Annotated in this window: 51 protein-coding genes and 2 pseudogenes (1 of these 53 only partly in view); 35 read left to right on the top strand and 18 right to left on the bottom strand. The window is 67.7% G+C overall.

Going from position 1 to position 56958, the window contains the following annotated elements; genetic code table 11:
• The 6 genes from AC1DYN_RS03285 to AC1DYN_RS03260 all read left to right on the top strand — a co-directional run.
• A protein-coding gene (locus tag AC1DYN_RS03285) for an ABC transporter permease (RefSeq protein WP_477957710.1) crosses the window boundary here: on the top strand, nt 1-101 show its end. Its footprint begins 883 nt before the window's first position; 101 of the gene's 984 nt are visible here — the last part of the coding sequence; its start codon lies beyond the left edge, outside the window; the stop codon is at nt 99-101.
• Nucleotides 102-165: 64 nt separating this feature from the next.
• Complete coding sequence (locus AC1DYN_RS03280; RefSeq protein WP_477957670.1) at nt 166-1110, top strand: ABC transporter substrate-binding protein; 945 nt, start codon at nt 166-168, stop codon at nt 1108-1110.
• 19 nt (nt 1111-1129) lie between these two features.
• On the top strand, nt 1130-2140 hold the full coding sequence (locus AC1DYN_RS03275) for a zinc-binding alcohol dehydrogenase family protein (RefSeq protein WP_477957669.1): 1011 nt from the start codon (nt 1130-1132) through the stop codon (nt 2138-2140).
• An 11-nt stretch (nt 2141-2151) separates the two neighbouring features.
• Entirely contained in the window at nt 2152-3294 is a 1143-nt protein-coding gene (locus AC1DYN_RS03270) for a mannitol dehydrogenase family protein (protein WP_477957668.1), read from the top strand.
• Nucleotides 3291-4295: an NAD-dependent epimerase/dehydratase family protein gene (locus tag AC1DYN_RS03265; RefSeq protein WP_477957667.1), complete on the top strand. Its 1005-nt coding sequence runs from the start codon at nt 3291-3293 to the stop codon at nt 4293-4295. Before AC1DYN_RS03270 ends, AC1DYN_RS03265 begins: the two co-directional genes overlap by 4 nt.
• Before the next feature lie 74 nt (nt 4296-4369).
• Nucleotides 4370-5338 (top strand): ABC transporter substrate-binding protein, encoded by a 969-nt coding sequence (locus AC1DYN_RS03260; RefSeq protein WP_477957666.1) that lies wholly within the window; start codon nt 4370-4372, stop codon nt 5336-5338.
• A gap of 102 nt (nt 5339-5440) precedes the next feature.
• Here AC1DYN_RS03260 and AC1DYN_RS03255 read toward each other — a convergent pair whose 3' ends face one another.
• The 3 genes from AC1DYN_RS03255 to AC1DYN_RS03245 form a co-directional block, all read right to left on the bottom strand.
• Nucleotides 5441-5953, bottom strand: a complete 513-nt coding sequence (locus AC1DYN_RS03255; RefSeq protein ID WP_477957665.1) for a DUF3617 domain-containing protein — start codon at nt 5951-5953, stop codon at nt 5441-5443.
• 69 nt (nt 5954-6022) lie between these two features.
• Nucleotides 6023-9094, bottom strand: a complete 3072-nt coding sequence (locus AC1DYN_RS03250) for an efflux RND transporter permease subunit (RefSeq protein WP_477957709.1) — start codon at nt 9092-9094, stop codon at nt 6023-6025.
• A complete protein-coding gene (locus AC1DYN_RS03245) occupies nt 9091-10203 on the bottom strand; it encodes an efflux RND transporter periplasmic adaptor subunit (RefSeq protein ID WP_477957664.1) in 1113 nt (370 codons plus the stop codon). The genes AC1DYN_RS03250 and AC1DYN_RS03245 overlap by 4 nt, the downstream gene beginning before the upstream one ends.
• A gap of 427 nt (nt 10204-10630) precedes the next feature.
• On the opposite strand from AC1DYN_RS03245, the gene AC1DYN_RS03240 reads away from it, so the two are divergent.
• From AC1DYN_RS03240 to AC1DYN_RS03230, 3 genes are read left to right on the top strand one after another with little or no spacing between them, the layout of a single operon-like run.
• Complete coding sequence (locus AC1DYN_RS03240; RefSeq protein WP_477957663.1) at nt 10631-11413, top strand: MipA/OmpV family protein; 783 nt, start codon at nt 10631-10633, stop codon at nt 11411-11413.
• Nucleotides 11413-12099, top strand: a complete 687-nt coding sequence (locus tag AC1DYN_RS03235; RefSeq protein ID WP_477957662.1) for a response regulator transcription factor — start codon at nt 11413-11415, stop codon at nt 12097-12099. Before AC1DYN_RS03240 ends, AC1DYN_RS03235 begins: the two co-directional genes overlap by 1 nt.
• A complete protein-coding gene (locus AC1DYN_RS03230; RefSeq protein ID WP_477957661.1) occupies nt 12068-13501 on the top strand; it encodes a sensor histidine kinase in 1434 nt (477 codons plus the stop codon). The genes AC1DYN_RS03235 and AC1DYN_RS03230 overlap by 32 nt, the downstream gene beginning before the upstream one ends.
• Before the next feature lie 775 nt (nt 13502-14276).
• Here the strand turns inward: AC1DYN_RS03230 and AC1DYN_RS03225 are convergent.
• Nucleotides 14277-14888, bottom strand: a pseudogene (locus AC1DYN_RS03225) (ArnT family glycosyltransferase); the annotation flags it as partial.
• A gap of 165 nt (nt 14889-15053) precedes the next feature.
• Entirely contained in the window at nt 15054-15818 is a 765-nt protein-coding gene (locus tag AC1DYN_RS03220; protein ID WP_477957660.1) for a MipA/OmpV family protein, read from the bottom strand.
• 219 nt (nt 15819-16037) lie between these two features.
• Between AC1DYN_RS03220 and AC1DYN_RS03215 the strand changes: the two genes are divergently transcribed.
• Together AC1DYN_RS03215 and AC1DYN_RS03210 are read left to right on the top strand one after the other, a co-directional pair.
• Nucleotides 16038-16730: a response regulator transcription factor gene (locus AC1DYN_RS03215; RefSeq protein ID WP_477957659.1), complete on the top strand. Its 693-nt coding sequence runs from the start codon at nt 16038-16040 to the stop codon at nt 16728-16730.
• Nucleotides 16730-17962: a sensor histidine kinase gene (locus AC1DYN_RS03210; RefSeq protein WP_477957658.1), complete on the top strand. Its 1233-nt coding sequence runs from the start codon at nt 16730-16732 to the stop codon at nt 17960-17962. Before AC1DYN_RS03215 ends, AC1DYN_RS03210 begins: the two co-directional genes overlap by 1 nt.
• Before the next feature lie 24 nt (nt 17963-17986).
• Here AC1DYN_RS03210 and AC1DYN_RS03205 read toward each other — a convergent pair whose 3' ends face one another.
• Nucleotides 17987-20368 (bottom strand): LamG-like jellyroll fold domain-containing protein, encoded by a 2382-nt coding sequence (locus tag AC1DYN_RS03205; RefSeq protein ID WP_477957657.1) that lies wholly within the window; start codon nt 20366-20368, stop codon nt 17987-17989.
• A 235-nt stretch (nt 20369-20603) separates the two neighbouring features.
• On the opposite strand from AC1DYN_RS03205, the gene AC1DYN_RS03200 reads away from it, so the two are divergent.
• Nucleotides 20604-21563, top strand: a complete 960-nt coding sequence (locus AC1DYN_RS03200; RefSeq protein WP_477957656.1) for a YxiH-YxzG fusion protein — start codon at nt 20604-20606, stop codon at nt 21561-21563.
• An 83-nt stretch (nt 21564-21646) separates the two neighbouring features.
• Here the strand turns inward: AC1DYN_RS03200 and pgm are convergent, their stop codons facing one another.
• Nucleotides 21647-23284, bottom strand: coding sequence for a phosphoglucomutase (alpha-D-glucose-1,6-bisphosphate-dependent) (gene pgm, locus AC1DYN_RS03195; protein WP_477957655.1), 1638 nt, complete (start codon nt 23282-23284; stop codon nt 21647-21649).
• Between the two features lie 157 nt (nt 23285-23441).
• Between pgm and AC1DYN_RS03190 the strand changes: the two genes are divergently transcribed.
• The 7 genes from AC1DYN_RS03190 (at nt 23442) to AC1DYN_RS03160 (ending at nt 30096) form a co-directional block, all read left to right on the top strand.
• Complete coding sequence (locus AC1DYN_RS03190) at nt 23442-23789, top strand: hypothetical protein (protein WP_477957654.1); 348 nt, start codon at nt 23442-23444, stop codon at nt 23787-23789.
• 104 nt (nt 23790-23893) lie between these two features.
• Nucleotides 23894-24889 (top strand): hypothetical protein, encoded by a 996-nt coding sequence (locus AC1DYN_RS03185; RefSeq protein ID WP_477957653.1) that lies wholly within the window; start codon nt 23894-23896, stop codon nt 24887-24889.
• A gap of 60 nt (nt 24890-24949) precedes the next feature.
• Nucleotides 24950-27496, top strand: a complete 2547-nt coding sequence (locus tag AC1DYN_RS03180) for an ATP-binding protein (RefSeq protein ID WP_477957652.1) — start codon at nt 24950-24952, stop codon at nt 27494-27496.
• Between the two features lie 44 nt (nt 27497-27540).
• Nucleotides 27541-28149, top strand: coding sequence for a sulfite oxidase-like oxidoreductase (locus AC1DYN_RS03175; RefSeq protein ID WP_477957651.1), 609 nt, complete (start codon nt 27541-27543; stop codon nt 28147-28149).
• A complete protein-coding gene (locus AC1DYN_RS03170) occupies nt 28146-28877 on the top strand; it encodes an FAD-binding oxidoreductase (RefSeq protein ID WP_477957650.1) in 732 nt (243 codons plus the stop codon). The genes AC1DYN_RS03175 and AC1DYN_RS03170 overlap by 4 nt, the downstream gene beginning before the upstream one ends.
• A 12-nt stretch (nt 28878-28889) precedes the next feature.
• Entirely contained in the window at nt 28890-29681 is a 792-nt protein-coding gene (locus tag AC1DYN_RS03165) for a HipA family kinase (protein ID WP_477957649.1), read from the top strand.
• Entirely contained in the window at nt 29659-30096 is a 438-nt protein-coding gene (locus AC1DYN_RS03160; RefSeq protein WP_477957648.1) for a DUF3037 domain-containing protein, read from the top strand. The genes AC1DYN_RS03165 and AC1DYN_RS03160 overlap by 23 nt, the downstream gene beginning before the upstream one ends.
• Here the strand turns inward: AC1DYN_RS03160 and AC1DYN_RS03155 are convergent.
• The 7 genes from AC1DYN_RS03155 to mltG all read right to left on the bottom strand — a co-directional run bounded on the left by AC1DYN_RS03155 (nt 30084) and on the right by mltG (nt 35902).
• Nucleotides 30084-31583, bottom strand: a complete 1500-nt coding sequence (locus tag AC1DYN_RS03155) for a carboxypeptidase M32 (RefSeq protein WP_477957647.1) — start codon at nt 31581-31583, stop codon at nt 30084-30086. The genes AC1DYN_RS03160 and AC1DYN_RS03155 overlap by 13 nt on opposite strands.
• 47 nt (nt 31584-31630) lie before the next feature.
• Nucleotides 31631-31852, bottom strand: a complete 222-nt coding sequence (locus AC1DYN_RS03150; protein ID WP_477957646.1) for a hypothetical protein — start codon at nt 31850-31852, stop codon at nt 31631-31633.
• 192 nt (nt 31853-32044) lie between these two features.
• Complete coding sequence (locus tag AC1DYN_RS03145) at nt 32045-32842, bottom strand: TatD family hydrolase (RefSeq protein WP_477957645.1); 798 nt, start codon at nt 32840-32842, stop codon at nt 32045-32047.
• A 25-nt stretch (nt 32843-32867) separates the two neighbouring features.
• Nucleotides 32868-33272, bottom strand: coding sequence for a PilZ domain-containing protein (locus tag AC1DYN_RS03140; RefSeq protein ID WP_477957644.1), 405 nt, complete (start codon nt 33270-33272; stop codon nt 32868-32870).
• On the bottom strand, nt 33269-34318 hold the full coding sequence (locus AC1DYN_RS03135) for a DNA polymerase III delta subunit-related protein (protein ID WP_477957643.1): 1050 nt from the start codon (nt 34316-34318) through the stop codon (nt 33269-33271). Before AC1DYN_RS03135 ends, AC1DYN_RS03140 begins: the two co-directional genes overlap by 4 nt.
• Nucleotides 34312-34923 (bottom strand): dTMP kinase, encoded by a 612-nt coding sequence (gene tmk / locus AC1DYN_RS03130; RefSeq protein WP_477957642.1) that lies wholly within the window; start codon nt 34921-34923, stop codon nt 34312-34314. The genes AC1DYN_RS03135 and tmk overlap by 7 nt, the downstream gene beginning before the upstream one ends.
• A gap of 13 nt (nt 34924-34936) precedes the next feature.
• Nucleotides 34937-35902 carry an endolytic transglycosylase MltG gene (mltG, locus tag AC1DYN_RS03125; RefSeq protein WP_477957708.1) on the bottom strand — a complete coding sequence of 322 codons (966 nt, stop codon included), beginning with the start codon at nt 35900-35902 and terminating at the stop codon, nt 34937-34939.
• Nucleotides 35903-36043: 141 nt separating this feature from the next.
• Here mltG and ygfZ point away from each other — a divergent pair, with 141 nt between their 5' ends.
• Genes ygfZ through AC1DYN_RS03110 form a run of 3 tightly spaced genes read left to right on the top strand, consistent with a single transcriptional unit; the run spans nt 36044 to nt 38249 of the window.
• Complete coding sequence (gene ygfZ / locus AC1DYN_RS03120) at nt 36044-36964, top strand: CAF17-like 4Fe-4S cluster assembly/insertion protein YgfZ (RefSeq protein ID WP_477957641.1); 921 nt, start codon at nt 36044-36046, stop codon at nt 36962-36964.
• 47 nt (nt 36965-37011) lie between these two features.
• Nucleotides 37012-37308 (top strand): DUF4936 family protein, encoded by a 297-nt coding sequence (locus AC1DYN_RS03115; protein ID WP_477957640.1) that lies wholly within the window; start codon nt 37012-37014, stop codon nt 37306-37308.
• Nucleotides 37296-38249 (top strand): NRDE family protein, encoded by a 954-nt coding sequence (locus AC1DYN_RS03110; RefSeq protein WP_477957639.1) that lies wholly within the window; start codon nt 37296-37298, stop codon nt 38247-38249. Before AC1DYN_RS03115 ends, AC1DYN_RS03110 begins: the two co-directional genes overlap by 13 nt.
• A 66-nt stretch (nt 38250-38315) precedes the next feature.
• Here AC1DYN_RS03110 and AC1DYN_RS03105 read toward each other — a convergent pair whose 3' ends face one another.
• Nucleotides 38316-39173, bottom strand: coding sequence for a YbgC/FadM family acyl-CoA thioesterase (locus AC1DYN_RS03105; RefSeq protein WP_477957638.1), 858 nt, complete (start codon nt 39171-39173; stop codon nt 38316-38318).
• A 13-nt stretch (nt 39174-39186) separates the two neighbouring features.
• On the bottom strand, nt 39187-40098 hold the full coding sequence (locus AC1DYN_RS03100; protein WP_477957637.1) for an alpha/beta hydrolase: 912 nt from the start codon (nt 40096-40098) through the stop codon (nt 39187-39189).
• A gap of 83 nt (nt 40099-40181) precedes the next feature.
• Here AC1DYN_RS03100 and AC1DYN_RS03095 point away from each other — a divergent pair, with 83 nt between their 5' ends.
• The gene (locus AC1DYN_RS03095; protein WP_477957636.1) at nt 40182-41330 is read left to right on the top strand and encodes an iron-containing alcohol dehydrogenase; all 1149 of its coding nucleotides are present in this window, start codon (nt 40182-40184) and stop codon (nt 41328-41330) included.
• A 3-nt stretch (nt 41331-41333) separates the two neighbouring features.
• On the opposite strand, the gene aceA is transcribed toward AC1DYN_RS03095, so the two are convergent.
• Entirely contained in the window at nt 41334-42641 is a 1308-nt protein-coding gene (gene aceA, locus AC1DYN_RS03090; RefSeq protein ID WP_477957707.1) for an isocitrate lyase, read from the bottom strand.
• Nucleotides 42642-42954: 313 nt separating this feature from the next.
• Between aceA and speB the strand changes: the two genes are divergently transcribed.
• Nucleotides 42955-43893: an agmatinase gene (speB, locus tag AC1DYN_RS03085; RefSeq protein WP_477957635.1), complete on the top strand. Its 939-nt coding sequence runs from the start codon at nt 42955-42957 to the stop codon at nt 43891-43893.
• Here speB and AC1DYN_RS03080 read toward each other — a convergent pair.
• The gene (locus AC1DYN_RS03080; RefSeq protein WP_477957634.1) at nt 43865-44344 is read right to left on the bottom strand and encodes an Lrp/AsnC family transcriptional regulator; all 480 of its coding nucleotides are present in this window, start codon (nt 44342-44344) and stop codon (nt 43865-43867) included. The genes speB and AC1DYN_RS03080 overlap by 29 nt on opposite strands.
• Nucleotides 44345-44477: 133 nt before the next feature.
• On the opposite strand from AC1DYN_RS03080, the gene aptA reads away from it, so the two are divergent.
• From aptA to AC1DYN_RS03025, 11 genes and pseudogenes are all read left to right on the top strand, one after another.
• Entirely contained in the window at nt 44478-45782 is a 1305-nt protein-coding gene (aptA, locus tag AC1DYN_RS03075; RefSeq protein ID WP_477957633.1) for an omega-aminotransferase AptA, read from the top strand.
• A gap of 57 nt (nt 45783-45839) precedes the next feature.
• On the top strand, nt 45840-47159 hold the full coding sequence (locus AC1DYN_RS03070) for an NAD(P)/FAD-dependent oxidoreductase (protein WP_477957632.1): 1320 nt from the start codon (nt 45840-45842) through the stop codon (nt 47157-47159).
• A 112-nt stretch (nt 47160-47271) separates the two neighbouring features.
• Nucleotides 47272-48060, top strand: coding sequence for a gamma-glutamyl-gamma-aminobutyrate hydrolase family protein (locus AC1DYN_RS03065; RefSeq protein ID WP_477957631.1), 789 nt, complete (start codon nt 47272-47274; stop codon nt 48058-48060).
• Between the two features lie 89 nt (nt 48061-48149).
• Complete coding sequence (locus tag AC1DYN_RS03060; RefSeq protein ID WP_477957630.1) at nt 48150-49517, top strand: glutamine synthetase family protein; 1368 nt, start codon at nt 48150-48152, stop codon at nt 49515-49517.
• A 26-nt stretch (nt 49518-49543) separates the two neighbouring features.
• The gene (locus AC1DYN_RS03055; RefSeq protein ID WP_477957629.1) at nt 49544-50956 is read left to right on the top strand and encodes an aspartate aminotransferase family protein; all 1413 of its coding nucleotides are present in this window, start codon (nt 49544-49546) and stop codon (nt 50954-50956) included.
• 106 nt (nt 50957-51062) lie between these two features.
• Nucleotides 51063-52175 carry a polyamine ABC transporter substrate-binding protein gene (locus AC1DYN_RS03050; RefSeq protein ID WP_477957628.1) on the top strand — a complete coding sequence of 371 codons (1113 nt, stop codon included), beginning with the start codon at nt 51063-51065 and terminating at the stop codon, nt 52173-52175.
• A gap of 9 nt (nt 52176-52184) precedes the next feature.
• Nucleotides 52185-53285, top strand: coding sequence for an ABC transporter ATP-binding protein (locus AC1DYN_RS03045; protein ID WP_477957627.1), 1101 nt, complete (start codon nt 52185-52187; stop codon nt 53283-53285).
• Nucleotides 53286-53511: 226 nt separating this feature from the next.
• The gene (locus tag AC1DYN_RS03040; protein ID WP_477957626.1) at nt 53512-54429 is read left to right on the top strand and encodes an ABC transporter permease; all 918 of its coding nucleotides are present in this window, start codon (nt 53512-53514) and stop codon (nt 54427-54429) included.
• A complete protein-coding gene (locus tag AC1DYN_RS03035; protein ID WP_477957625.1) occupies nt 54426-55274 on the top strand; it encodes an ABC transporter permease in 849 nt (282 codons plus the stop codon). Before AC1DYN_RS03040 ends, AC1DYN_RS03035 begins: the two co-directional genes overlap by 4 nt.
• 38 nt (nt 55275-55312) lie before the next feature.
• Complete coding sequence (locus tag AC1DYN_RS03030; protein WP_477957624.1) at nt 55313-56728, top strand: DUF3138 family protein; 1416 nt, start codon at nt 55313-55315, stop codon at nt 56726-56728.
• Nucleotides 56729-56768: 40 nt separating this feature from the next.
• Nucleotides 56769-56958: pseudogene (locus AC1DYN_RS03025) on the top strand (aldehyde dehydrogenase PuuC); the annotation flags it as partial.

Raw genomic sequence — 56958 nt, 5'->3', positions numbered from 1 at the left:
GTCTGAACATGGGCGGCGTGTCTGCCTTCACGCAGCAAATCATCATCGGTCTGGTCATCCTGCTCACCGTGTGGATCGACCAGATGCGTCATCGCAGATGACACCTCACCGGCAGGCCCGCCCGGGAATTGGAGAGAGACAAGCTCGTTCATCAAGAGGACTGACATGAATAAATTCCTGACCACCCTGTTCGCATCCACGTTCCTGTTCGCCGCTTCTGCGGCATCGTCCGCAGACAAGGAGATCGCCGTCATCGTGAAGACCGCGAACTCGGATTTCTGGCAGAACGTGAAGAAGGGGTCGACCGCGGCCGCCGGCGAGCTCAAGGGCTACACCGCCAGTTTCCAGGGGGCGGCGTCGGACACCGATCTCGCCGGCCAGGTTGCGCTGGTCGAGAACGCGGTGAACCGCAAGGTGGCGGCCATCGTGCTCGCGCCGTCCGATCCCGATGCGCTGATTCCCGCGATGAAGAAAGCCTGGGAGGCCAAGATCCCGGTGATCCTGATCGACTCCGCGGCCAGCGACGCGGGCAAGGACTACTACCAGTCCTTCCTCGCCACCGACAACAAGAAGGCGGGCGAACTGTGCGCACAGGCCCTGATCGACAAGGTCGGCACGACAGGCAAGATCGCGATCATGTCGTACACGGCAGGCTCCGGGTCGGAGATCGGCCGTGTCGGCGGCTTCCGCAAGTACATCGAGGCCCACTCGAAGCTGCAGGTCGTGGGCCCGTTCTACTCGAACTCGCAGATGGGAACGGCGTTGAACCAGACCACGGACGTTCTCGCGGCGAACACCGACCTGAAAGGCATCTTCGGCGCCAACGAGCCGACCGCGATCGGCATGGGCCGCGCGCTCGTGCAGTCGGGCAAGGCCGGCAAGGTGGTGGCCATCGGCTTCGACGGCAACGGCGACCTGCAAGGCTTMATCAAGGACGGCACGCTCGAAGCCATCGCCGTGCAAAGCGCCTACCAAATGGGCCACCTGGGCGTGAAGACCGCGGTTGAAGCGAGCCAAGGCAAGAGCGTGCCGAAGTTCCGCGACACCGGCGTGGTGATGGTGACAAAGAAGAACATCGACTCCACCGAAGCGAAGAACGTCCTGTACTGATCGACTCAAAGGGAGCGTCATGCTGACCGTGATCTGCGACACCCCCGGCACCTTGCGTGTCGTGGACAGGGAGATCCCCCTGCGCGGTGAAGGGGAGGTACTGCTGCGGGTGCGGCGGGTGGGGGTGTGCGGCACCGACCTGCACATCTTCACCGGCCACCAACCCTATCTCGAGTACCCCCGCGTGATGGGCCACGAGTTCTCCGGCACCGTCGCCGAAGCGCCAGCCGACAGCGCGCTGGCGGTCGATGACCCGGTGTTCGTGATGCCCTACCTGTCGTGCGGCCGCTGCATCGCATGCCGCCTGGGAAAGACCAACTGCTGCGTGGCCATCCAGGTGCTGGGCGTCCACCGCGACGGGGCCTTCACCGAGTACATCAGCGTTCCCCAAGCCTTTGTCCACAAGGCAGAAGGCGTCACGCTCGACCAGGCGGCGATGCTCGAGTTCCTGGCCATCGGCGCGCACGCTGTGCGGCGCGGCGATGTCCAGGCCGGCCAGCGCGTGCTGGTCGTCGGCACCGGACCCATCGGCATGGCGGCACTGACCTTCGCCGTCCTGCGCGGCGCCACCGTCACCGCGCTCGACACGCGCCGCGATCGCGTCGACTTCTGCTGCGGGCACCTCGGAGCGCAGGCCGGGGTGATGATCGGCAACAGCGACGAAGCGGAGCTGTCGCGGCTGACCGGCGGCGAGTTCTTCGACGTCGTGTTCGACGCCACCGGCAACGCCCGCGCCATGGAACGCGGCTTTCGCTTCATCGCCCACGGCGGCAAGTACGTGCTGGTCTCCGTCGTGCGCGACAACATCGCCTTCGCCGATCCCGAGTTCCACAAGCGCGAGGCGACCCTGCTGGGCAGCCGCAACGCCACGATGGAGGATTTCGAGACCGTGCTCGCCGCCATGCGTGCGGGCAGGATCCCGGACGAGGCCCTGAACACCCATCGGCTCGCACTCGCGAACCTGCCCGCCGACTTCGTGCAGCTGCTCGACCCGTCGCGAGGCGTGGTCAAGGCCATCGTCGAGTGCTGAGGGTTCGCACCATGACGTTGCCCATCCTTCAATTCGGCACCGGCCGCTTCCTGCAGGCGCACGTCGACCTGTTCGTGTCGCAAGCGCTCGCGCGGGGAGAAGCCCTCGGAGGAATCGCCGTCGTGCAGACGACGGGCAGCGCGCAGAGCACGGCCCGAACGGCGGCGCTGGCCGGCGGCGCAGGCTATGCCGTCGAGGTTCGCGGCCTGCTGGACGGGCGCCGCGTGTCCGAGACCGTGCGCGTCGACTCGGTGCGGCAGGCCTGGCATGCGGACACCCATTGGCCGCAGGTCATGGCGTCCGTCGCGACGGACGTCCGCGTCATCGTCTCGAACACGGGCGAGCGCGGCTACACGCTCGATCCCGCCGATGGGCCGTCCCTGTTGTCCGGTGCCGGCACGGCCGCGCCGCGCAGCTTCCCTGCGAAACTGGCCGTGCTGCTGTATCGCCGCTGGCGGCATCAGCCGGGCGGTGGCCCGTCGCTGTTCCCCTGCGAGCTCGTGCCGCGCAATGGCGATACCTTGCGCGCGGTCGTCTGCGAACTCGCGAAGTCGTGGCAGGCACCGGCTTCCTTCATCGACTACCTGCACGATGAATGCGTGTGGGTCAACTCGCTGGTCGATCGCATCGTGTCGGAGCCCCTGGTTCCGGTCGGTGCGGTCGCCGAGCCGTATGCCCTGTGGGCGATCGAGCGGCAGCGCGGAATGGTGCTGCCGTGCACGCACCCGGCCATCGTCCTGACCGACGAACTGGGGCGCTTCGAGCGATTGAAGCTGATGCTGCTGAACCTCGGCCACACGTTCCTCGCCGAACGCTGGCTTGCCGACGGGCGGCCGCGCGATGAAACCGTTCTGCAGGCGATGAGCGATGCGTCGTTGCGCGCCGAGCTGGAAGCGGTCTGGAACGACGAGGCGATGCCGGTGTTCGACGCCCTCGGCGAAGGCCGCGAGGCGCGCGACTACCTGGTCGTTCTTCGCGATCGCCTGCTCAATCCCTTTCTGGCTCACCGGCTTGCCGACATCGCGCAGAACCACGCATCGAAGAAGCAGGCGCGCATCGGCCTGCTGCTGTCCCATGCGGACAAGCTGGGACTGCCGCCGATGCAGAGGAGGCTGAGGACGGCCATGGCCACCGTTGAGGAGCTGCATTCATGAAGCGAACCCGTGAGGGCAGGGGCCGGATGCTCGTCACGGGCGCGGCCGGCAAGGTGGGGCAGGCCTTCCTCGCGCGCGCGCTGCACGATCCGGCGTTCGACCGCTTCGTGTTTCGCGCATTCACGCATCGACGGGCACTCGAGGCGCACGATCGCCTCGAATGCGTGCAAGGCTCGATCCAGAACCGCGTCGACGTCGAGCGCGCCCTGGACGGCGTGACCCACGTGTTGCACCTGGCCACCAGCAAGGAGACGCCCGACGACGTGATGGACGTGGCCGTGAAGGGCATGTTCTGGATGCTCGAGGCCTGCCGCAGCAGCCCGGGCTTCGAACAGTTCCTGCTCGTCGGTGGCGATGCGGGCGTGGGCCACTTCTTCTATCCGCACCCGGTGCCCGTCGTCGAGACGCAGCCGCACAGCGCCTATCCCGGCTGCTATGCCTTGTCGAAGGTGCTCGAAGAAGTGATGCTGCAGCAGTACTTCATCCAGTACGGCCTCAACGGCTGCTGCCTTCGCGCACCCTGGATCATGGAGAAGGACGACTTCAGGTTCCAGCTGTCCTTCGGCCCCGATGTGTTCGGCGGGCTGCGCTGGTGCGAGCTGGTCGGAGCCGAAGCGGCGGCTGCACACGTCGCCAGCGGCGCGGTGCCCGTGATGCTCGACGAGGCAGGGGTGCCGGTGCAGCGCAATTTCGTGCATGTGGACGACCTCGTCGATGCCATCTGCATCGCGGTCGATCACCCTCGGGCGCGGCAGCAACTGATGAACATCGCCATGGACGAGCCGATCGACTACGGCGCGCTGGGCGACTACCTCGCTCGCACGCGAGGCGTGCCGCTCGTGCCCGTCAGGACGCCATACCACTCGACCTGGCTCGACAACACCAAGGCCAGGTTTCTGCTCGGCTGGCGACCGAAGTACGACATGGCCAGGCTGGTCGAGGCAGCGTGGTCGTATCGCCGCGCCCTCGACGACCCGCGCCAGGTCTGGTACCCGGGCTGAGGCCCGCGGCATCACTCGAACCCGGGTGGCATTCCGCCATGCCGGCCTGTGCTGTTCCATCGGAAGGAGACATCATGCAGATGAACAAGAGAACGCTGGTAGCCGCCATGTTCGCCGCGGCGGGCTTGTCGCTGGTTCCCCGCTTGTGTGCTGCCGCAGGCAAGCGACTGGTGATCGGTTTCGCGCAGACCGGCGCGGAGAGCGAATGGCGCACGGCGAACACCGAATCGGTGAAGTCCGCGGCGAAGGCCGCCGACGTCGAGCTGAAATTCTCCGATGGGCAGCAGAAGCAGGAGAACCAGATCAAGGCGATCCGGGCCTTCATCGCGCAGAAGGTCGACGTGATCATCCTCGCGCCGCTGGTGACGACCGGCTGGGACACGGTGCTGAAGGAAGCGAAGGCGGCGAAGATTCCGGTCATCCTCGAGAGCCGCAACGTCGAGGTCAAGGACCCGACGACCTGGGTTTCCTTCGTCGGTTCTGATTTCGTCGAGGAAGGGCGACGCGCCGCCCGCTGGCTGCTCGACCACACCAAGGACACGAAGGGCGACGTCAACATCGTCGAGCTCCAGGGCACCGTCGGCTCGGACCCTGCGAACGACCGCAAGAAGGGCTTCGAGGAGGTGATCAAGACGGATCCACGCTACAAGGTCATTCGATCGCAGACCGGGGACTTCACGCGTTCGAAGGGCAAGGAGGTGATGGAAGCCTTCTTGAAAGCTGAAGGCAGGAAGATCAACGTCCTCTACGCACACAACGACGACATGGCGATCGGCGCCATCCAGGCCATCGAAGAGACGGGGCTGAAGCCGGGCAAGGACATTCTCGTCATCGGGGTCGACGCGGTGAAGGGCGCCTTCGAGGCCATGATGGCCGGCAAGATGAACGTGTCGGTCGAATGCAGCCCGCTGCTCGGGCCGCAGCTGATGGAGGCCGCCAGGAAGGCCGCAGCGGGGGAAACACTGCCTCGCTGGATCAAGACCAACGAGGGCGTGTTCCCGCAAGAGGTCGCGGCCAAGGAGTTTCCGAACCGGAAGTACTGAGATTGGATCCTGGCAGCGTGGAGCCCGGTGAAGTGCCAAAGAACGCAATCCACTCGTTCTTTGACGCGCAACTCTTTGCAAAGGTATGAACGCCGCATCCGACTAACAGCCTTCTCCCAGTCGCCTGGCGATGATGGCCCGCTTGGTGATGAGGGTCTTCATGAACATCTTTCCCTCCAGCGTTTGCGACWGTGTGGCCGCCTCGGCGCCGAGGCGACCCCTGCCTGCCCCTTGCACGATGACTCCCATGGGGCCTTCACAGATGGCCTTCCACGATGACTCTCCACCCTCGCGATGGACATCTTCGAACTTGCACTTGGACGCCCGGCCGCCGGTGTTGCGCATGGCAGATTCGACCAGCGTCTGTTCCGGGGCCGCGCGAAGCGACTCGACCGCGAGGCAAGTGCGGCCCGTCTTCGTGCCGCCACCGCCGGGCCCGCCTTCGGTGGTGACGGTGAACTCCCAAAGCCCGGCGCCTGGGACGGGGGCAGGGGCGGAGGCGGCGGATGCCGCGGCAACGGACGACGCAGGCGGCGTGGCGGTTTGCGCAGTGGCAGACATGGCCATCGGCATGGCGGCGAGAAGGAAGGGAAGTGAACTCGACGGATTGAACATGACAACTCCCTGGATTCAGATTGCAACCTGCGCCAGCGCGTTGCTGAGGACTTGCAGGTGCGGGCATGATCACCCGCAAAGACTTTCCGAGCCCTTTCGGGAGTGGGTGGAGATGTCTTCGACGCAGGTGATGATCACCGGGATCACCAGGAGGCTCAGGAGAGTCGACGAGACCAGCCCCCCGATCACGACGATGGCCATCGGCGACCGGAAGCTCGGGTCGCTGCCCCAGCCGAGCGCCACCGGCAGCATGCCTGCTCCCATCGCGATGGTGGTCATGACGATAGGGCGCGCGCGYTTGCGGCACGCATCAATGACCGCGTCCGAGCGTCTGAGGCCATGTTGCTCACGCGCGATGACGGCGTAGTCGACCAACAGGATCGAGTTCTTCGTTGCGATACCCATCAGCATGATCAGACCGATCATCGCCGGCATCGACATCGCCGAGCCCGTCAGGTACAGCGCCAGGAAGGCGCCCGGCACCGACAGCACCAGGGCAGCGAGGATCGTGACCGGCTGCACGAAGTCCTTGAACAGCAGTACCAGCACGACGTAGATGCACATCACGCCAGTGAGCATGGCGATGCCGAAACCGGCAGCGAGATCGCCCATCTGTTCGGCGTCGCCACTCGGGCTGCGCTTCACGCCTTGCGGCAATTGACGCAAGCTGGGCAGGGCCAGAGCCGCCTGCTCCACCTCGCCCAGGGGTCGACCGTTCAGCTCGACCGACAGGTTGATGTTTCGCGTTCGGTCATGTCGGGTGATCTCGGCAGGACCGCTGCCGATCTCCAGCGTCGCCACGTTCTCCAGTGCGACGGGTCCGCGCGCTCCCGGCACGGGCAGCCTCTTGAGGGTGTCGATGTCGCGGCGAGCCGCACTCGCCAGCTTCACCACCACGGGCACCTGGCGCTCACCGAGGTTGAGCTTGGCAAGTTCCTGGGCGTTGTCGCCGGCCGTCGCCACGCGCAGCGTCTCTGCGATTCCCGATGACGTGACGCCCAGGTCGGCAGCGCGTGCGAAGTCGGGGCGAATCACCAGCTCGGGCTGCACGAGGGCGGCCGTGGAAGTGACCGCGCCGACGCCGGGGATGGAGCGCAGTTCGCGCTCCACCTTTGCAGCGTGCCGGAGCAGCACGCGGCCATCGTCGCCGGCCAGTACCATCGAGTAGGTTTCGCTGGAGCCGCCCCCACCGACGGTGACACGTGCCCCAGGCAAGCGCACCAGCGCCTCGCGAAACTGCTGCTCGATCTGCTGCTGATTGACGTCTCGGTCGTTGCGATGCGACAGTTTCACGGTCAACACGGCATTGCGCATGTTGCCGGCCGCCGGGGCGCCGTCATCCGGACCCGAGTCACCCTGGCCGGCTCCGATCGCGGTGTAGATGGTCTTGGCGTGCTCGTTCTGGCGCACGATCTCGCGCGCCTGCTCGGCCATGGCAAGCGTCTGGCTGAGCGTGCTGCCGGGAGGCAATGTCACGGAAACCTGGGTCTGCGACTTGTCCTCGGCCGGGATGAACTCGCCCGRCAGCGTGGACGCGAGGAACAGCCCGAAGCCGGAGAACGCGACCGCCGCACTCACCGTCAGCGCGCGGTGTCGCAAGCACCAGCGCGTCCAGCCCAGGTAGCGCCCGATCCAGCCAGGTTCGCGCTCGGCCAGGTCCTTTGGGGCCTTGAGCGAGTAGGCCGCCATCATTGGCGTGAGCATCCGGGCGACAACCAATGAGAAGAACACGGCGATGGCCGCCGTCCAGCCGAATTGCACGAAGATCCTGCCAACGACGCCGTTCATGAAGGCCGTGGGCAGAAACACCGCGATCAGCGTGAAGGTCGTGGCGATGACCGCCAAGCCGATTTCGTCGGCCGCTTCCGTCGCGGCCTGACAGGGCTTCTTGCCCATGCGCATGTGGCGCGCGATGTTCTCCACCTCGACGATGGCGTCATCCACCAGCACGCCGATCACCAGCGACAGCGACAGCAGCGTCACGACGTTCAGCGTGAAGCCCATCAGGTGCATGACCACGAACGTGGGAATGGCCGACAGCGGCAAGGCGACGGCAGCAACGAAGGTGGAGCGCCAGTCGCGCAGGAAGATGAAGACCACCAGCACCGCCAGCGCCGCACCTTCGAAGAGAAGGCTCATCGAACCGTCGTAGTTCTCCTTCACCAGGTCGGTCGTGTTGATGACTTCGACAACCTCGACCTGCGGATGAGCGGCCTTCAATTCCTGAAGCGCCGCACGCACGTCACGTGCGACATCCAGTTCGCCCGCTCCACTCGATCGCCTGACTTCGAAGCCCACCACCGGCTTGCCGTCGAGCAGCGCTGCGGAACGTGGATCGGCAACGCCATCGACTACCGTCGCGATCTGGCCGAGTCGAAGGTGCCGACCGTCCGCGAGCACGAGATCGACGGCGGCCAGTTCCTCTGCCGACTGCACGGTGGCAATGGTGCGCACCTCCTGCTCGGAGCCCCCCAGGTCGGCGCGGCCGCCCGCCGCCTCTTGCTGTACTTGGCGAAGCTGGCGCGAGATGTCGGCCGCCGAGGCGTTGAGCGCCAGCAGCCGTGCCGGATCGAGTTCGACACGCACCTCGCGAGTGACGCCACCCACGCGGCTGATCGCGCCGACACCCGGCACGGCGAGCAGGGCCTTGTTGAGCTGGTTGTCCACGAACCACGACAGCGCCTCTTCGTCCATTCGCGAAGACGCCACCGCATAAGTGAGGACGGCCCCGTCGGCGATCACGGTCTTCTTGATGACCGGGTCGCGCAGATCCGCCGGCAGGTCGCCCCGAACCCGCGCCACCGCGTCGCGCACATCGTCCACCGCCTCCTGGGTTGGCTTCTCGAGATCGAAGCCGACGGAGATGTTGGCGGTACTGTCGGCCAACGTGCTGCTGATGTGCTTGACACCCTGCACCGTGGCCAGTGCGTTCTCGATCTTGCGTGCGACCTCGCTCTCCAACTGCGACGGCGAAGCTCCCGGCATCGATGCCGTGATAGTCACCCTGGGCAGGGCGATGTCCGGCATGTCCTGAACCTTCATGGCCCTGAAGCCCATGAGCCCGGCGAGGGTGAGAAGGATGAAGAGCAGGATTGCGGGGGTCGGATTGCGGATCGACCAGGATGAAACGTTGAGGTTCATGGCCATGCATGGACCACGCGCACCAAGTCGCCATCGCCCAGGAAGGCGCCCCCCGTGGCGATGACCGGGCTGGCGGCATCCAGGCCCGCCAGGATCTCGATACGGCCTCCCACGCGCCTGCCGACTGCGACCTTGGTCTGCAGCACCCTGGAGTCGGCCCCGACCCGCTGAACATAGTGGAACCCGTCGCGCTGCAGGACGGCTGTCTGTGGCAGCGTCAACGCCGGGCTGCCCGCGCTTGCCTCGATCTCGCCACGTGCGAACATGCCTGCCCGCGCCGCGCCGCCCGCGGGAAGGTCGACGTACACGAGCCCGTTGCGCGTCTGCGTGTCCACGGCGGGTGCCACCATGCGCAGCTTGCCGTTGATGGACGTTCCGCCCACCGGCGTCAGGGTCACGGTCAAACCTGGTTTGAGCCGCGCGAGTTCAGGGGCGGCAACCTCGGCCCGCCATTCGAGTCGGCCCTGCCGTATGAGGCGGAACAGCTCTTGTCCGGCGGGGAGCACCGCACCGACCGTCGCGCTGCGGGCGGAGATCACACCGTCGTCGGGCGCCAGCACCTGGGTCTGCGCGAGGCGCAGTTCCTGAACCTCGACGACAGCTCTGGCGGCCTTCAGGCGCGCGTACGCCGTGCGCTCCGCGGTCTGGTGTTGGCTGATCTGCTGTGCCGAGAGCGCACCGGTGGCTTGCAGGTAGCGTGATCGCTGCGCATTCTCTACAGCCTCGCCCAGTACCGACTCAGCCTCGGCCAGCGCGGCACGGCCTTGCGCGAGTTCGGCGACGACCGTGGCTGCCGCGAACGAGGCCACCCGCTGACCGCGCCGCACGACGTCGCCGACGTTCACATTCACCTCGGTCAGGCGCAAGCCGTTCGCCTCGCTGCCTACACTCGCCTCCTGCCAGGCCGTGATGTTCCCGTTTGCGGGAATGCGGATCGGCAACGTCTCGGTCTGCGGCAACGTGACGGTCACGGTCAACGCGGACTTGGCTACGACCGGCTCGCGCTGCGGCTGACTGTTGGCATCCTGCACGGCGATCGCCACGGCGATACCGACGAACGTCGCGACAACGGGGGCGGCGACCAGGAAGATGCGGGTCGATCGGGTCATGCTGTGATCCTGTGTGCCGCACATCGCGTCGGTTGCCCGCGGTCGTGCAGCGGTGAATGTGAAAAGATGGCCCGGCCGGCGCGAAAGCGCTGCAGCGACGGCAACCGAGAAACYCCGTACGACATGCGATCGCTGTGCAGTGGCCGCTGTTGGCACTTGCGCCGGTTCGTTGCCATCTCGGCGCGGCTCTTTCGGTTCGAGACTCGTTCTTCTGCTCATGGGAGGTCATCCAGGATGACGCAATCATCACGACGCGAGCCTTTCCACTTCCTTTCCAATTGATGGAACGGAGGAGGGGGGTTGAAAGTTCTCGGTAAGAGTCGGCGATGAATGATCCGGTTGTCCCAATCATCGATTCAGGAAACCAATGTCGCTATACCGCCCGCCCAGCCTGGGCGCTTTCACTTCGACCTCCCGGACAGTGGGCATGTCCGCTCTGTTCCTTGCGCTGTGTGGCGTTGTCGCAAGCGCCGACGCGCAACCCGCCGGTCCTCGCGGGCCAGGCGGCCCTGGCGGACCCGCGGGCAGCAATTGGGGAGTGGGGCTTGCCGTCGTGAATGCCCAGAAGCCCTACAAAGGGATGGATCGCGAGACGAAGGCGCTTCCCATGATCAGTTTCGAGAATGAGTACGTGAAAATCGGCGCCCTGGGTTTGGAAGCAAAACTTCCCAGCCTCGAACTGGGAGAGTCAGACCGCATCAACTTCAGCATTCTGGGCAAGATGGAACTTGGCGGCTACGAAGCCGATGACGCCCCCATCCTTGCAGGAATGGCCGACCGCAAGGGCGGGTTCTGGGCCGGCGCCAAGGCAGAGTGGGAAAACGATGTGGTCGAGGTCAATGCGCAGTGGCTTGCGGACACATCCGGCAAGAGCAACGGTCAGCGATTCAGCCTGGGCCTCGAGAAGAAGCTTCCCCTGGGCAGGGTGATGCTGGTGCCGCACGTCACGGCCCATTGGCTCGACAAGAAAAACGTGAACTACTACTACGGCGTCCGCGCCGACGAAGCCATCGAGGGCCGTGCGTTCTATGCCGGCAAGGCTGGCGTGAACCTGGAAGCCGGCTTGCGCGCCATGTACCACATCGATCAAAGCCAAGGGATATTGTTCGATGCCTCGGTGACTGGCCTTGCGAAGAGCATCAAGGACAGCCCGATCGTGGACCGTTCCAGTTCGAACCGCGTGCTGCTCGCCTACATGTACCGCTTCTGATGAGCCGGATCCTGCTGGTCGAAGACCACGAGCGACTCGCGCAGCTGGTTTGCGCGGGTCTGGCCACCGCCGGCATCGCCGCCGACCTGGTGGAGCGGATCGACGCTGCGTGGTCTGCTCTTCAGCAGGTATCTTATGGCGCACTGATCCTTGATCGGGGACTGCCGGACGGCGATGGACTCGTTCTGCTGCAACGCCTGCGCGGCGCTGGCTCGAGCATTCCATGTCTCGTCCTGACAGCACGCGATGCCCTGAACGACCGGATCGAGGGCCTGGACGCGGGCGCGGACGACTACCTTCCCAAGCCCTTCGCCATGGAAGAACTGGTGGCACGCGTGCGCGCCTTGCTGCGCCGCCCGGCGCAGTCCGAGCCGCTGAATCCAAGGCACGGCGACCTGATGCTCGTGCCTGCAGACGGAATGCTCAACTGTGGCGAAGAGAACGTTTCCCTGGGGGCTTCGGAGATGCAGATCATGCTGCTGCTGGCGCGCAGGCGCGGCGAGACAGTGCGCCGCTCGGCATTGGAGAACGCAGCCTGGGGTTTGAGCGAGGCGGTCACGCCGAATGCTGTGGATGTGGTGCTTCATCGCCTTCGTCGAAAGTTGCTTGCCATTGGCTCAAACATGAAAATCGTCAATGTGAGGACCTTCGGCTATGCGCTTCGTGAAAAATCCGAGGCTCAATAGCCTCAGCGTAAAGGTGCTTCTCGCCTACGTTGTAGGCGTGGTCCTGAGCATCGTCCTCATCGCGTCGGCCGTCGTGGCGATCGTTGCGACGCAAGGCGACATCCTGTCCGGCAAAGATGTGGCTGAGCTTGCGCGAGGCATGGGCGACATGCTCAGTTTCGACAGCCAGGGCATGCCCGTCGGCTTCGACACCCATGACGACAATCGCTTCGACGAGCGGGCCGACGGCTTCGACGGGTGGCTCTTCGACAGCCTGAAGAGCGAGGCGGCCTACCGCGTGCTGGACACCTCCGGCAAGGTGGTGCTGTCCTCTGCGGCCGGAGCGGCGTTCTGGCCCGCGGACGGACCTGTGCAAGGGCCTGGGCGCTTCGAATTCAAGCACGCGAGCGGCTTGATACGGGGCGCGACCGAGGCTGTCGAGCACAAGGGGCGGGTCTGGTTCCTTCAGGTCGCGGTGAGCACCCGGTTCCTGCAATTCATGTACATCGCGTTTGCCTTGCCATTCATGGTGACTGGCATCATCTTGTTCAGCCTGGTCCTGCTGGTTGTCTTTTGCGCCTGCGCCTTCTTCACGTTGAAGTACACGCTCAGCCCCCTGCGAGAAATATCGGAATCGGCAGCCGCCATCTCGCCGCGCTCGCTGCATGCGCGCTTGGACACCGGCACGGTACCCACCGAGATTGCGCCACTGGTCGATAGCTTCAACCGGGTGCTCGAGCGCCTGGAGCAGGGGTACCGCGTCCAGCGAGAATTCCTCACCACCGCCGCGCATGAACTCAAGACACCGCTGGCACTCATTCGGGCACAGGTCGAACTCAGCGCTCCGAGCCAGGAGCGCAACGCACTGCTGCAGGACGTCCAGCACATGACACGCCAGGTGCAGCAGCTCCTCCACCTGGCTGAAGCGAGCGAAGTGAACAACTATCGGCTCACAACGGTTGACCTGCGGGACCTGGTGCAGGAGGTGGCCGCCTACCTCCAGCGCATGGCGGACACGGCCAACGTACGGCTGGATCTCTCGCAAATGATGGTTGCGGTGCACTGGCAGGCAGACCGCGGGTCGCTGTTCACCCTTCTGAAGAACCTGTTGGAAAACGCCATCCAACATACGCCGGCGGGCACGCGGGTGAGCGTGGAGATCGACACAACGGCGTTGTCGGTGCGCGATTGGGGACCGAGCGTTCCACAAGATCAACTCACGACGATTTTTTCCCGCTTCTGGCGGGGCCCTCATCGCCGCGACACGGGTGCGGGTCTGGGCTTGGCGATCTGTCAGGAGATTGCGCAGGCCCACGGATGGGTGCTTCGCGCAAAGCGTGCCGAGCCAGGGCTGCGGGTCGTGCTGTCGATCCTGGCCACTGATCGGCCTGCGCCGCATGGAGATTACGACGATCGGCCTTGATTCCCTGCTCGGCTGTCATCGCGCGCAGAGGCGACGGCAGGTGAAGCAGCACGAAGCCGCCGACCTCGGTCCGCTGCGTGACGCAGTCGAACCTTGCAAGGACGTCGGTGTCGTCATCGCGCACCGCGACAAAACCGCCGTTCGGTACCAGGCGCCTCAGCGCCTCGGCCGGGGAGGTGACGAACTCCGCCCGACCTGCGCTGTAGAACGAAGCCGAGTGAAGCCGTTCGGTCACGAACACCAGCGGCTCGGCATTCTGGTGGCGCCGTGCTTCCCAGGCGCTGACAACGGCCTTGGCGGAGCTGCTGCCGAAAGTGCCTGCACGCTCGGCGTGGATGAGCAGTCCTAGTGCACTGGCGGTCGACAGTGCCAGGCCCCCGGCAATCCAGGCATGCATGCGTTCTGAGCCGACACGACGCCTCAGCCAATGGCTGGCCAGCAACGCCATCGCCGGGAGGGCCGGCAGCGCATACGGCAGGATGATGTTGCGTGCCGCCGTGAAGAACACGAGCGGCGCCAGTGACCAGCACGCGAGGTAGGCTTGCCATGAGCGCGTGTCGACGTCGGGGCTGGCAGCCTCGGACCGTGGCACACGAGGCGTGGATGCGGCGGCCAGCAGCAGCGGCAGCAGCAGCAGCGGCCAGGGCAGGGTCGAAACAAGGGCGAAGAGCCAGATCGTTCCCGCGGGAAAGGCATGGGCAAAGCCATAGCGGTCGCCGGACCATCCGGGCGTGAGGAAGCGGTGCCAATGTTCACCGACGATGTAGTAGTCGATGAAGCCGGGCGTCTTCAGTTCTGCCGCGATGTACCACCAAACGGCAGCCGCGGTCGTCGCTGCCAGCCCCGGAATCCACGGGACGTCCTTCAGCAAGCGGCGCCACTGTCCTGTCCACACGGCCCAGGCTGCCGTCGGCAAGCCTGCCAGCACGAGCACCAGCGGGCCCTTGGCCAGCAGTCCAATCGCCAGGCCGGCAAACAGCAGGATCACGCCGTCGCGATACCGCGGCCCGTGCAAGGCCTGCCACAGGCCACACAGGGCGAGCGTGGTGCCGACCACGAGGGCTGCGTCGGTCATCACGGCGCCGGCCGATACCAGGGACAGGGACGCACCGCACAGCAGGCCGAGGGTGGCCAGCGGTGGGGTGTCGCGGCGCGACGCCGCCAGTCGGCCGCATGCCGCGGCGACGAACAGCATGCAGAGGAAGTGGGGCAGCCGGGCCGCGAGCTCGTTGACGCCGAACACCTTCATGCTGACCGCGGTGAGCCAGAACGACAGCGGCGGCTTGGCCCAGAACGGCACGCCATGGTCATGCCAAGGCGTGATCCAATCGCCCAGTTCGAGCATCTTGCGGCCGATCTCGGCATAGCGCGCCTCGGTGGTGTCCATCAACGGCAGCCAAGCCATGGCGAAGAGGCGCAGCGTCAACAATGCGGCGATGAGCAGCACCGAGGCCAGCATCCCGGCCTCGGGGCGGACGGACAGCCTGTCACGCGTGCCAGCGCTTTCCATCGCCTTCGACAGGCGACCTGACGGGCTTGTGGCCTGCATCGCTCAGAAGAGATACAGGTAGCCGAATCGGACGCCGTCTTGCCTGGAACGCTCCACCAAGGGGCTGTCCTTGATGCTGGAGCCAAGGCGGGTCGTGCCCAGATCGAGCGAAAGGCTGTGGCGCGGTGCGAGCGAATAGCCGATCCGCACCCCGGCTTCAACGTTCGTCGTGGACTTGCCCGGGTAATACCGACGCGTCGAGGTGGATTCATCCGCGCGCACGCCGTAGTAGTAGTCGACGTACTTGCCGTCGAAGCGGTGGAGTGCGAGGCGCGGCGTGAAGTCGAAGTCTCCGGCCTTGAACTCGCGTTCGATGCTCAGGCTGGCGCGTTTCCCTTTGCTTTTGCTGGAGGCGTCTCCCAGGAGTTCGACGGACAGGGTTGCAATGTCGGTCTTCAAGCTGCTCGCGCCGCCGACCCAGAAGCTCGCCTTGCGCTCGGCCATGCCGGCCAGGTAGGGGGAGTCGCCGGCTTCGTATCCGTCCCCGGCATAGTGCAGCCTCGCGCTGAAGGACAGTGAATCAGTCGACAGCAGCTTCAGATCGAGGGTCGGTCCCATCAGGCTGAACCAGCGGCTGTCGTGGAAGACGAAGGGCAGTGCCTTCGCCTTGTTGTCGAAACTTCGATACGGCTTGCGGTCGTACAGGGTCACGAGGCCGAGGCCCCATTGCGAGCCTTGCCGTTCCTCGTCGGCCTGAGCGGAGAACAGCGTGAGCAAGCCCAGGGCGAGGACACCGGCGCTGACGACGGGACGAACGTTGGAAATCATGGAACTCCAGGGGTGGGTTGAACCGGCCAGCGACTTGTCGCGGTACGTGAGTGCATTGGGGCAGCCGATGCGTGAAGCAATCGTGAAGTTCGCCAAGCGTCCCGGGCCCCCTTTTGCAGGCGGCTTGAGTGAATCAACCGGCAACGGTCAGAATGGACGGCGTTGACGTCCCCCGCTGCGCGGCGATTGCGCACGCGACGTCCATCCATGAGGCCCGTGATGCATCGCGAACGTGTTTTGCTCGTCGAAGACAACCGAGACCTGGCTGCCTCGATCCTGGAGACCCTGGAAGAGTCCGGCTTCGAACCGGACTATGCAAGCGATGGTGCACAGGCGCTGCGGCTGGTGGAGAGCACATCACCCCCGTTCGATGCGGTGCTGCTTGATGTAGGTCTCCCGCGAGTCAGCGGATTCGACGTCTGCACGCGGCTGCGCAGCGATGGTTTTCGTTCACCCATCCTGATGCTCACCGCCCAGGGCTCGCCGGACCAGGTTGTCGAGGGGCTCGACAGGGGAGCTGACGACTACATCGTCAAACCCTTCGAATCCAGGGTGCTGGTCGCTCGGATCCGCGCCGCGATTCGAAGGTTCCTGACCGTCCCGAGCACTGCCGGCGTTGTCCAGGGCGCCGGCCTCACCTTGGACACCAAGCAAGGGAAGCTGCTGATCTCGTCGGGCGAAACCTGCACACTGACGCCGCTGCAAGGACGTCTTCTTCACACCCTGATGCGACACGCGCCACGCGTCGTCTCGCGCGACGAGCTCGAGAGCGCCTTGTGGGGCGATGATGACCGGCCTGCAAGCGACGCATTGCGCACGCATCTCTACCAGCTTCGCCGCCTGATCCACAACGCTGGAGGCCGCGACGTCATCCAGACGCGAGGCAAACAAGGCTATTGCCTGGAGCCCTGATGGCCATCTTCGTCTCCCCCCGCGAGCGGTCGAAGACGCTGTTCGCGCGGATGTGGCACCTGCTGTTGTTGATCCTGGTGTTGACGTTTGCGGTGAACGCGTTTCTCGTGAAGGGAGCGCTGCACCTGGGATCGGACTTCCAGACTGAGCGTCGCCTGCAGCACATCGGTGATTACTGGGCCAAGCAGGCCAAGTTGGAGGAGCCGCTCGGGATCGATCCTGTCACCGTCATCTATCCCCGCTATGACCTGCTCCCGCCCGAGCTGCAGCGGATGTTGTCCCCCGACAAGCGCGGCATCGTCGAGCTCGGCAACCAGGACCTGGACTACTACGTCCTGGCGCAGTCCCACGCGACCGGCCGCGCCTTCTACGTTGTCGAGTCCCACGCTGAGGTCAAACCGACCGAGACCATCGAATCGCAGGTCTTCGTCTGGTACCTGATGGGCGTCGTTCCGTTCGGCCTGCTGCTGCTTTGGCTGTGCAAGAGGATCACCGGACGGGTCACTGCACCGATGCTGGAGGTCGGGCGCATGGTCTCGGCGCGCGATCCCCGCAGCCTCGAGAAGGTCGCACTGCCAGCCAATTCTCCCGTCGAGATCGAGGCCCTCGTCGTCCAGATCAACAGCGCACTGCAGAGAACTGCGGACGTCCTGGATCGGGAGCGCAGTTTCACCCGCTTCGCGAGCCATGAGCTGCGTACGCCGGCGGCGATCGTGCAGGCAGCTCTCGAGCGCATTGAAGCGCACAGCAGGCCCGCGCAGGGACCAGCAATCGAGCGGGCTCGCCGGGGGCTGCGTGACATGCACGCACTGGTTGACACCTTCCTGCAATTGTCCGGCGACACGGTCCGGCCGGTGCCGGACGCGCTGTCGATCGATGAAGCTTGGGTGAGATCCTTGATCCGCCATCTCATGGGCGAGAGCCCCAGCCATGCGTTCTCGGTCCTCGAGCGGCATCCGCTGTTGCTCTCGGCTCCTGCGACGACGGTCCACGTGCTCGTGGCCAACATGCTGAAGAACGCCGTCTTCCACGGTGGCCCGGATCGCATTGAAGTCGTCGTCGACGAGCACAGTATCGAGGTGCGGAACGGGCTTCCCGACACGCCGTCGACGGCAGGCTTCGGCATCGGGACCCAGATCGCGCATCGGATCTGCGAGCGGTTTGGCTGGACATTCACGCTGACGGTGGCAAAGCACCTCGCGGTGGCCCGGTTGTGGGTCCCCCCGAGCTGAAAGCAGGGCCCCGCACGGGGCCCTTCATCGCGCCAACGCAGCGATCTCCATCGAGCCCAGTGCACCCGCATGGACCCGGAAGTCCTGGATGCGGCCGTCGAACGACGGGTGTCCCCAGTTGCGCCCGAGGAAGGTCACCTGATCACCGACCTGGCGCGGCGACAGCAGGATCTCGCTGGAACTCGCGACCTCGACGCCGTCGACATAGAGCCGCCCGGTGTTGCCCTGGAGCGTGACCGCCACGTGGACCCAGCGCCGCGTCGCCATGAAGCCGGGGGCTTCCACGACCTGACTGTCATTGAATCCCGCGCCGAAGATCCCGAAACGCAAGCCCTGGCCGGCCTTCGGTGCGATGTACATGCAGGAGAAGCCGTCATGCCCGGCGAAGAACAGGCAGCTGTCCCAGCGCAGCGAATTCGCATACGCCCACAGCGACACGGTGAAGTCGTCCAGGCCGCTGAAGATCCCCGGCGGCAACTGCAAGCCCGCCGCCTTGCCGTCGAACACCAGCGCCTTGTCGTTGCGGCGTCCCTCGCCCCAGGTCGCTCCGTCCAGCAAGCTGCCCTCGATGCCGGTCTGGACGCCGGCGAGGGTCAGCGTGCCGGTGGTGCCGCTGTTGTTCATGCCGTTCAGTGGCATGGCCAGGCGCTTCTCGCCGGCCACCGCGGCTCGCACGATGCCGGAGCTGGCGCGCGTGCCGTCGCGGCCCACGGCGGTGACCTGGTAGAACCAGGTGCTCCGGGGCGGCGTGTCGGTGTGGGTGAGCAGTTGAGTCGACGCGACCGTGGYCAGGTCGGCGAAGGGACCCGCGGCACTCGTTCCCCGCCTGACGACATAGGATGCCGCCCCGACGCTGCCCCACCACGAGAGCACGGCCTGGCCGTCGCGCACCTGGGCGGTGAGGCCGGACGGCGGCTTCATCGGCCCGGCATAGGCCGCGCGGCGGTGCGTCAGCGTCGGGAACACCATGTCATCGCCATTGCCCGACCCGTAGTTCGGCTCGCACAGCGGCACCATGCGCGCGACGTTGGGGGCCGCCAGGCCCATGCGATTCACATAGTGGTTGAAGATGGGCTCCCAGGCGTTGCGGCCGTGCTGGAACGACTGGTTCACTTCCGTCCACAGGGAGGTATGGGGTTGCGACGGGTTGTGTTCGCGTGCATAGGGCATCGGGTAGGTCTTGCCGCTCTCGTCCAGCAGGTTGGAGCGGGCCACGTACTCGGCAGCCGCGAGGAAACGGTTGTCGTAGAGCCCGTACAGGTCGTCCCCCTGGTTCCAGGCCATCTCCAGCAGGTCGCCACCCAGCGACATGCCCAGCGTCGAATGGCCCTGGTCGCGACCGCTTTCCTCCCACTGCCCGAGATGGCCCGGGTGCATGAAGTAGACGCCGTGCACGACGGAGCCGTTGCCGAACATCTGCAGCTTGCCGCGGTTGTTGCCCGCGTAGTAGTCGCAGGCCTGCCGGTACAGGTCGGGCCGGTCGCAGAACACGCCGATGGCCAGCGCACCGCAGAGCGACGACATGTCCCAGTTGGCGTGAGACCCGAGGCTCGGGTTGGCGAGACGATCTCGGCAGATGCCGCCGAAGACCTGCAGCAGCATGTCCTGGAACCGCGCCAGGCTCGCCGGCGCCCAGCCGCTGTAGCCGCGCAGGATCTCGCCGGCCTGCGCCCACTGGTGGCCCTGCATGCCGGCCAGCAGGATGAAGGTGTGGTCGTCATGGGCGGTCGATCCCTCGGGCACGGTCCCGATCATCTTCAACGTGTTCGCCCAGGCGTCCAGCGTTTCGACGGCCTTGTCTGCGTAGCGCGTGTCGTCGGACAGCCTCCAGCGCAGTGCCAGGCACCATGCGCGCTGGATGTCGCGGTACATCGCCCACTTGGTGCCGTCGGCGCGATACACCGCCACCTGCGGATTGGGTTTGGCGTCCAGGTGGGTGAGGCCGTCGGCGCACAGCTTGTTCCACCAATCCGTCCACGGCTGCTGGCCGGCCTTGATGTGCGCGCGGATGCGCGTGAAGTCGTCTTCGGTGACCAGCAGCCCCGGATGGCGAAAGACGCCGCTCACCGACGCCGGCGCGGAGCCGGTCCCTGCGGCCGGTGCCGCCTGCGCCGACGAGTCGGCCTCTTCGGCGTCTGCATCGCATCCGGGCAGCAGCGGCAGCATCGGGAACAGGCCGAGGCCGAAGGCGAACGCACGCCGGGCCGGATCGGACAATGTCTCGAGAGGGTCGTCTTTCGCCATATTGCGGGCCACGTTCCGTTCAGCCGGGGTATGGAGCCGGACGGGAAGGGCGGCCGGGCTGGGGCGAGGTGATGCGTGCGAAGTCCATGGCGGCGTAGTTTCGACCAGCGCCGGCGCACATTCATGATCGACTTGTGACGGCGCCGAGGTCTTGACGTCCACCGACGCGCCTGCGCAACAATCCAGGGCTGCTACTTCGACGAGCACGAGCTCTTCAACGCGCGCACGGACGCGGTCGTCGCTTGCCCGGGCTGGGCCTACTGACGTGAGAAGATGCCGCGAACAAACACGTCCGCGAGGGGAGGGAAGACATGCGGCATGCGTATTCCATGGGCGGGAACCTGAGGAGGCTCCTAAGCTTCGTCGCGACTACTCGGCCTTGCAGGACGCGCAGACGTTGAAGACCTCAGTCCAGCTTTCTCCCCTCTGTTCCATCCGCGAGCACCTCGCTGGCGACGACCTCGTCGCTCTGAATGTCGGGCCCGATGGCGTGGTCTATCTGGTGATTGCCCAAAAGCCGCTCGACTACAGAACAACGGCCGTGGGTGGGTCATTCGCCAAGACGCGACCGGATGCGCCGCAAAGGTACCGCGTCGTCGGACTGCTTGGGGACGAGGTTGTGCTTCAGACATTGATTGAGCAAGAGGCATTCAACATTCACGACGTTCAGCCGCTTGGTGGCGATGAACTTCTGCTCGTGTGTTCCCGCTCGATGTTTCGAAGCGCGGGCGACGTGGACCACAACGGCCGTGTCTACTCCCGTGCGGGAGTCTTGAAGCGAGAGCTCGTCCTAGGAGACGGCATTGAGAGCACTCAAGTTACGTCGCGTGGCGAGGTCTGGACATCCTTCTTCGACGAGGGTGTGTTTGGCAACTACGGATGGACCAACCCAATCGGGGCATCAGGCCTGGTGGCGTGGGATGCCACCGGGAAGAAGCTCTATGAGTTCGAACATGGAGGAAACGCGGGCTACATCTCGGACTGCTACGCCTTGAATGTGGCATCGGACGATGACGTCTGGTGCTACTACTACACGGACTTTCCGTTGGTGCATCTGCACAAGCATCGGGTCGTTTCGACGTGGTCCGTTCCCGTGCATGGCAGTCATGCATTCGCGGTAGCCGACGAGTGCGCCCTGTTTGCCGGTGCCTACCGCGAGCGCGATGCCTTCAGGCTCATGCGGCTACAGGAGGGCGGTCGCGCTACAGCGATGAGGACGTTCGGCATGGTGGACCCGGCCGGCGACGCCATGCGCCCGGAGCGCACTGTCGGGCGCGGCGGATACCTCTATGTGCTGAGCGACGGTCAGCTCTATCGATTGGGCGTGCGCGAGGCTTTCGCGGAATTCAGCGCGTAACCAGCGGCCGAGCGCACCGACGGCGCTTCTATCAGTTTACATAATATACATTGTCGCGCTTATGGAGCCTGGCCGACGCCGGCCTACAGCGCCCGATCCACCACCTCCTGCGCCGCCTCCAACAGCCGCCCCAGCTGCGCTTCGCTGGCAAAGCTCTCCGCATAGATCTTGTAGATGTCCTCGGTCCCCGACGGCCTGGCCGCGAACCAGCCGCGTTCGGTACTGACCTTGATGCCGCCGATCGGCGCGCCATTGCCGGGCGCGTGGCTCAGCACGCTGTCGATCTTCTCGCCGGCCAATTCGGTCGACGTGATCTGCTGCGGCGACAACCCGGCCAGGCGCTGCTTCTGCGCCGGTGTCGCTGCCGCCGAGATGCGCCCGGCGAACGGCCGGCCCAGTTCTCCGGTCAGCGCGTCGTACGACTCGCCCAGGTCACACCCGCTGCGCGCCGTGATCTCGGCCGACAGCAAGGCCGCCGTGATGCCGTCCTTGTCGGTCGTCCACAGCGACCCGTCGCGCCGCAGGAACGTCGCGCCCGCGCTTTCCTCGCCGGCAAAGCCGATGCTCGCGTCCTGCAATCCGTCGACGAACCACTTGAAGCCGACCGGCATGTCGAACAGCCGCCGCCCCAGGCGCGCCGCCAGCCGCTCGATCAGCTGCGTCGTCACCACCGTCTTGCCGACGCCGGTGTGTGCCGGCCACTGCGGCCGGTGCCCGAAGAGATGATCGACCATGAGCGCCAGGTAGTTGTTGGGCTGCAGCAGCCCGGCCTTGGGCGTGACGATGCCGTGCCGGTCGTGGTCGGTGTCGCAGGCGAAGGCGATGTCGAACCGGTCCTTCAGCTTCACCAGCCGCTGCATCGCGAACGACGACGACGGATCCATGCGGATCTGGCCGTCCCAGTCCAGCGTCATGAAGGCGAAGCGCGGATCGACCACCTCGCTCACCACCGACAGGTCGAGTCGGTGCCGGTCGGCGATCGCCGACCAGTAGTGCACGCCGGCCCCGCCCAGCGGGTCGACGCCCAGCCGCAGGCCGGCGCCGCGCACCGCATCGAAGTCGATCACGGCGGCCAGGTCGTCGACATAGCTGTTCAGGTAGTCGTGGCGGTGCGTCGTCGCCGCCTTCAGCGCCTGCGCCTGCGGCAGCCGCTTCACGCCCTCGAGGCGCGCTTCGAGCAGCCGGTTCGCCCGCGCCTCGATCCCGGCGGTGACGCCGGTGTCCGCCGGGCCGCCGTGCGGCGGGTTGTACTTGAAGCCGCCGTCGCGCGGCGGGTTGTGCGACGGCGTCATCACGATGCCGTCGGCGCGCGAGCCCTGCCGCCGGTTGTGCGCCAGGATGGCATGCGAGACCACCGGCGTCGGAGTGAACTCGTCGCCCACCGCCAGCATCACGTCGACGCCATGCGCCGCCAGCACCTCCAGCGTGCTGGCACAGGCCGGCGCCGAAAGCGCATGCGTGTCGGCGCCCAGGAACAAGGGCCCGGTGATGCCGGCGCCGGCGCGGTACTCGCAGATCGCCTGCGCGATCGCCAGCACGTGCCACTCGTTGAACGAGCGGTCGAGCGACGAGCCGCGGTGGCCCGAGGTGCCGAATGCCACCCGCTGCGCCGCCACCGACGGGTCGGGCCGGTCGGCGAAGTAGGCCGCCAGCAGCCGGTCGACATCGATCAGGGCCGCTGCCGGCGCGGGCTGCCCTGCCTGGTCGCGAAGGGAGTTCATCGCCCCATGATGCTTCGCATTTGCCGCTGTGTCTTCGGCCCGCCCGGAAACCCCTGCCCGCGCCGGCCGGACACTCTTGCCACGGCGCCCTCCGTGCCGCAAGCCCCGAAAGGTAAATGCGTGTTGCCAACGATTCCAACGATGAAGGACCTCGCCCATGACTGCCCTGACCCATGACGACCTGGTGGCGATCGAACGCCACGCCGAACTCGCGCCGGTGCAGCAGCTGCGCCTGCAGGTGATGCGCATCCGCGACGAGCTGCGCCACCTGGTCGCCGACGACGCCGACTACGCCCGCGTGCTGCTGCTCAAGCTGGGCCGCATCGTCGACGAGCAGCTCGCGCCGCGCGCCGAAACGCGCGGCATCAACCCGCGCTGCGGCGACTGGAGCCTGCCGCAGTCGGCGCCGGTGCCGGCCTGGGCGGCCGCGCTGTCGCCGGCCACCGCCGGCCGCAAGCGCGTGCCGCGACGAACGCGGGCCTCCGCCCAGCAGCCGCTGCAGTGAGCTTGCAGTGACGGTGCGCCCCCTCCGGGCGCACCGGGCTCCACAATTTCTCCTTGAGCGCTCGGTAGCGTTGCACCCATCTGCAACACCCAGGAGAAGCCTTCATGAGCGCCGCCCCCCTCCCCGACCCCGATCCCGCGGCCGGCCCGCACCGCCCCCCCCACACCGCTGCCGTCGCGCGCGCGCCGATCGCGTCGGTCGACCGCTATGCGCGCTGCATCGAGATCTCCAAGCGCGTGCGCTGGGACATCGACCGCGACGTCATCCGCGGTCGCGTGTTCGACTTCGACCAGAAGTTCCTGCCCGACGGCCTGTCGCGGCTGCAGAACCTGCGCTTCCTCGACACCGCCGACAAGCGCCTGCTCAGCCAGATCCAGGGCCGCACCTACGCCAACATGTTCGGGCTGGTCGAGCGCTTCATCAACGCCAAGCTGCTCGACGTGAGCCGCGACCACTGGCTGGGCGACCAGGTGGCGCTCGAGGCGCTGGTGCGCTTCAGCGAAGAGGAGTTGAAGCACCAGGCGCTGTTCCGCCGCCTCGAGCACCTGATGGCCACCGGCATGGCTGCGGGCTACGCGTTCGTGCCGCAGGCCGATCCGGTGGCGCRAATGGTGCTGGGCAAGTCGACCTGGGCCGTGCTGGCGCTGACCTGCCACATCGAGCTCTTCACGCAGGCCCACTACCGGCACAGCATCCAGCCCGATCCCGAGCTGTCGTCGCTGTTCAAGGACGTGTTCCTGTTCCACTGGAAGGAAGAATGCCAGCACGCGGTGCTCGACGAACTCGAATGGGTGCGCGAAGACCGCAAGCTGTCGCCCCAGGAGCGCGATGCAGCGGTCGACGACCTGATCGAGCTGGTGCTGGCCCTCGACGGCCTGCTGCTGCAGCAGAGCGAGGCCGACGTCCGGTATTTCCTGCACGTGCGCGGCGCCCGCACACCCGACGAACTGGAGCACCTGAAGGCCGTGATGCTGAAGGCCTACCGTTGGCAGTACATCGTCTCCGGGCTCGAGCAGCCGCGCTTCCTGCAGCTGCTGAGCGGCCTGATCACCGATGGACAAGCCCGGCGCGTGACCCGCGCCCTCGCCAGCGTCGTCTAGATCTCCGCGTTGCACCCGCTGCCGCGCCGTGGCAAAACGCGGCATCATCCGCCGATGGGGATGGAGCAACAGGCAGTTTCTGCGGCTTCGGCCGGCGCATCGGGTGCGGGCAGTCGCCGCGGCCTGCGGCGCAGCCATTCGGTGCTGCTGGTCGGCTGCCTGGTCATCGCCCTGACGCTGGCAGCCGCCGGCTTCGTCAGCTGGCGCAGCCGCAGCGATGCCCTGGATGACTGGCGCCTGTTCCTGTCCAACCTGTCGATGCTGGCGGTGCGGCACGCCGACCAGACCCTCGCCGCCGCCGACGCGGTGCTGGGCCGCGTGGTCGACGAGGTGAACAAGGCAGCGCCCGAAGACGAGGCGGCGCTGCGCCGCATCGCCGGCCGGCAGGCGGTATTCGACATGATCCGAGACCGGCAGAAAGACCTGCCGCAGATCGACGTCATCACGCTCGCCACCAGCGCGGGCGACGTCGTCAACTTTTCGCGCAGCTACCCGCCGCCCGAGATCAACCTGTCCGACCGCGACTACCTGCGCGAGCACCTGGCCAACCCGACGCTCGACGTCTACCTGTCCGAGCCGGTCAAGAACCGCGGCAACGGCCGCTGGACGTTCTACCTGGCGCGCAAGCTGCGCAACCCGCAGGGCCGGATGATCGGCGTCGCGCTGGTGGGCATCGAGAGCGAATACTTCGAGCGCTTCTACCGTTCGATGAGCTTCCCGCAGAGCGACGTCTCGCTCGCGCTGCTGCGCGGCGACGCGACGCTGCTGGCGCGCCACCCGCACCTCGAGGATTTCATGGGGCGCGTCATCAAGGGCAGCAAGTCGCTGCAGGCGCTGAACCCCGACCGGCAGTTCGGCAACACCGCCATCTTCTCCGACCCGCGCCCCACCAACCCGGGCGACGACCGGCTGCGCATCGTCGCGCCGACGGTGTCGCAGTCATACCCGCTGCTGGTCAGCATCATCGCCGCCGACACCGTGGTGCTGGCGCACTGGCGCCAGACCAACTGGCTGGTGGCCGGGCTGGCGCTCGGGCTGAACGCGCTGCTGCTGTGGCTCACGCTGTGGGTCTACCGGCTGCTCGAGCGCCGCGACCAGATGCTGCGCGAGCTTGAAAGCGCGCGCGCCGCGGCCGAAAGCGCCAGCCGCGCCAAGTCGGCCTTCCTGGCCAACATGAGCCACGAGATCCGCACGCCGATGAACGGCGTGCTGGGCATGACCGAACTGCTGTTGCAGACCGAGCTGACGCCGCGCCAGCGCGACCTGGCCACGTCGGCCTACGGCTCCGGCGAGACCATGCTGCACCTGATCAACGACATCCTCGACGTCTCGAAGATCGAGGCCGGCAAGGTCGAGCTGGAGCAGATCGATTTCGACCTGGTCGCGCTGGTGCGCGACGAACTGGGCCTGTACGGCGCGCCGACGCGGCGCAAGGGCGTGGCCCTGGTCGAGGACATCGGCGCCTCGGTGCCGCAGGCCGTGCGCGGCGACCCGATGCGCCTGCGCCAGGTGCTGGCCAACCTGCTGAGCAACGCCGTCAAGTTCACCGAGCACGGCGAGATCTCGCTGCAGCTGCGCGCCCTGCCCTGGGACGGCGAAGGCTCGCGCGTCGAGTTCACCGTGCGCGACACCGGCATCGGCATGGACGAGCTGGCCCGCTCGCAGCTGTTCCAGCCTTTCACGCAGGCCGACGGCTCGATGACGCGGCGCTATGGCGGCACCGGCCTGGGTCTCGCGATCACGCGCCAGCTGATCACGCTGATGGGCGGCTCGATCTCGGTCGACAGCGCCAAGGGACGTGGTTCCACCTTCAGCGTGCGCATCCCGTTCCGCGCCGCGCAGGCCGCACCGGCCGCACGCGAGGCGGTGGCGGCGCGCGGCGGCGACAGCGGCCCGCTGACCGGCCGGCGCGTGCTGCTGGCCGAGGACAACCCGGTCAACATGGAGGTGGCGGCGGCGATGCTGGAATCGCTGGGGCTGCAGGTCGACCGCGCGACCGACGGGCTGCAGGCCATTGCGCGTTGCCGCGAGCGCTTCTACGACGCGGTGCTGATGGATTGCCAGATGCCGGGCATCGACGGGCTGGAGGCGACGCGGCGCATCCGCGCGCAGGGCGACCGCGATCTGCCGGTGATCGCGCTGACCGCGAACGCGATGGCCGGCGACCGCGACGAATGCATCGCCGCCGGCATGAACGACTACATCGCCAAGCCCTTCACGCGCGACACCATCGAGCACGTGCTGCGACGCTGGATGGGCGCGCCGGAGCGGCTCGCGCCGCAGGCGCTGGCGGCACTGCGCGCACAGCAGCGCCCCGGCATGCACGACCTGCTGCATTCGGTGGCGTCCACCTTCCTCAGCGAGGCGCCGCGGCTGCTGCAGCAGATGCGCGAGGCGGCCGGCGACGCGTCGCGCCGGCCCGAGCTGAAGCGCGCCGCGCACGCGCTGGCCACGTCGGCCGAGCAGTTGGGGGCACAGCGCCTGGCCGGCCTGAGCACCGCGCTGGCCGACAGCGTCCACACCGGCACGGTGCGCGATCCGGCCGCGGCGCTGGACGAGATCGCCGGCGAGCTGGCGCGCGTGGAGTCGGACGTGCGCGGGCTCTGACGGGCTCGGAAAATGCATGCGAACATCCCCGAAGGAGGATCGAGATGGCAACCCGTGGATTCTTCGGCCGCCGCCCGGCCAGCGACGTGGCCCGGCGCCTGCCGCCCGGACAGCACATCACCGACGATTTCCCGGTGCTGTCCTTCGGGCCGACGCCCGTCATCGGGCTCGACGCCTGGCGCTTCACGCTGCACGACGGGCCGCGGCCACTGGCCAGCTGGAGCTGGGACGAGTTCAACGCCCTGCCGCAGACCACCTGGCGCGGCGACATTCACTGCGTGACCACCTGGTCGAAATTCGACACCGAATGGCAGGGCGTGACGGTCGACGACCTGCTGCGCGCCGCCGGCATCGCGGCCCCCACGCCCTACGTGCTGGCGCGCTCGTTCGACGACTACGACACCAACGTGCCGCTGGCCGACCTGGTCAACGGGCAGGCGATGGTCGCGACCCGCTTCGGCGGCGCGCCACTCGCGGCCGAACACGGCGGGCCGGCGCGGCTGCTGGTGCCGCACCTGTACTTCTGGAAGAGCGCGAAGTGGGTCAAGGGCCTGCGCTTCACCGCGCGCGACGAGGCCGGTTTCTGGGAGCTGCGCGGCTACCACATGCGCGGCGACCCGTGGCGCGAGCAACGCTACACGAACGATCCATGACCGCGCCGCTGGGCTGGCAGGAGGTCGTGATCGACGAGGTGCGGCGCTGCACGCCGCGCGTCGTCAGCGTGTCGCTGCGCCTGCAGCTGCCGGGCCAGCTGGCCGGCCAGCACCTGGAGCTGCGGCTGACGGCACCCGATGGCTACCAGGCGCAGCGCAGCTACTCGATCGCGTCGGCACCGGGCGCGGCGCGGGTCGAGCTGCTGATCGAGCGCCTCGACGACGGCGAGGTCTCGCCCTGGTTCCACGACGTGGCCACGGCCGGCGACGCGATCGAGGCACGCGGCCCGATCGGCGGGCATTTCGTGTGGCGGCCGGCCGATGGCGGGCCGTTGCTGCTGGTGGGCGGCGGCTCGGGCGTGGTGCCCTTGCTGGCGATGCTGCGGCAGCGGCGCGCGGCGGGATCGGATGCGCCCGCCCTGCTCGTCTGCTCGGCGCGCACGCACGACGAGCTGATCGCCGCCGATGAGCTGCACGCGATGGAGGCGGCCGACCCGGCCTTCCGCTGGCTGGTCGTCACGACGCGCGAGGCCCGCCGCCGCGAGCGCGATCAAGACCGCCGCATCGACGCCGCGATGCTGCAGCAGGCGCTGGCCGACTGGGGCGAGGTGCCGCGCGAAGCCTTCGTGTGCGGCGCGACGCCCTTCGTCGAGGCCGTCGCCGACGGATTGCGGCACAACGGCGTGCCGGCCCACGCGATCCGCACCGAGCGCTACGGCGGGGCCTGAGACAATCGCGCGATGCCCTCCCCCATCCTGCGCACGGTCTGCGCCACCCGCTACGTCACGCCGCTGCGCGAAGGCGGGTCGCTGCCCGCGATCATCGAGGCCGACGACCAGGGCCTGTACGTGCTCAAGTTCCGCGGCGCCGGCCAGGGCCCGAAGGCGCTGATCGCCGAGCTGGTGTGCGGCGAGCTCGCGCGCCTGGCCGGCCTCGCGGTGCCGGAGATCGTGCTGGTGCAGCTGGACGGCGAACTGGCCCGCACCGAACCCGATCCGGAAATCCAGGACCTGATCCGCGCCAGCACCGGCCTGAACCTGGCGCTCGACTACCTGCCGGGCTCGGTCACCTTCGATCCGCTGGCCGACCACCCGCCGGCCGACATCGCGTCGGCCATCGTCTGGCACGATGCCTTCATCACCAACGTCGACCGCACGCCGCGCAACAGCAACCTGCTGATGTGGCACCGGCGCCTGTGGCTGATCGACCACGGGGCGGCGCTGTACTTCCACCATTCGTGGGGCGGCCACCTCGAGCGCGCCGCAAGTCCGTTTGCGCTGGTGCGCGACCACGTGCTGCTGCCGTTCGCGAGCGCCCTGCCCGAAGCCGACGCGAAGATGCGCGCCGCGATCACGCCGCAAGCCATCGCCGGCATCGTCGCGCTGATCCCCGATGACTGGCTGGACGAGCCCGAGGTCTTCGCCGACCGCACTGCCCACCGCCAGGCGTATACCGACTACCTGACGCGCCGGCTGGCCGCGTCGGCCGTCTTTGTCGAGGAGGCCCTCCGTGCCCGCTCCCAGCTCGCGTGAACTCTGCACCTACGACTACGCGATCGTGCGCGTGGTGCCGCGTGTCGAGCGCGGCGAGTTCATCAACGTCGGTGCGATCGTGTCGTGCGCACCCTCGGGTTTCCTGCAGGCCGGCATCGAGGTCGACGAGACCCGCCTGCTGGCGCTGGACCCGGGGCTGGACCTGGCCGCGATCCGCGCCTCGCTGGCCGCGATCCCGGCCATCTGCCGCGGTGGCACCGAGGCCGGCGCGCTCGGCCGGCTGCTGCCGCGCGAGCGCTTCGACTGGCTGGTGGCGCCGCGCAGCACCGCGATCCAGACCTCGCCGGTGCACACCGGGCGCTGCAGCGATCTCGACGCAGCGCTGCAGCGGCTGCTCGACACGATGGTGCGGCCGCGCCGGCCGCCGCAGCCGCCTTCCGGTCAGCCCAGGTAGCGTGTTTCCAGGTGGCGCCGGAAATGGAGCGGGTTCAGCGGCTCGCCGCTCGCGCGCACCGACAGCTCGGCAGTGGTCCAGCGGCTCGCCTGCTGCCACACGTTGTCGCGCAGCCAGTCGAACACCGGTGACAGGTCGCCGGCGGCGATGCGGGCATCCAGGTCGGGCTGCCGGCGGCGCAGCGTCGCGAACCACTGCGCCGCGTACATCGCGCCCAGCGTGTAGCACGGGAAGTAGCCGAACAGCGCTTCCGGCCAGTGCACGTCCTGCAGCGGGCCGTTGCTGAAGTTGCCGCGCGTGTCGACGCCGAGCAGCGCCATCATCCCGGTGTCCCACAGGCCGGGAATGTCTTCCGGCTCGATCTCGCCCTCGATCAGCGCGCGTTCGATCTGGTAGCGCAGGATCACGTGGGCCGGGTAGGTCACCTCGTCGGCGTCGACGCGGATGAAGCCCGGGCTCACGCGGGTGACGAGGCGGTACAGGTTGTCGGGCTCGAACGCCGGCTGCGCGCCGAAATGCTCGGCCACCAGCGGCGCCAGCCGCTGCGCGAAGCCGCGGCTGCAGCCGAGCTGCATCTCGAAGCTCAGGCTCTGGCTTTCGTGGATGGCCATCGAGCGCGCGCTCGACACCGGCTGGCCGAGCCAGCCGCGCGGGCGGTTCTGCTCGTAGCGGCCGTGCCCKGTCTCGTGGATGGTGCCCATCAGGCTTTGCAGGAAGCCGTCTTCGCGGTAGCGGGTGGTCAGCCGCACGTCTTCGGGCACGCCGCCGGAGAACGGATGGGTGCTGACGTCGAGCCGGCCGGCGCTGAAGTCGAAGTCCAGCAGCTGCATCACGCGTTCGCACAGCCGGCGCTGCTGCTCGACCGGGAACGGGCCGACCGGCTCGATCACCGTCTCGTGCGACTGGCGCTCGCGCACCTGCGCGATCAGGCCGGGCAGCCACTGGCGCAGGTCGCCGAACACGCGGTCGACCTCGGCGCAGGTCATCCCGGGTTCGTAGCGGTCCATCAACGCGTCGTACTTCGAGCTGCCGGTCTGCTCGGACAGCAGCCGGGCCTCTTCGCGCGCGACGCGCACGACCTCGCGGAAGTTGACCAGGAAGCCGGCCCAGTCATTGGCCGGCCGCTGTGTGCGCCAGGCGTGCTCGCAGCGCGCGGTGGCCAGCGAGCGGGCCTGGACCAGGGATTCGGGGAGTGCGTTCGCGAGCCGCCATTCGCGGCGGATCTCGCGCAGGTTGGCGCGTTGGAAATCGTCCAGCGGTTCCTGCTCGGCACGTTCGATCTCGCCGGAGGTCGCGGGATCGGTGCGGATGCGGTGCATCAGGGCCGACAGCTCGGCCACCGCAGCGGCCCGGGCATCGTTGCCCTTGGGCGGCATCATCGCCGCCTGGTCCCAGCCTGCGATCGCGCGCAGGTGGTCGAAATGGTGAAGGCGCTGGCTTTGCGCGGCCAGGGCGTCGTACGCGGGGGTCTCGGTCTTGGCGGTCATGTCATCGAAGCGTCACGGGGTGCTTCGATGCTACGACACACGGATCATCAGTCTTCGTTGTCGGCCTCGGGCTCGAGGTCGATCAGGTGATCGTAGGCGTTGATGTCGGACTCGACACGCGGGATCAGCGGTTTGTCCAGCGGGCGGCAGACGCGGCGCTGCAGGCGCTCCAGGCGCTCGGAGCGTTCCATGGCCTGGAACACCTCGGCGGGGTTCAACATCAGGACGAAGGGGTTGCCTACGATCTCGGTGCTGTCAGTGTTCTGCATGGTGACTCTCCAGTGAACGGTGTGTCGATGGAGTTCACTGTAGGCGCCTCAACGTCTTCCTCGTAGTCGGTACTGCTCCAAACGAGGGGTCAGAAGAACCCTGACACGGCTGTCGGCAGAGCCACGCCACGGGGTGTAATGAAATCGATTTTGTATGAAAAAAATACTTTAATAACAATCACTTGGATAGTGTTATTGAAGTGAAATCTCTGGTGAGGCAACACCGAACAGGGTCTCGAAGTTGCGGCTGGTCCGGGCCGCGACCTCCTCCACCGTGATGCCTTTCAGCTCGGCCACCTGCTTCGCGACATACGGCACATAGGCGGGGCTGTTGGTCTTGCCGCGATACGGCACCGGCGCCAGGTAGGGGCTGTCGGTCTCGATCAAGCAGCGGTCCAGCGGCACGTAGCGCGCCACCTCCTTCAGCTCGACGGCGTTCTTGAAGGTCAGGATGCCGGAGAACGAGATCAGGAAGCCCAGGTCGAGCGCCTGGCGCGCGACGTCCATCGTCTCGGTGAAGCAATGGAACACGCCGCGCGAACGGCCCGCGCCCTGCTCCTTCAGCAGCGCCACGGTGTCGGCTGACGCACTGCGCGTGTGGATGATCAGCGRCAGGTCGCGCTGCAGCCCGGCGCGGATGTGGACGCGGAAGCGCTCGCGCTGCCATTCCATGTCGGCGATGCTGCGGCCGTTCAGGCGGTAGTAGTCGAGGCCGGTCTCGCCGATCGCGATCACCTTGTCGCGCCGGCTCAGCTCGACCAGCGTCTCGACGCTCGGCTCGAGCACGTCCTCGTTGTCGGGATGCACGCCGACCGAGGCCCAGAAGTTGTCGTAGGCCGTGGCCAGCGAATGCACGCCGTCGAATTCTTCGAGCGTCGTGCAGATGCACAGCGCGCGGTCGACCTGCGCCGCGGCCATCTCGGCACGGATTTCATCCAGCCGGGCGCGCAGCTCGGGAAAGCTCAGGTGGCAGTGGGAATCGACAAACATGGCAGCAAGCGCTGCGCAGCCGGGCTCAGATGGTCTGGGTCGGCTTCGCGGATTGGATGGAGGTGCCGAGGATCTCCTCGATCTTCAGCTTCAGCACACGCGTCTTCTCGTCGGTCGGGAAACGCACGCCGACACCCTGGGTGCGGCCGCCGGACGCATTGGCCGGCGTGATCCAGGCGACCTTGCCGGCCACCGGGTAGCGCTGCGGGTCTTCGGGCAGCGACAGCAGCAGGTAGATGTCTTCGCCGAGCTTGTACTCGCGGGTGGTCGGCACGAACAGGCCGCCTTCGCTGAACAGCGGGATGAAGGCGGCGTACAGCGCCCCCTTTTCGCGGAAGACCAGCTGGATCACGCTGGGCCGGGCGGCGGCAGCGGTGGCAGGCGCGGCAGTGCCGGCAGGACGTGCAGGGGTCGCGGACGAATCGCTCATCGGTCCGAGTGTACCGAATGGCCCCTGCCGGCGCGAGCCGGCGCCAGCGCTTCGCGCGCCTGCTGCACCAAGGATTCCACCATCACCGGCTGGTTCCACGGGTGCTCGCCGTGGCGGCTCGCGGTCGACAGCGCGGCGGCCCAGCGCGTCAGGCCGTACAAGGGCATCGCGGCCGGCAGCGACGCCGGCGGAAAGTAGCGCTGCGGCGCACCGCACGCCAGGCACAGCGCGTCGTGGCAGAGCTTGTGCATGGCGTCCAGCAGGCGCGGCAGCGGCCACGCCGCGAGGCCATTCGCGTCCCCGGCCGCGAGCTGCTTCGGCAGCCTCAGCCACGCGACGGCATCGACGCCGTCCTGCGCCCATTCCAGCGCCTGCAGCGGCTGGCCACCTGCGGCGGCGAGCAGCACCTCGGGCTGCGCCACCTTGTGTTCGGCCAGCCAGCGCGTCGCCAGTTCGGCCGGCGGCAGCGCCAGCGGCAGCGCCTGGCAGCGGCTGCGGATGGTCGGCAGCAAGGCATCCGGCGCGCCGCTGCTCAGGATGAAGCGCGCCGCGCCGGGCGGCTCTTCCAGCGTCTTCAGCAAGGTGTTGGCCGAGATGCCGTTCATGCGCTCGGCCGGGTGCAGCAGCACGACCTTGCCGCGCCCGCGCGCCGACGTGGTCTGCGCGAAGTTCACCGCGCCGCGGATCGCCTCGACCTTCAGCTCCTTGCTCGGCTTGGCCTTCGAGGCCTTGTCGGCGTCGCCTTCGTCGGCCGCATCCCAGCCCAGCGATTCGCGCAAGGCCTCGGGCAGCAGCACCAGCAGGTCGGGGTGCGAGCGCGCCTGAACCAGGTGGCAACTCGCGCAGCGACCGCAGGCGGCGCGCAGCGGGCCACCCGCAGGCGACGCTTCGCACAGCCACGACTGGGCCAGGATCAGGCCGAGCTCGAACTGCCCGATGCCCTGCGGGCCATGGACCAGCAAGGCATGGCCGCGCTGCGTGCGCAAGGCCTCGTCGAGGGCTGCCGCCAGCCAGGGCAGCGGCAGCTTTCCATCGGCATCTACCACGGATGCTGCTCCAGCGTGACGAGAACCTGCTGCCGGACCTGCTCGCGCGAGGCGGCCGCATCGATGCGCACGATGCGCTGCGGCGCCGCGCGCCAGCGCGCCTCGTAGCCGGCGCGCACGCGTTCGAAGAAGGCCAGGTCCTGTTGCTCGAAACGGTCCGGCGCGCGCACCGCGGCACGGCGTTCGGCGGCCAGCGCGGCCGGCAGGTCGAACCAGAAGGTCAGGTCGGGTTGCAGCTCGCGCTGCACCCAGGTTTCCAGCGTGGCCAGCACGGTGGCGTCGAAGCCGCGCCCGCCGCCCTGGTAGGCGAAGCTGGCATCGGTGAAGCGGTCGCACAGCACGGTGCGGCCTTGCGCCAGCGCCGGCTCGATCACCTGGGCCAGGTGGTCGCGGCGCGCGCCGAACACCAGCAGCGCCTCGGTCAGCGGGTCCATCGGCGCATGCAGCAGCAGCTCGCGCAGTTGCTCGGCCAGTGGCGTGCCGCCCGGTTCGCGCGTCAGCACCACCTGGCGGCCGGCGCTGCGCAGGTGCTCTGCCAGTGCGTCGATGTGCGTGGACTTGCCGGCGCCGTCGATGCCTTCGAAGGTGATGAATCGTCCGCGCACGGGGATGGGGGCTTTACTTCTGGTACTGGTTGACGGCGCGATTATGCTCGGCGAGCGTCTCGCTGAACTGGCTGCTGCCGTCGCCGCGGGCGACGAAGTACAAGGCACGGGTGTTGTCCGGATGCACCGCGGCGAGCAGCGAGGCACGGCCCGGCATCGCGATCGGCGTCGGCGGCAGGCCGAGCCGCAGGTAGGTGTTGTACGGCGAATCGGTGGTCAGGTCGCGCTTGCGCAGGTTGCCGTCGAAGCTCTCGCCCAGCCCGTAGATCACCGTCGGGTCCGTCTGCAGCGGCATGCCGATGCGCAACCGGTTGGTGAAGACCCCGGCGACGCGGCTGCGGTCGGCCGGCGTGCCGGTTTCCTTCTCGACGATCGACGCCAGCGTCAAGGCCTCGTCGGCATTGCGCAGCGGCGAACTGGCGGCGCGCTCGGCCCAGGCCAGTTCCAGCTGGCGCTGCATCGCGCGGTGCGCGCGCTTGAGCACCGCCAGGTCGCTCGCGCCCTTGCTGAAGGCATAGGTGTCGGGATAGAAGCGGCCCTCGGGCGCGACACCGGCCGCGCCGATCGCGGCCATCAGCTGGGCCTCGCTCATGCCGGCGGTGGCCTGCTTCAGGTCGGGGGCATGGGCCAGCTCGGCGCGGAACTGGCGGAAGGTCCAGCCTTCGATCAGCCGCACGGTGGACAGCACCTCGTCGCCGCGCACCATCTTGTCGAGCAGGGTCCGCGGCGTGATGCCGCGGGCTATCGCATAGCTGCCCGCGCGGATCTTGCGCGCCTGGCCCGACCAGCGGAACCATTCGTACAGCAGCAGCGGCGGTGCCTGCACGCCGGCCTGGGTCCAGGCGACAGCGACCTCGCGCGGCGAGGTGCCGGGCTCGATCGACACCTCGACCGTGTCGGCGTTCAGCGGCAGCGGCTGCTGCAGCCACCACGCAACGGCGCCCGCGCAGCAGGCGGCGGAAACGACCGCCAGTGCCATGACCAGCAGGACCAGTCGGCGCAGGAATTTCACGGCAGCAGCAGGAAGACGGGCCACGGGCCCGGAAGGCCCGGAGACCCCGGTGAGGACCCGATCATGGGCGCTGATGATAATCGGCACTTCCACAGGCTTTTGTATCCAATGAGCGCAACCTCCCCCCTCGACGGAATCACCTCGCTGACCCACTGGGGCGTGATCCGTGCCCGCGGTGCCGATGCGGCCACCTTCCTGCACGGCCAGCTGACCAGCGACGTCGCGACGCTCGGCACCGAGCGGGCGCGGCTGGCCGGCTACTGCTCGGCCAAGGGCCGGCTGCTCGCAAGCTTCGTGGTGTGGAAGTCGGCGCCCGACGAGCTGCTGCTCGCCTGCAGCGCCGACCTGCTCGCGCCCACGCTGAAGCGGCTGTCGATGTTCGTGCTGCGCGCGCAGTGCAAGCTGAGCGATGCCTCCGCCGAGGTGCTGCTGCACGGCCTGGCCGGGCCGTCGGCCAGGGCCTGGCTGGGCGCCGCCGCACCGGCTGCGCCGTGGCGGCGCAGCGAGCACGCGGGCGGCAGCGTCGTGCGCCTGCCGGATGCCGACGGTCACGAACGTTACCTGTGGGCCACGCCGGCCGGGGTGGCGATCCCTGCCCTGCCCGCGCTGCCGCCCGAGGCCTGGCGCGCCGGCGAGGTCGCGAGCGCCGTGCCGCGCATCGAGGCCGCCACGGTCGACCAGTTCGTGCCGCAGATGCTGAATTTCGAGCTGGTCGGCGGGGTCGATTTCCAGAAGGGCTGCTACCCCGGCCAGGAGATCGTCGCGCGCAGCCAGTACCGCGGCACGATCAAGCGCCGCAGCTTCCTGTTCGACACCGAGGCCGTCGCGAGCGCGGGCCAGGAGATCTTCCACAGCGCCGATCCCGGCCAGCCGGCCGGGCGCGTCGCCAACGCAGCCGGCGGCCACCTGCTGGCCGAGGTCAAGCTGGCCGCACTGGACGGCGGCACGCTGCATCTGGGCACGCCCGACGGTGCGCTGCTGACGCGCCGGCCGATGCCGTACGACGTCGACGTCGACGTCACCGCCTGACCGATTCACGCTCAACACTTCACGGAACCCGCCACGGCGGCTGCAGCGTGCGCGAGTTGTTCATCTACTATCGGGCGAAGGCTGGCGACGCGCCGGCGCTGGCGGCCGCGGTCCACGCGGCGCAGGCGCAGCTGATGACAGACCGGCCCGGGCTGCAGGCACGCCTGCTGCGGCGGCCCGCCCCGAGCGACGAACAACACACCTGGATGGAAACCTACGCCCACGCGCCGCACGGCATCGACGACACGCTGCAACGCGAGATCGAGTTGCGCCTGGCGCCGGCGCTCGCACCGTTCATCGTCGGTGCACGCCACACCRAAGGCTTCGAGCCATGTGCCTCGTAGCGCTGGCGATCGACCAGTCGCGGCGCTTCCCGCTGGTGGTGGCGGCGAACCGCGACGAATACTTCAAGCGCCCGACGGCGCGCCTGGCCTGGTGGTCACCGGGCGCCGGCCTGCCCGACATCCTGGGCGGCCGCGACCTCGAAGCCGGCGGCACCTGGCTGGGCCTGACGGCCGCCGGCCGCATGGCCTTCGTGACCAACGTGCGCGACCCGTCGCGCCAGGACCCGCAGGCCCCGTCGCGCGGCGACATCGTGCCGCGCTGGCTGGCCGGCGACCTGCAGACCGACCGCTTCTGGATGCGCACCGCGCTGGCCGGCCACAACGGCTTCAACCTCATCGCCACCGATTTCCAGCGCGGCGAATGCTTCTGGGCCTCCAGCCACCAGACCCACCCGGTGCGGCTCGAACGCGGGCTGTACGGCCTGTCGAACGGCCTGCTCGACGCGCCGTGGCCGAAGGTCGAATTGCTGAAGGCGCGGCTGGACGCGGCGCTGAAATCCGACGAGGGCGTCGATGCGCTGGGCGCGCGGCTGTTCGAGGCGCTCGGCGACCGCACGCTGGCCGATGACGCCCACCTGCCGTCGACCGGCGTGTCGGCCGAATGGGAGAAGATCCTGTCGGCCGCCTTCATCCGCACGCCCGACGGGAGCTACGGCACGCGCAGCTCGACGCTGGTGATCACCGAGCGGGTCAACAAGCGCCTCGTCACGCACGTGCTCGAGCGCACCCACAGCGCGACCGGCGGCGTGGCCTTGCTGCGCCGCTCGCAACTGAAGGATTGGCCGCCGCGCTACACCGAGGAGCCGCCGGCCGAGGCCAGCGCCCAGGGCAGCGTCGACGAGGCGGAGGATCCGGCTTCGGGCGAAGCCCCGCGCAAGACGCGCGTGCGCAGCCTGCTGAAGCCGGAGCCGCGGCGCAAGCGTCCGGCCGGCAAGGCGTAGCCCGGATGCCAATCCGGGGTTCGTGCGCCATGCCCCTGGATTCCCGGACTGGCATCCGGGCGACGCCTACAGCGTACGCACCATCTCGACGTGCGGGATGTCGACCTCTTCGAACACCGGCCCGCGCGGCGTGAATCCGGCGCGGGCGTAGAACATCTCGGCCGAGGTCTGCGCATGCAGCACCGCCTCGCGGTAGCCCTGCTCGCGCGCCGCCTTCATCAGCGCATCCAGCACCGCGCGGCCGACGCCGCTGCCGCGCATCGCCTGCGTGACGGCCATGCGGCCGATCTTGGCGACGCCCGGCACGTGCTCCAGCATGCGGCCGGTGGCCAGCGCCGCGCCGAAGTGGTTGTAGGCGACGGCATGCAGGCAATCGCCGTCGGCGTCGTCCCACTCGCGCTCCGGCGGGATGCGCTGCTCCTCGACGAACACCTCGGTGCGGATGCGCTGCGCATCGCGGCCGAGTTCGGCCCAGCTGCCCACGCGCACCGCGACCATCGGCTTGCCGGCCTCGAAATCCTGCAGCAGCTCGCGCAGTTCCTGCGGCACCGGCTTGGAGGTCTGCGTCGCCGGGTCGGCGAACACGTAGACCAGCTCGGCGCTGACCAGCAACTGGTCCTGGCGGAACGCGGCTGCAGTGAACACCATCGACGAATTGCCGATGCGCCCGCAGCGCACGCCGATGTCGAGCACGTCGTCGTAGCGCGCCGAGCCTTCGTACTCGACGGTGGCCTTGCGCACGAACAGGTCGCCGCCCAGGTAGTGCATCGTCGACGCGTACGGCATCGCGAGCGCCCGCCAGTAGCCGGCGACCGCGGTGTCGAAGTACATCAGGTAGTGCCCGTTGAAGACGATCTTCTGCAGGTCGACCTCGGCCCAGCGCACGCGCAGCCGGTCCAGGAAGCGGAAGTCTGCCCTCTTCATGCGTCCATCCCTTTCATGCGGCGAAGGCCTTCGCCAGGGCGGCGCCGATGGCATCCTGCGCGGCGACGGCCTCGTCGAGCTCGCGCGCCATCTTGATGAAATCGTGCGTGACGCCGCGGTACAGCTCCAGCTCGACCGCGACGCCGGACGCGCGCAGCCGGTCGGCGTAGGCCAGACCTTCGTCGACCAGCGGGTCGCATTCGGCCAGCACCACGCAAGCCGGCGCGACGCCGTCCAGGTCGGGCGCATTCAGCGGTGCGAAACGCCAGTCGGCACGGTCGGCGTGCGCGATGTACTGGCCGAAGAACCACTCGATGCCCTTGGCGTCGAGCAGGAAGCCTTCGGCGAACTGGCGGTGCGACGGCGTGTCGGCGTAGGCGGTGGTGCCCGGCGTGATGAGCACCTGCAGCGCGAGCTTCAGGCCGATGTCGCGGGCATGGATCGCGCAGACCGCGGCCAGCGTGCCGCCGGCGCTGTCGCCGCCGACCGCCAGGCGCGACGCATCGAGGCCCAGCGTGTCGGCGCGCGCCGCGAGCCAGTTCATCGCCGACCAGGCGTCGTTGACGGCGGTCGGGAAACGATGCTCCGGCGCGAGCCGGTAGTCGATCGCCACCACCGCCGCGCCGCTGCGCAGCGCGAACTGCCGGCACAGGCTGTCGTGGGTCTCGAGGTTGCCGATCGTGAAGCCGCCGCCGTGCAGGTACATCACCAACGGCAGGCGCCCGGTCGACGGGGCGTACAGCCGTGCGCGCAGCGGCGTGCCGTCGGCGGACGGCAGCGTGAAGTCCTCGACGCGCGGCAGCGGCGCCCGCGGTGGGTCGATGGTCTCGGCCGCCAGCGTGTAGACCTCGCGGGCCTGGGCGACCGGCAGGGTGTGGAACGGGGGCCGCTTGGCGCGGCCGATGCGATACAGCAGGCTGCTCATCGCAGGGGTCAGGGGATGCGAGCTCACGGCGGCCAGTGTGCCAGAGCATACTGGCCGACCCCGTGCCTGCAACGCGTGACGCCATGGCCTTCATCCAGTACCTGACCCAGATCCAGCTCGATTTCGGTGCGGTGAAACTGCTGCCCGCCGAGTGCGAACGCATCGGCATCCGCAAGCCATTGGTCGTCACCGATGCCGGCGTGCGCGCTGCCGGCGTGCTGGACAAGGCGCTGGCCGCGCTCGGCACCCTGCCCCACGCGGTGTTCGACGGCACGCCGTTCAACCCGACCGAGGCGGCAGTGCGTTCTGCGGTGCAGGCCTGGCGCGAACACGGCTGCGACGGCCTGATCGCGGTGGGTGGTGGATCGAGCATCGACCTGGCGAAGGGCGTCGCGATCGCCGCGACGCACGACGGCCCGATGAAGACCTACGCGACGATCGAAGGCGGCAGCACGAAGATCACCGACCGGGTCGCGCCGGTGATCGCGGTGCCGACCACGGCCGGCACCGGCAGCGAGGTGGCACGCGGCGCGATCGTGATCGTCGACGACGGGCGCAAGCTCGGTTTCCACAACTGGAGCCTGATGCCGCGCGCGGCGATCTGCGATCCGGAGCTGACGTTCGGGCTGCCGCCGCTGCTGACGGCCGCCACCGGCATGGACGCGATCGCGCATTGCCTGGAGACCTTCATGGCGCCGGCGGTGAACCCGCCCGCCGACGGCATCGCGCTCGATGGCCTGGAGCGCGGCTGGGCCCACATCGAGCGGGCCACGCGCGACGGCCAGGACCGCGAGGCGCGCTGGAACATGATGAGCGCCAGCATGCAGGGCGCGCTGGCCTTCCAGAAGGGGCTGGGCTGCGTGCATTCGCTGAGCCACAGCCTGGGCGGCGTGAACCCGAAATTGCACCACGGCACGCTGAACGCGATGTTCCTGCCGGCGGTGGTGATGTTCAACGCCGGCGCCGAGAGCATCGTGAAGGACCGGCGGCTGGCGCGCATGGCGCATGCGATGGGCATCGGCCGCAGCGATTCGAAAGGAACCGAGATCGCCGAGGCGATCCGCGCGATGAATGCGCGACTCGGCCTGGCGTCCGGGCTGCGGGCCCTCGGCGTCACCGAAGACCTGTTCGAGCGCGTGATCGACGGGGCGATAGTCGACCACTGCCACAAGACCAACCCGCGCCTGGCGACGCGGGAGGACTACCGCGAGATGCTCGCGGCGTCCATGTGACGATCAGGCGTGCTTGCGCTCGTCGAAGAACTGCTCGTCTTCCGTCGAGCCCTTCAGCGCCGCCGTTGAGGCCTCGCGCTCGATGGTGGTGGTCACCGCATCGAAGTACCCGGTCCCCACTTCCCGCTGGTGCTTCACCGCGGTGAAGCCCTTCTCCGCYGCCGCGAACTCGGCTTCCTGCAGCTCGACGAAGGCGCTCATGTTGTTGCGCGCATAGCCGTAGGCCAGGTTGAACATCGAGTAGTTCAGGCTGTGGAAGCCGGCCAGCGTGATGAACTGGAACTTGTAGCCCATCGCGCCCAGCTCGCGCTGGAACTTCGCGATCGTCGCGTCGTCCAGGTTCTTCTTCCAGTTGAAACTCGGCGAGCAGTTGTAGGCCAGCAGCTTGCCCGGGAACTTCTTGTGGATCGCGTCGGCGAAGGCCTTCGCGAAGGCCAGGTCGGGCTTGCCGGTCTCGCACCAGATCATGTCGGCGTACTCGGCATAGGCCAGGCCGCGGCTGATCGACTGCTCCAGCCCGTTGCGGGTGCGGTAGAAGCCCTCGACGGTGCGCTCGCCGGTGGYGAACGGCTTGTCGTTGTCGTCGACGTCGCTGGTCACCAGGTCGGCCGCCTCGGCATCGGTGCGGGCCAGCAGCACGGTGGGCGTGCCCATCACGTCGGCGGCCAGGCGCGCCGCCACCAGCTTGGCCACGGCCTCGCGCGTCGGCACCAGCACCTTGCCGCCCATGTGGCCGCACTTCTTGACGGACGCCAGCTGGTCCTCGAAGTGCACGCCGGCGGCGCCCGCCTCGATCATCGACTTCATCAGCTCGAAGGCGTTCAGCACGCCGCCGAAGCCGGCTTCGGCATCGGCCACGATGGGCGCGAAGTAGTCGCGGTAGTCGGCATCGCCAGGGCCCTTGCCTTCGGACCACTGGATCTGGTCGGCGCGCTGGAAGGTGTTGTTGATGCGGCGCACCACCATCGGCACCGAGTTCGCCGGGTACAGCGACTGGTCGGGGTACATCTCGCCGGCCAGGTTGGCATCGCCGGCGACTTGCCAGCCGCTCAGGTAGATCGCCTTCAGGCCGGCCTTGACCTGCTGCATCGCCTGGTTGCCGGTCAGCGCGCCCAGCGTGTTGACGAAGGGCTCGGTGTTGACCAGGCYCCACAGCTTCTCGGCGCCGCGCTTGGCCAGCGTGTGCTCGATSYGCASCGAGCCRCGCAGMCGSACGACRTCGGCMGCGGTGTAGCCGCGCTTGATGCCTTTCCAGCGCGGGTTCTCGGCCCAGTCCTTCTCGAGGATGGCGATCTGTTGGTCACGGGTCAGCTGCGTCATGGTGGTCTCTCCTGAGTGATGCCGGGTGGGAAAACAAGAACTCGATGGCTTCAAGAATAGAAGCCGGGCGTCACTTCCGGGAGACTTATGTCTTATAGAAGACTAAAAATAATCTCCAATGAAATCAATCACTTGATCTGCTAATTTCTGGATGTGAAACGATCTCTTCCCATTTGGGAAAACGACACCCTTTGCCTTCCCACTTCATGCCGCAATGTGAAATCGTCTTTTCTCGATGCGGAAGCGCAGGGCGCTGTGGGATCGGCGTGAGCGGGCAGCGGTGCGCCCCTATGATCCGCCCACCATGAGCAGCTTCGCCTTCCTGTCCAACAACGCGTTCCTCAAGGCCCCCGCCGTGCAGCCGGACATGCCCTATGCGGTGGCCGGCATCGCCTGGGACGGCTCGGTCACCAACCGTCCCGGCGCCCGCTTCGGCCCGCGCGCGATCCGCGAAGCCAGCCACATGCTGTGCGACGGCGTCCACCCGTTCTTCAACACGACGCCCGAGGGACAGTTGGGCGATGCCGGCGACCTGCAGCTGCCCAACACCAGCCTCGAGCGCATGCGCGAGGCGATGGGGCCGCTGGTGGCACCGTTGATCCGCGCGCACCACATGGCCTGGCTGGGCGGAGACCATTCGATCACGCTGCCGCTGCTGCGCGCCTATGTCGCGTGGCTGGGCAAGCCGCTGGCGGTGATCCATTTCGATGCGCACTGCGACACCTGGGAGGACCACTTCGGCGAGCCCAGCGGCCATGGCACCTGGGTCTACGAGGCGATGAAGGAAGGCCTGGTGATCAAGGAGTGCTTCACGCAGCTGGGCATCCGCTCGGCCGGGCAGCGCGAGGCACGCGAGTATGTGCGTGATCAAGGCGGCCAGATCTTCACCGCGCGCGATCTGCGTGGACTGGACGGTGCGGCGCAGCTGCAGCCGGTGCTGTCGGCGATCCGCAGCCGGCTGCTGCGGCATGGCAATCCGCCCGTTTACCTCAGCCTGGACATCGACTGCCTCGACCCGGCCTTCGCCCCCGGCACCGGCACGCCCGAGCCGGGCGGCATGACGACCACGCAGGTGCTGACCGTGCTGGAAGAGCTGGCGCAGCTGCCCTTCGTCGGGATGGATTGCGTCGAGGTGTCGCCGCCGTACGACCATGCGGAGCTCACAAGCTACGCCGCCGCCAGCTTCGTCTGGACCTACCTGTGCGGCCGCATCGCTACACCGCCAGCGCCGTCGTCTTCTTGATCGTCCGCAGCACCAGCATCGAGTTCGAGCGCACCACCCCCGGCAGGTGCTCCAGCACCTCGGTGTGGAAGCGCTCCAGGTCGCCTGCATCGCAGTAGGTGAAGCGCAGCAGGTAGTCGTTGGTGCCGGCGACGTAGAAGCAATCCAGGATCTCCGGCACATCGCGCACCGCTTGCTCGAAAGCGCCCATCGCCGCCTGCGTCAGCTTCTCGAGGTTGACGATCGTGAAGCTGGTGCCCGGTTGACCCACCGCCTTCGAATCGATCAGCGCCACGTATTGCGCGATCACGCCGCTGTCCTCGAGCGCCTTCACGCGCCGCAGGCAGGCCGAGGGGGACAGATGCACCCGCTCCGCCAGTTCCACGTTGGACAACTTGCCTTCACCCTGCAGCACCTGCAGGATGTGCCGGTCCGTCGCATCGAGTTGCACCTTTGGCTTGCTGCTTGCCATCTTCTGCCACTTCAATGTCAAGATTTCGCATGATATTGCGAGATGCACCAGGGCCGGGCTGCTTTGCGCAAGCAAATTTCGTCGGCCCCAGGCTAGACTACGTGACGGAAATCACATGCCATATGCACCTGTCATGGACACCAAGCTCGACGCCTACTGGATGCCCTTCACCGCCAACCGGCAGTTCAAGCAGGCGCCGCGCCTGCTGTCGAAGGCCGAAGGCATGCACTACTGGACGCCCGAAGGCCGCCAGGTGCTCGACGGCGCCGCCGGCCTGTGGTGCGTGAACGCCGGGCATGCCCGGCCGAAGATCGTCAAGGCGATCCAGGACCAGGCCGCCGAGATGGACTTCGCGCCGCCCTTCCAGATGGGCCACCCGAAGGCCTTCGAACTGGCCGAGCGGCTGGTGCAGCTGGCACCGGCCGGGCTGAACAAGGTCTTCTACACGAACTCCGGCTCCGAATCGGTCGAGACCGCGCTGAAGATGGCCATCGCCTACCACCGCGCGCGCGGCGAAGGCCAGCGCACCCGGCTGATCGGCCGCGAGCGCGGCTACCACGGCGTCAACTTCGGCGGCATCTCGGTCGGCGGGCTGGTCGCCAACCGCAAGATGTTCGGCGGGCTGCTCACCGGCGTCGACCACATCCGCCACACGCACGACCCGCGCAATGCGTTCTCGAAGGGCCTGCCGGCGCACGGCGCCGAGCTGGCCGACGACCTGGAGCGGCTGGTCGCGCTGCACGATGCCTCGACCATCGCCGCGGTGATCGTCGAGCCTGTGGCCGGGTCCACCGGCGTGCTGCTGCCGCCCCAGGGCTACCTGGAGCGCCTGCGCGCGATCTGCGACAAGCACGGCATCCTGCTGATCTTCGACGAGGTCATCACCGGCTTCGGCCGCCTCGGCTCGCCGTTCGCGGCAACGAAATTCGGCGTCACCCCCGACCTGATGACCACCGCCAAGGGCCTGACCAACGGCGCGGTGCCGATGGGCGCGGTGTTCGCCAGACAGCACATCCACGACGCCTTCATGACCGGCCCCGAGCAGGCGATCGAGTTCTTCCACGGCTACACCTACTCGGCCCATCCGCTCGCCTGCGCCGCGGCGCTGGCCACGCTGGACACCTATGCCGACGAAGGCCTGCTGACGCGCGGCGAAGCGGTTTCGCCGGCCTTCGAGAACGCGGTGCATTCGCTGAAGGGCCTGCCCCATGTCATCGACGTGCGCAACCTGGGGCTGGTGGCCGGCATCGAACTCGACCCGATTCCCGGCCAGCCCGGCAAGCGCGCGTTCTCGGTCTTCCTGGACTGCTGGGAGAAAGGCCTGTTGATCCGCACCACCGGCGACACGATCGCGCTGTCGCCGCCGCTGATCATCGAGAACAAGCACATCGACCAGCTGGTTGGCACGCTGTCCGACGCGATCAAGCGCGCGGCCTGAGCCACCAACCCGCCACCGACACCCACTTTCACGAGGGCCTTGCCTAGCGCATACCGTATGAGCTTCCTGAGCGCCGACAGCGATCTCACCCGCAACTCCTACTACGCCGCGACCGCGCCGCGGACGCAGGGGTTCCCCGCGCTGTCGTCGTCGCTCGACTGCGACGTCGCCGTGGTCGGCGGCGGCCTGGCCGGCCTGTCGGCCGCGATCGAGCTGGCCGACCGCGGCTTGCGCGTCGTGCTGCTCGAAGCGCGCGAAGTCGGCTGGGGTGCCTCGGGCCGCAACGGCGGGCAGGCCATCGCCGGCCTCGCTTGCGACCAGACGGTGATCGAAGAACAGCTGGGGCTGGACGCCTCGCGCCAGGTCTGGGCCATGACGCTCGAGGCGCTGGACCTGATCCACGAACGCTGCAAGCGCTTCGCGATCGACTGCGACTGGCGCAGCGGCTACCTGAGCCTTGCCGTCAACGCCCGCAAGGCGCGCGAGCTGCACGACTGGCACGTGCTGATGCGCGAGCGCTACGACTACGACACCACCTGGATCGCGCCGGCCGACATGCCGGGCTGGATCGGCAGCCCGCGCTTCCACAGCGGCACGCACGATGCGCGATCGGGCCACCTGCATCCGCTGAAGTACAGCCTGGGCCTCGCGCGCGCCGCGGCCGGCCTCGGCGTGCAGCTGTTCGAGCACTCGCCGGTCACCGCCCTCGTCCCCGGCCCGACGGTGCGCATCGCGACGCCGCAGGGCGAGGTGCGCGCGAAGCACGCACTGCTGGCCGGCAACGTCTACCTGCAAGGCCTCGCGCCGCAGCTCGAACGCCGCATCATGCCGGTCGGCACCTACATCGTGACGTCCCGCCCCATCGAGCCGGCGCTGGCCCGCTCGCTGATCCCGTCGCAGTCGGCGGTGTGCGACACCAACTTCGTGCTCGACTACTTCCGCCCGACGCCCGACCACCGCATGCTGTACGGCGGCCGCGTCAGCTACAGCACGACGACGCCGCTCAACCTGGCGGCCAGCATGCAGCGCCGCATGGCGCGCACCTTCCCGCAGTTGAAGGACACCGGGGTCGATTTCTCGTGGGGCGGCTTCGTCGACATCAGCATGAACCGCGCGCCCGATTTCGGGCGCCTGCCCGCCCAGGGTGCATCGCACGCGCACCACGACAACATCTACTACCTGCAGGGTTTCTCGGGCCACGGCCTCGCGCTCACGGGCCTGGCGGGGAAGCTGGTGGCCGAGGCGATCCACGGCAACGCGAGCCGCTTCGACACCTTCGCACGCCTGCGCCACCGGCCCTTCCCCGGCGGCCCGCTGCTGCGCACGCCGGCCCTGGTGATGGGCATGGCGTACTACCGGCTGAGGGACATGCTGTGATGCGGCATGCCTGCATTGACTTTGCGTGCTGCGTGGGCACACTCATTGCTCCCTCCGTGTTGACAGCAAGCCCAGTGTGCTGTCGCTCAACAAGCGACGCACAGCAAGCCCAATGAAAACCTTGAACAAGCCCGTCGTCCTGGTGCCCGCCTGCAACCGCATGGTCGGCAACTTCCCGTACCACATCGCCGGCAAGAAATACATCGACGCGGTGCACCTCGCGGGCTGCCTGCCGCTGATCGTGCCCTCGTCCACCGCGGCCGAGATCGACGAGCTGCTCGAGTTCGCCGACGGCGTGCTGCTGACCGGCTCGCCGTCCAACGTGCATCCGAGCCGCTTCGGCGAAGAGGTGCACGACCCCTCCCTGCCGCTCGACCCCGACCGCGACGAGTGGACGCTGCCGATGATCCCGCGCGCGCTCGAACGCGGCATCCCGCTGTTCGCGATCTGCCGCGGCTTCCAGGAGGCCAACGTCGCGCTCGGCGGCTCGCTGCACCAGGCGGTGCAGGAGGTGCCGGGCCAGCGCGACCACCGCGGCGCGCCCGACGTGCCCGATGCGCCGCCCGAGCTGGTCTACGGCTTCGCGCACGAGGTCAACGTGGTGCCCGGCGGCACGCTCGCGTCCATCGTCGACAGGCCGAGCTTCCAGGTGAACTCGGTGCACGGCCAGGGCGTCAACAAGCTCGCGCCCGGCCTGCGCGTCGAGGCGCGTGCGCCCGATGGGCTGATCGAGGCCTTCTCGATGGCCGAGGCCAAGTCCTTCAACCTGTGCGTGCAATGGCACCCCGAGTGGCAGGCCGCGCAGAACCCGATCTCGCTGCGCCTGTTCAAGGCCTTCGGCGCCGCGTGCCAGTCGTTCCGCGACCGCCACCGGGAGCCGCACCGCGATCCGGACCGTTAGGGCCGCTCCACCAGCCCCTGCCCTCGCCCCCGCCGCCCGCGACCCATGACGAAGGGCCACGGCGGTCAACGACTCAAACAGGTGATCCCATGGTGGACAAGAACAACTTCAACTTCAGCGACCTCGAACAGTGGCTCAATGACCGCCGCGTGACCGAGATCGAGTGCCTGGTGCCCGACCTCACCGGCGTGGCGCGCGGCAAGATCCTGCCGCGCGAAAAATTCACCGAAGACCGCGGCATGCGGCTGCCCGAGGCGATCGTCGCGATCGGCGTCACCGGCGAGTTCCCGGAAGAAGGACCGTACTACGACGTGATCCACGCGACCGACCGCGACATGCACCTGCGGCCCGACCCGAGCACGGTGCGCATCGTGCCGTGGGCCACCGACCCGACCGCGCAGGTCATCCACGACTGCTTCGACCGCGACGGCAAGATGATCCCGTATGCGCCGCGCTCGGTGCTGCGCAACATCTGCGACCTGTACGCCGCCGAGGGCTGGGACCCGGTGGTCGCGCCCGAACTCGAGTTCTACCTGATCGAGCGCAGCACCGACCCGAACCAGCCGCTGCGCCCGCCCAAGGGCCGCAGCGGTCGCGCGGAGACCTCGCGCCAGGCCTACTCGATCGACGCGGTGAACGAGTTCGATCCGCTGTTCGAGGACATCTACGCCTACTGCGAGCAGATGGAGCTGAACGTCGACACGCTGATCCACGAGGTGGGTGCCGGCCAGATGGAGATCAACTTCTTCCACGACCACCCGCTGGGGCTGGCCGACGAGGTGTTCTTCTTCAAGCGCACCATCCGCGAGGCCGCGCTGCGCCACGAGATGTATGCCACCTTCATGGCCAAGCCGATGGCCAACGAGCCCGGCAGCGCGATGCACGTGCACCAGAGCGTGATCAACAAGCTGACCGGCAAGAACATCTTCAGCAACCCGGACGGCTCGCCGTCGAAGGAGTTCTTCTGGTACATCGGCGGTCTGCAGAAGTACACGCCGGCCTCGATGGCGCTGTTCGCGCCCTACGTCAACTCGTACCGCCGCCTGGCGCGCTCGACCGCGGCACCGATCAACATCCAGTGGGGCACCGACAACCGCACCGTGGGCATCCGCTCGCCGGTGGCGACGCCGGCGGCGCGCCGCGTCGAGAACCGCGTGATCGGCGCCGATGCCAACCCGTACGTCGCGCTGGCCGCCACGCTGGCCTGCGGCTACCTGGGCATCAAGAACCGCATCGAACCGGCCGCCGAGTGCAAGGGCGACGCCTACCTGTCGGAATACCAGCTGCCGCGCTCGCTGAGCGAGGCGCTGGGCTGGCTGTCCGACGAGAAGGACCTGCACGACGTGCTGGGCAAGGAATTCATCACCGTCTATTCCGAGGTGAAGGAGATCGAGCACGACGAGTTCATGAAGGTGATTTCACCGTGGGAGCGAGAGCACCTCTTGCTGCACGTCTGATCCACCCTTCCAGGAGACACGCACCCATGAACGCCATCCTCAAGCAAGACCCCTCGCAACAACCCTCGCAGCGCAGCACGCAGGAGTGGCAGGCGGCCGACGCCGCACACTACCTGCATCCGTTCACCGACTACAAGTCGCTCGCCGCCAAGGGCTCGCGCATCATCACCCGGGCCGACAACATCTACCTGTGGGACAGCGAGGGCCACAAGATCCTCGATGCGATGTCGGGCCTGTGGTGCGTCAACGTCGGCTACGGCCGCCAGGAGCTGATCGACGCGGCCACCGCGCAGCTGAAACAGCTGCCGTTCTACAACTCGTTCTTCCAGACCGCGACGCCGCCGGCCATCGAGCTGGCCGAGCTGCTGGCGCAGGTCTCGCCGCCGCAGTTCAAGCACGTGTTCTTCAGCGGCTCGGGCTCCGAGGGCAACGACACCGTGGTGCGCATGGTGCGCCGCTACTGGGACGTGCTGGGCCAGCCCGAGCGCACGGTGATCATCAGCCGCCACAACGCGTACCACGGCTCGACGATGGCCGGCGCCTCGCTCGGCGGCATGAGCGGCATGCATGCGCAGGGCGGGCTGCCGATCCCCGGCATCACCCACATCGAGCAGCCGTTCTGGTTCGAGAACGGGCAAGGCCTCAGCCGCGAGGAGTTCGGCGTGCGCGCCGCCGACTGGCTGGAAGCCAAGATCCTCGAGGTCGGTGCCGACAAGGTGGCCGCCTTCATCGGCGAGCCGGTGCAAGGGGCCGGCGGCGTGATCGTGCCGCCCGCGAGCTACTGGCCGGCGATCCAGCGCATCTGCGACAAGCACGGCATCCTGTTGGTGTCCGACGAGGTCATCACCGGTTTCGGCCGCACCGGGCGCTGGTTCGGCTGCGAGACGATGGGCTTCAAGCCCGACCTGATGACCTTCGCGAAGGGCGTGACCTCGGGCTACATCCCGCTCGGCGGCGTGATGGTCGGCGAGCGCATCGCCCGCGTGCTGATCGAGCAAGGCGGCGAGTTCAACCACGGCTACACCTACTCCGGCCACCCGGTGGCCTGCGCGGTGGCGCTGGCCAACATCCGGCTGATCCAGCGCGAGGGCCTGGTCGACAAGGTGCGCGACGAACTCGGGCCGCACCTGGCGCGGCGCTTTGCGGAACTCGGCGAGCACCCGCTGGTCGGCGAGGCGCAGACCTGCGGAATGATGGGCGCGCTGCAGCTGGTGAAGGACAAGGCCTCGAACCGCGTGTTCGACGCCAGCCTCGAGGTCGGCATGGTGTGCCGCGGCCACTGCTTCGGCAACGGCCTGATCATGCGCGCGGTGGGCGACCGGATGATCGTCGCGCCGCCGCTGGTGATGACGATCGCGCAGGTCGACGAGATGGTGGCGCTCATTCGCAAGTGCCTCGACCTGACCTTTGCCGACGTCAAGCAACGCGGCTGGCTTTGAGCCCGGCAAACCGTTCTCCCGCGGCACGGTCCTTGCACCCTGTGCCCTGACACGTTTCGTTCCGATGAAATCACGCCAGGAGTTTTTCACCATGAAGGACATGACCATGAAGCAGAGGTTCAGTGCGTTGGGCTTCGCGTTCGCCGCGACCGCGATGCTGTGGAGTTCGCAGGCCTTCGCGCAGGAGGAAGACAAGGTCATCAACATCTACAACTGGTCCGACTACATCGCCGACGACACGCTGGCCAACTTCGAGAAGGAGACCGGCATCAAGGTGCGCTACGACAATTTCGACAACAACGAGATCGTCCATGCCAAGCTGGTGGCGGGCAAGAGCGGCTACGACGTGGTGGTGCCGTCGTCGTACTGGGCCAAGCTGCAGGCCGACGGCGGGCTGCTGCGCAAGCTCGACAAGAGCAAGCTGCCGAACCTGAAGAACATGGACCCCCAGATCCAGGCCACGCTCGCCAAGCTGGATCCGGGCAACGACTTCATGGTGAACTGGCTGTGGGGCTACACCACGGTGGGCATCAACGTCGACAAGGTGAAGGCGGCGCTCGGCAGCACGCCGATGCCCGACAACGCCTGGGACCTGGTGTTCAAGCCCGAATACATCAGCAAGCTGAAATCCTGCGGCGTGTCCTTCCTCGATTCGCCGACCGACATCGTGCCGGCCGCGATGCACTACATGGGCAAGCCGGCCTTCTCGCGCAACGCCGGCGACTACCAGGCGGTGCCCGACCTGCTGAAGAAGATCCGCTCGTCGGTGACCTTGTTCAGTTCATCGGGCTACATCAACGACATGGCGAACGGCTCGATCTGCGTGGCGCTCGGCTGGTCGGGCGACATCAACATCGCGCGCCAGCGCGCGATCGACAGCAAGACCGGGCAGAAGATCGAGGCGCTGATCCCGAAGACCGGCGGCGTGCTGTTCTTCGACACGATGGTGATCCCGGCCGACGCGCCGCACCCGGACAACGCGCACAAGTTCATCAACTACATCATGCGGCCCGAGGTGGACGCGGCGCTGACGAACAAGGTGTTCTACGCGAACCCGAACAAGGAATCGCGCAAGTTCATCAAGCCCGAGGTGGCGAACAACCCGACGGTGTTCCCGAGCGACGCCGACATGCAGAAGATGGCGCTGCCGGACGCGGTGACCAACGACATCCGGCGCACGATGACGCGCATCTACACGTCCTTCAAGACCGGCGTCTGAGGGGCCGCGATGGCAACCACCCCGCAAGCCGGTTTTCTCCGGATCGAGGACGTGGTGAAGGACTTCGGCGGCGGTGCCGTCGCGGTCAACCACGTGAGCGTCGACATTGCGAAGGGCGAGATCTTCGCGCTGCTCGGCTCGTCGGGCTGCGGCAAGACGACGCTGCTGCGCATGCTGGCGGGCTTCGAGACGCCGACCTCGGGCCGCATCGTGCTCGACGGCAAGGACCTGGCCGGCCTGCCGCCGTATGCCCGGCCGCTGAACATGATGTTCCAGTCGTACGCGCTGTTCCCGCACCTGACGGTGTGGGACAACATCGCGTTCGGGCTGCGGCGCGACGGCCTGCCGAAGGACGAGGTCGCATCGCGCGTGGACGCGATGCTGAAGCTGGTGCAGCTGACGAAGTACGGCAAGCGCAAGCCGCACCAGCTCTCCGGCGGGCAGCAGCAGCGCGTGGCGCTGGCGCGCAGCCTGGCGAAGAAGCCGCAGCTGCTGCTGCTGGACGAGCCGCTGGGCGCGCTGGACAAGAAGCTGCGCGAGGAGACGCAGATCGAGCTGGTCAACATCATCGAGGAGGTCGGCGTGACCTGCGTGATGGTGACCCACGACCAGGAAGAGGCGATGACGATGGCCTCGCGCATCGCGGTGATGAGCGAGGGGCGCTTCCTGCAGGTGGGTGCGCCGGCCGACATCTACGAGACGCCGGCGACGCGTTTCGTGGCCGACTTCATCGGCAACGTCAACCTGATGCCGGGCGCGCTGACGCACGACATGCCGGACCATGTGCTGATCTCGTGTGCCGACTGCACGCACTACGTCGGGCACGGCATCACCGGCATCGAGGGCATGGACGTGACGGTGGCCTTGCGGCCCGAGAAGATCCAGCTGTCGCGCGAGGCGCCACAGAGCGAATACAACCGGGCGCGCGGCAAGGTGAAGAACCTGGCCTACTTCGGCAGCTTCACGGTGTTCCACCTCCAGCTGCCGAGTGGCGCGATGCTGAAGGTGAGCCAGAACAACACCCAGCGGCACCGCGACGACGAGATCACCTGGGATGACGATGTGTGGGCGCATTGGTCTCCATCGGCGCATGTCGTGTTGACGCAATGACAGCCCCCCAGTCGCTTCGCTCCTGCCCCCAAGGGGCGCCACGCCAGGGGCCTGGCAAAGCCAGTTCCCCGGCGCGTTGCTTGATGGGTCGCTCGCTGCGCTTGCTCTGTGTTGTGTCGCGGTCCCGGATTGGCAAGCGCAGCGACTTGGAGGCCAATCCCCCCAGCATGAGCCCCCAGCGCATGCCCCCAGCCGCCGCGCGCGCGCAACAAGCAGGAGTTCAGCAATGAAGGCTCCATCCTGGTGGCGGGGAAGAAGCGCCGTCATCGGCATCCCCTACCTGTGGCTGCTGCTGTTCTTCCTGGCCCCGTTCCTGATCGTGCTGAAGTACAGCGTGTCGGAGATGGGCGCCGTCATCCCGAACGACATCACCAGCGTCGTCGACGGCGCGCTCAAGGTCACGCTCAAGTACGCCAACTACGTCTTCATCGTCAACGACGCGCTGTACTTCAAGGCCTACGTCTCCAGCGTCAAGTTCGCTGCCATCACCACCGTGCTGTGCCTGGCGATCGGCTACCCGTTCGCCTACTTCATGGCGCGCGCGAAGCAATCGCTGCAGCCCGCGCTGCTGATGCTGGTGATGCTGCCGTTCTGGACGTCCTTCCTGCTGCGCGTCTACGCCTGGAAAGGCCTGCTCGAGGAAGGCGGCTGGGTGCACCGCCTCGTCGTCGGGCTCGGCCTCGACCAGCTGCTGGTGCGCGCCGACATGATCGAGGTGGCCGGCAAGCTGATGAACACGCCCTTCTCGCTCGTGATCGGCATGACCTACACCTACCTGCCGTTCATGATCCTGCCGCTGTACGCCAACCTCGCGAAGATGGACCTGCGGCTGCTCGAGGCCGCCGCCGACCTCGGCGCCACGCCGTGGCAGGCCTTCTGGCGCATCACCGTGCCGCTGTCCAAGGCCGGCATCATCGCCGGCTCGATGCTGGTGTTCATCCCCTGCGTCGGCGAGTTCGTCACACCCGAGCTGCTGGGCGGGCCGCGCACGCTGATGATCGGCCGCGTGCTGTGGGACGAGTTCTTCAGCAACAACGACTGGACCATGGCCTCCACCGTCGCCGTCGTGCTGGTGCTGCTGATCGTCGTGCCGCTGGCCATCTTCAACAAGTACCAGGTCGAATCGCAGGAGCGGCGGTCATGAGCGCACCCAAGGCCACCCCCGCCCAATGGTTCGGCCGCGCCTGGCTGGCCGGCGGCTTCCTGTTCCTCTACCTGCCCATCGTCACGCTGGTCATCTACTCGTTCAACGCGTCGTCGCTGCCCACCGTGTGGGGCGGCTTCACGCTCGACTGGTACGCCAAGCTGGCCAACGACCGCGAGATGCTGGCCGGCCTGTGGCTGTCCCTGAAGATCGCCTTCCTCAGCGCCTGCGGCTCGGTGCTGCTGGGCACGCTGGCCGCCTTCTCGCTCGTCAAGTACCGGCGCTTCACCGGCCGCACGCTGTTCAACGGCCTGGTCAATGCACCGCTGGTGATGCCCGAGGTGATCTGCGGGCTGTCGCTTCTGCTGATGCTGGTGTCGGTGCAGAAGGCCATCGGCTTCCCGGAACGCGGGCTGATGACGATCTGGCTCGGCCACCTGCTGCTCGGCATCTCGTACGCCACCGTCGTCGTGCAGGCGCGGCTGCAGGACCTGAACCCGTCGCTCGAAGAGGCCGCGATGGACCTGGGTGCCAAGCCCTGGCAGGTCTTCACGCTGGTCACGCTGCCGATGATCGGCCAGGCCCTCGCGTCGGCCTGGCTGCTCACCTTCAGCCTGTCGCTGGACGACGTCGTCGTCTCGGCCTTCCTGTCGGGCCCGGGCGCGACCACGATGCCGCTGGTGATCTTCTCGCGCGCCCGCCTCGGCCTGAACCCGAGCGTCAATGCGGTCGCCACCGTGATCATCGTGATCGTCGCCGTCTGCGTGGCCGCGGCCAGCCTGTACATCGCGCGCGCCGAGCGCCGCCGCATCCAGGAAATGAACGCCGCCCAGCGCGGCGCCTGAACCGAGAACACCCCCATCCAACCCCGAGGAGAACCCCGATGAAGTTCGCGAAGCTCTCGACCCTGGCCGTGGCCCTGGCTGCCGCATTCGCCGCGCCGGCCCAGGCCCAGTCGAACAAGGAGTTGCTGGATGAACTGAAGGCGATGAAGCAGCGCATCGCCGACCTGGAGAAGAAGCTCGCCGACAAGGACAAGGCGGCCGCCGACAAGCCCGCCGACAAGCAGTGGGGCATGACGCCCGAGCAGGTGCAGGACTTCAACCGCATCTCGGTGAAGACCGAGGCCCTCGAGGACGCGATGGAGGCGCAGGGCCTGAAGAACCTGAAGATCGGCGGCTACTTCGACCCGAGCTACATCTACAACAAGAACCAGCACCGCGCCGGCTTCCAGTTCCTGAACCGCGTCGCGGACGACGGCTACAACTACGACAACGGCTACTTCGGCGTCGCGAGCCTCGACTTCCAGAAGGAACTCGAAGGCGGCACCAAGTGGCGCCTGACGCTGATGCCCAACCGCGGCGCCGGCTCCATCGCCGACCCGGACGGCAACTCGATCGTGCACGAGGCCTCGGTGTCGATGCCGATGGGCGACCTGCAGACGCGCTTCATCTTCGGGCAGATCCCCGACTGGTCGGGCTACGAGTACGTGCAGGGCCCGCTGACCAAGCTGGTCACGCGCGGGCTGCTGCTCGACTTCACCGAGCCCACCGTCTACACCGGCGCCGGCATGGAGATCATCCGCGGCAAGTGGGACATCAAGGCGGTGCTCGCGAACTACAACAAGACCAAGCAGGGCGCCAACCACAAGGCGCCGGTGATCGCCTACCGCGTCGACTACTCGAAGGGCGAGTTCAACGGCTTCGGCTTCGCCGGCGTGCACGGCAAGGCGGCCAACTYCTCGGAGAACGTGCTCGACCCGAACACCGGCGAGGTCATCGCGCAGGACGACACCCGGCTGGACCTGTTCGAGATCGACGGCTACTTCATCCGCGGCGACTGGACGGTGCAAGGCCAGGTCGGCTTCGGCCGGCAGCGCGATGCGTCCATCGTGCCGGCGGCCGACGGCAGCCTGCGCGACGCGAAGTGGTGGGGCCTGTCGGCGCTCGCGGCCTACAAGTTCGTGCCGCGCTTCGAAGGCGTGGTGCGGGCCGACTACATCAACAACAAGAAGAACGGCGGCGGGCTGCTGCAGTACTCGGTGGCGGACGACCGCAACGGCATCGGCCCGGATCCGGCGCTGGGCTGCGCGCCGGGGGCGCTGGTCGACGGCTGCGACGAGGGCGCGAACCGCTATGCGCTGGCGGTCGGCTTCAACTACCTGCTGACGCGCAACACAACCCTGAAGGGCGAATACCGGCTCGATCGCGCGACACTGCCGGTGTTCCTGGACACCGGCGACGGCAGCTACAAGAAGAGCAACCACCTGCTGGGCGCTTCGGTGGTGGTGTCTTTCTGAACGAACAATCCCGGATCGGCATCCGGGCTACGGAGACAACATGGCATCGATCGATTGGGCGGCGCGAGCCGCAGCGCTGCAATTCGACGGCCGCGCCGTCATCGGCGGCAAGCGCGTCGCCGCCCTCGCCGGCGAGACCTTCGGCTGCGTGTCGCCGCTGGATGGCCGCACGCTGGCCCAGGTGGCGCGCGGCCAGGCGGGCGACGTCGACGCGGCCGTCGCCGCGGCGC

The sequence above is a fragment of the Rhizobacter sp. P2_D12 genome (assembly GCF_056404395.1).
The sequence above is the reverse complement of the archived record's forward strand: the minus strand, read 5'-3'. Positions and strand labels throughout refer to the sequence as shown.

Bases quoted from the DNA above. Each gene is read 5' to 3' on its own strand.
- AC1DYN_RS03275 (WP_477957669.1), top strand. From the start codon at position 1,130: ATGCTGACCGTGATCTGCGACACCCCCGGCACCTTGCGTGTCGTGGAC.
- AC1DYN_RS03270 (WP_477957668.1), top strand. From the start codon at position 2,152: ATGACGTTGCCCATCCTTCAATTCGGCACCGGCCGCTTCCTGCAGGCG.
- AC1DYN_RS03265 (WP_477957667.1), top strand. From the start codon at position 3,291: ATGAAGCGAACCCGTGAGGGCAGGGGCCGGATGCTCGTCACGGGCGCG.
- AC1DYN_RS03260 (WP_477957666.1), top strand. From the start codon at position 4,370: ATGCAGATGAACAAGAGAACGCTGGTAGCCGCCATGTTCGCCGCGGCG.
- AC1DYN_RS03245 (WP_477957664.1), bottom strand. From the start codon at position 10,203: ATGACCCGATCGACCCGCATCTTCCTGGTCGCCGCCCCCGTTGTCGCG.
- AC1DYN_RS03240 (WP_477957663.1), top strand. From the start codon at position 10,631: ATGTCCGCTCTGTTCCTTGCGCTGTGTGGCGTTGTCGCAAGCGCCGAC.
- AC1DYN_RS03235 (WP_477957662.1), top strand. From the start codon at position 11,413: ATGAGCCGGATCCTGCTGGTCGAAGACCACGAGCGACTCGCGCAGCTG.
- AC1DYN_RS03230 (WP_477957661.1), top strand. From the start codon at position 12,068: ATGCGCTTCGTGAAAAATCCGAGGCTCAATAGCCTCAGCGTAAAGGTG.
- AC1DYN_RS03220 (WP_477957660.1), bottom strand. From the start codon at position 15,818: ATGATTTCCAACGTTCGTCCCGTCGTCAGCGCCGGTGTCCTCGCCCTG.
- AC1DYN_RS03215 (WP_477957659.1), top strand. From the start codon at position 16,038: ATGCATCGCGAACGTGTTTTGCTCGTCGAAGACAACCGAGACCTGGCT.
- AC1DYN_RS03210 (WP_477957658.1), top strand. From the start codon at position 16,730: ATGGCCATCTTCGTCTCCCCCCGCGAGCGGTCGAAGACGCTGTTCGCG.
- pgm (WP_477957655.1), bottom strand. From the start codon at position 23,284: ATGAACTCCCTTCGCGACCAGGCAGGGCAGCCCGCGCCGGCAGCGGCC.
- AC1DYN_RS03190 (WP_477957654.1), top strand. From the start codon at position 23,442: ATGACTGCCCTGACCCATGACGACCTGGTGGCGATCGAACGCCACGCC.
- AC1DYN_RS03180 (WP_477957652.1), top strand. From the start codon at position 24,950: ATGGAGCAACAGGCAGTTTCTGCGGCTTCGGCCGGCGCATCGGGTGCG.
- AC1DYN_RS03175 (WP_477957651.1), top strand. From the start codon at position 27,541: ATGGCAACCCGTGGATTCTTCGGCCGCCGCCCGGCCAGCGACGTGGCC.
- AC1DYN_RS03170 (WP_477957650.1), top strand. From the start codon at position 28,146: ATGACCGCGCCGCTGGGCTGGCAGGAGGTCGTGATCGACGAGGTGCGG.
- AC1DYN_RS03165 (WP_477957649.1), top strand. From the start codon at position 28,890: ATGCCCTCCCCCATCCTGCGCACGGTCTGCGCCACCCGCTACGTCACG.
- AC1DYN_RS03150 (WP_477957646.1), bottom strand. From the start codon at position 31,852: ATGCAGAACACTGACAGCACCGAGATCGTAGGCAACCCCTTCGTCCTG.
- AC1DYN_RS03140 (WP_477957644.1), bottom strand. From the start codon at position 33,272: ATGAGCGATTCGTCCGCGACCCCTGCACGTCCTGCCGGCACTGCCGCG.
- mltG (WP_477957708.1), bottom strand. From the start codon at position 35,902: ATGGCACTGGCGGTCGTTTCCGCCGCCTGCTGCGCGGGCGCCGTTGCG.
- ygfZ (WP_477957641.1), top strand. From the start codon at position 36,044: ATGAGCGCAACCTCCCCCCTCGACGGAATCACCTCGCTGACCCACTGG.
- AC1DYN_RS03110 (WP_477957639.1), top strand. From the start codon at position 37,296: ATGTGCCTCGTAGCGCTGGCGATCGACCAGTCGCGGCGCTTCCCGCTG.
- AC1DYN_RS03105 (WP_477957638.1), bottom strand. From the start codon at position 39,173: ATGAAGAGGGCAGACTTCCGCTTCCTGGACCGGCTGCGCGTGCGCTGG.
- AC1DYN_RS03100 (WP_477957637.1), bottom strand. From the start codon at position 40,098: ATGAGCAGCCTGCTGTATCGCATCGGCCGCGCCAAGCGGCCCCCGTTC.
- AC1DYN_RS03095 (WP_477957636.1), top strand. From the start codon at position 40,182: ATGGCCTTCATCCAGTACCTGACCCAGATCCAGCTCGATTTCGGTGCG.
- speB (WP_477957635.1), top strand. From the start codon at position 42,955: ATGAGCAGCTTCGCCTTCCTGTCCAACAACGCGTTCCTCAAGGCCCCC.
- AC1DYN_RS03080 (WP_477957634.1), bottom strand. From the start codon at position 44,344: ATGGCAAGCAGCAAGCCAAAGGTGCAACTCGATGCGACGGACCGGCAC.
- aptA (WP_477957633.1), top strand. From the start codon at position 44,478: ATGGACACCAAGCTCGACGCCTACTGGATGCCCTTCACCGCCAACCGG.
- AC1DYN_RS03070 (WP_477957632.1), top strand. From the start codon at position 45,840: ATGAGCTTCCTGAGCGCCGACAGCGATCTCACCCGCAACTCCTACTAC.
- AC1DYN_RS03065 (WP_477957631.1), top strand. From the start codon at position 47,272: ATGAAAACCTTGAACAAGCCCGTCGTCCTGGTGCCCGCCTGCAACCGC.
- AC1DYN_RS03060 (WP_477957630.1), top strand. From the start codon at position 48,150: ATGGTGGACAAGAACAACTTCAACTTCAGCGACCTCGAACAGTGGCTC.
- AC1DYN_RS03055 (WP_477957629.1), top strand. From the start codon at position 49,544: ATGAACGCCATCCTCAAGCAAGACCCCTCGCAACAACCCTCGCAGCGC.
- AC1DYN_RS03050 (WP_477957628.1), top strand. From the start codon at position 51,063: ATGAAGCAGAGGTTCAGTGCGTTGGGCTTCGCGTTCGCCGCGACCGCG.
- AC1DYN_RS03045 (WP_477957627.1), top strand. From the start codon at position 52,185: ATGGCAACCACCCCGCAAGCCGGTTTTCTCCGGATCGAGGACGTGGTG.
- AC1DYN_RS03040 (WP_477957626.1), top strand. From the start codon at position 53,512: ATGAAGGCTCCATCCTGGTGGCGGGGAAGAAGCGCCGTCATCGGCATC.
- AC1DYN_RS03035 (WP_477957625.1), top strand. From the start codon at position 54,426: ATGAGCGCACCCAAGGCCACCCCCGCCCAATGGTTCGGCCGCGCCTGG.